The 57,671-nt window shown below is 61.2% G+C and carries 34 protein-coding genes (1 of these 34 running past the window's edge); 10 read left to right on the forward strand and 24 right to left on the reverse strand.

Annotated features, from left to right (window positions below; translation table 11 throughout):
- Window positions 1–40: 40 nt before the first annotated feature.
- From ACLEJR_RS10995 to ACLEJR_RS11005, 3 genes are all read right to left on the reverse strand, one after another.
- Window positions 41–1,972 carry a PAS domain S-box protein gene (locus ACLEJR_RS10995; RefSeq protein WP_440813849.1) on the reverse strand — a complete coding sequence of 644 codons (1,932 nt, stop codon included), beginning with the start codon at window positions 1,970–1,972 and terminating at the stop codon, window positions 41–43.
- 98 nt (window positions 1,973–2,070) lie between these two features.
- Window positions 2,071–4,476 (reverse strand): ATP-dependent DNA helicase, encoded by a 2,406-nt coding sequence (locus tag ACLEJR_RS11000; RefSeq protein ID WP_440813851.1) that lies wholly within the window; start codon window positions 4,474–4,476, stop codon window positions 2,071–2,073.
- On the reverse strand, window positions 4,473–6,125 hold the full coding sequence (locus ACLEJR_RS11005; RefSeq protein WP_440813853.1) for a VRR-NUC domain-containing protein: 1,653 nt from the start codon (window positions 6,123–6,125) through the stop codon (window positions 4,473–4,475). Before ACLEJR_RS11005 ends, ACLEJR_RS11000 begins: the two co-directional genes overlap by 4 nt.
- Before the next feature lie 224 nt (window positions 6,126–6,349).
- On the opposite strand from ACLEJR_RS11005, the gene ACLEJR_RS11010 reads away from it, so the two are divergent.
- Entirely contained in the window at window positions 6,350–6,574 is a 225-nt protein-coding gene (locus tag ACLEJR_RS11010; RefSeq protein ID WP_440791966.1) for a YgdI/YgdR family lipoprotein, read from the forward strand.
- Between the two features lie 56 nt (window positions 6,575–6,630).
- Here ACLEJR_RS11010 and ACLEJR_RS11015 read toward each other — a convergent pair whose 3' ends face one another.
- From ACLEJR_RS11015 to ACLEJR_RS11050, 8 genes are all read right to left on the reverse strand, one after another.
- On the reverse strand, window positions 6,631–8,484 hold the full coding sequence (locus ACLEJR_RS11015; RefSeq protein WP_440813855.1) for a polyurethane esterase: 1,854 nt from the start codon (window positions 8,482–8,484) through the stop codon (window positions 6,631–6,633).
- Window positions 8,485–8,676: 192 nt separating this feature from the next.
- Window positions 8,677–11,727 (reverse strand): autotransporter domain-containing protein, encoded by a 3,051-nt coding sequence (locus ACLEJR_RS11020; RefSeq protein ID WP_440814080.1) that lies wholly within the window; start codon window positions 11,725–11,727, stop codon window positions 8,677–8,679.
- A 252-nt stretch (window positions 11,728–11,979) separates the two neighbouring features.
- Window positions 11,980–13,323 carry a TolC family outer membrane protein gene (locus tag ACLEJR_RS11025; RefSeq protein ID WP_440813857.1) on the reverse strand — a complete coding sequence of 448 codons (1,344 nt, stop codon included), beginning with the start codon at window positions 13,321–13,323 and terminating at the stop codon, window positions 11,980–11,982.
- A gap of 17 nt (window positions 13,324–13,340) precedes the next feature.
- On the reverse strand, window positions 13,341–14,657 hold the full coding sequence (locus ACLEJR_RS11030) for an HlyD family type I secretion periplasmic adaptor subunit (protein ID WP_440813859.1): 1,317 nt from the start codon (window positions 14,655–14,657) through the stop codon (window positions 13,341–13,343).
- A gap of 14 nt (window positions 14,658–14,671) precedes the next feature.
- Window positions 14,672–16,459, reverse strand: coding sequence for a type I secretion system permease/ATPase (locus tag ACLEJR_RS11035; protein ID WP_440813861.1), 1,788 nt, complete (start codon window positions 16,457–16,459; stop codon window positions 14,672–14,674).
- 139 nt (window positions 16,460–16,598) lie between these two features.
- Window positions 16,599–17,036, reverse strand: coding sequence for an AprI/Inh family metalloprotease inhibitor (locus ACLEJR_RS11040; protein WP_440813863.1), 438 nt, complete (start codon window positions 17,034–17,036; stop codon window positions 16,599–16,601).
- 140 nt (window positions 17,037–17,176) lie between these two features.
- Window positions 17,177–18,634, reverse strand: coding sequence for a serralysin family metalloprotease (locus ACLEJR_RS11045; RefSeq protein ID WP_440791977.1), 1,458 nt, complete (start codon window positions 18,632–18,634; stop codon window positions 17,177–17,179).
- A 324-nt stretch (window positions 18,635–18,958) separates the two neighbouring features.
- Entirely contained in the window at window positions 18,959–19,864 is a 906-nt protein-coding gene (locus ACLEJR_RS11050; RefSeq protein ID WP_440813866.1) for a LysR family transcriptional regulator, read from the reverse strand.
- Window positions 19,865–19,998: 134 nt separating this feature from the next.
- Here ACLEJR_RS11050 and ACLEJR_RS11055 point away from each other — a divergent pair, with 134 nt between their 5' ends.
- Window positions 19,999–21,429 carry an MFS transporter gene (locus ACLEJR_RS11055; RefSeq protein WP_440813867.1) on the forward strand — a complete coding sequence of 477 codons (1,431 nt, stop codon included), beginning with the start codon at window positions 19,999–20,001 and terminating at the stop codon, window positions 21,427–21,429.
- Window positions 21,430–21,622: 193 nt separating this feature from the next.
- The gene (locus tag ACLEJR_RS11060) at window positions 21,623–21,901 is read left to right on the forward strand and encodes a DUF1652 domain-containing protein (protein ID WP_003181824.1); all 279 of its coding nucleotides are present in this window, start codon (window positions 21,623–21,625) and stop codon (window positions 21,899–21,901) included.
- A 130-nt stretch (window positions 21,902–22,031) separates the two neighbouring features.
- Here ACLEJR_RS11060 and ACLEJR_RS11065 read toward each other — a convergent pair whose 3' ends face one another.
- A complete protein-coding gene (locus tag ACLEJR_RS11065; RefSeq protein WP_440813869.1) occupies window positions 22,032–24,503 on the reverse strand; it encodes a UvrD-helicase domain-containing protein in 2,472 nt (823 codons plus the stop codon).
- Window positions 24,504–24,738: 235 nt separating this feature from the next.
- Here ACLEJR_RS11065 and ACLEJR_RS11070 point away from each other — a divergent pair, with 235 nt between their 5' ends.
- Window positions 24,739–25,434, forward strand: coding sequence for a pirin family protein (locus tag ACLEJR_RS11070; protein ID WP_440813872.1), 696 nt, complete (start codon window positions 24,739–24,741; stop codon window positions 25,432–25,434).
- A 198-nt stretch (window positions 25,435–25,632) separates the two neighbouring features.
- On the opposite strand, the gene pgm is transcribed toward ACLEJR_RS11070, so the two are convergent.
- The 4 genes from pgm to ACLEJR_RS11090 form a co-directional block, all read right to left on the reverse strand.
- On the reverse strand, window positions 25,633–27,279 hold the full coding sequence (gene pgm, locus ACLEJR_RS11075) for a phosphoglucomutase (alpha-D-glucose-1,6-bisphosphate-dependent) (protein ID WP_440791986.1): 1,647 nt from the start codon (window positions 27,277–27,279) through the stop codon (window positions 25,633–25,635).
- Window positions 27,280–27,369: 90 nt separating this feature from the next.
- Window positions 27,370–28,767 (reverse strand): aminotransferase class I/II-fold pyridoxal phosphate-dependent enzyme, encoded by a 1,398-nt coding sequence (locus ACLEJR_RS11080; protein ID WP_440813874.1) that lies wholly within the window; start codon window positions 28,765–28,767, stop codon window positions 27,370–27,372.
- A gap of 96 nt (window positions 28,768–28,863) precedes the next feature.
- Window positions 28,864–30,354 (reverse strand): hypothetical protein, encoded by a 1,491-nt coding sequence (locus ACLEJR_RS11085; protein ID WP_440813875.1) that lies wholly within the window; start codon window positions 30,352–30,354, stop codon window positions 28,864–28,866.
- A gap of 675 nt (window positions 30,355–31,029) precedes the next feature.
- A complete protein-coding gene (locus tag ACLEJR_RS11090) occupies window positions 31,030–32,055 on the reverse strand; it encodes a zinc-dependent alcohol dehydrogenase family protein (RefSeq protein ID WP_440791992.1) in 1,026 nt (341 codons plus the stop codon).
- Between the two features lie 257 nt (window positions 32,056–32,312).
- Here ACLEJR_RS11090 and ACLEJR_RS11095 point away from each other — a divergent pair, with 257 nt between their 5' ends.
- The 4 genes from ACLEJR_RS11095 (at window position 32,313) to ACLEJR_RS11110 (ending at window position 38,169) form a co-directional block, all read left to right on the forward strand.
- Window positions 32,313–33,227 (forward strand): LysR family transcriptional regulator, encoded by a 915-nt coding sequence (locus tag ACLEJR_RS11095; RefSeq protein WP_440791994.1) that lies wholly within the window; start codon window positions 32,313–32,315, stop codon window positions 33,225–33,227.
- A gap of 162 nt (window positions 33,228–33,389) precedes the next feature.
- The gene (locus ACLEJR_RS11100; RefSeq protein ID WP_440813877.1) at window positions 33,390–35,744 is read left to right on the forward strand and encodes an FdhF/YdeP family oxidoreductase; all 2,355 of its coding nucleotides are present in this window, start codon (window positions 33,390–33,392) and stop codon (window positions 35,742–35,744) included.
- A complete protein-coding gene (locus tag ACLEJR_RS11105; RefSeq protein WP_440813879.1) occupies window positions 35,695–37,146 on the forward strand; it encodes a cytochrome ubiquinol oxidase subunit I in 1,452 nt (483 codons plus the stop codon). Before ACLEJR_RS11100 ends, ACLEJR_RS11105 begins: the two co-directional genes overlap by 50 nt.
- 9 nt (window positions 37,147–37,155) lie before the next feature.
- Window positions 37,156–38,169, forward strand: a complete 1,014-nt coding sequence (locus tag ACLEJR_RS11110) for a cytochrome d ubiquinol oxidase subunit II (RefSeq protein WP_440813881.1) — start codon at window positions 37,156–37,158, stop codon at window positions 38,167–38,169.
- A 216-nt stretch (window positions 38,170–38,385) separates the two neighbouring features.
- Here the strand turns inward: ACLEJR_RS11110 and ACLEJR_RS11115 are convergent, their stop codons facing one another.
- The 7 genes from ACLEJR_RS11115 to ACLEJR_RS11145 form a co-directional block, all read right to left on the reverse strand.
- Complete coding sequence (locus ACLEJR_RS11115) at window positions 38,386–41,583, reverse strand: M10 family metallopeptidase C-terminal domain-containing protein (RefSeq protein ID WP_440813883.1); 3,198 nt, start codon at window positions 41,581–41,583, stop codon at window positions 38,386–38,388.
- 122 nt (window positions 41,584–41,705) lie between these two features.
- A complete protein-coding gene (locus ACLEJR_RS11120; RefSeq protein WP_440813886.1) occupies window positions 41,706–43,013 on the reverse strand; it encodes a TolC family protein in 1,308 nt (435 codons plus the stop codon).
- Window position 43,014: 1 nt separating this feature from the next.
- Entirely contained in the window at window positions 43,015–44,334 is a 1,320-nt protein-coding gene (locus ACLEJR_RS11125) for an HlyD family type I secretion periplasmic adaptor subunit (RefSeq protein WP_440813889.1), read from the reverse strand.
- A 19-nt stretch (window positions 44,335–44,353) separates the two neighbouring features.
- Complete coding sequence (locus ACLEJR_RS11130; protein WP_440813890.1) at window positions 44,354–46,069, reverse strand: type I secretion system permease/ATPase; 1,716 nt, start codon at window positions 46,067–46,069, stop codon at window positions 44,354–44,356.
- A 283-nt stretch (window positions 46,070–46,352) separates the two neighbouring features.
- Complete coding sequence (gene fabF, locus ACLEJR_RS11135) at window positions 46,353–47,639, reverse strand: beta-ketoacyl-ACP synthase II (RefSeq protein ID WP_440813893.1); 1,287 nt, start codon at window positions 47,637–47,639, stop codon at window positions 46,353–46,355.
- Window positions 47,640–47,691: 52 nt separating this feature from the next.
- Complete coding sequence (locus ACLEJR_RS11140; protein WP_440813895.1) at window positions 47,692–50,772, reverse strand: efflux RND transporter permease subunit; 3,081 nt, start codon at window positions 50,770–50,772, stop codon at window positions 47,692–47,694.
- The gene (locus tag ACLEJR_RS11145) at window positions 50,769–51,878 is read right to left on the reverse strand and encodes an efflux RND transporter periplasmic adaptor subunit (RefSeq protein ID WP_440813897.1); all 1,110 of its coding nucleotides are present in this window, start codon (window positions 51,876–51,878) and stop codon (window positions 50,769–50,771) included. Before ACLEJR_RS11145 ends, ACLEJR_RS11140 begins: the two co-directional genes overlap by 4 nt.
- 216 nt (window positions 51,879–52,094) lie before the next feature.
- On the opposite strand from ACLEJR_RS11145, the gene ACLEJR_RS11150 reads away from it, so the two are divergent.
- Complete coding sequence (locus tag ACLEJR_RS11150) at window positions 52,095–53,552, forward strand: efflux transporter outer membrane subunit (RefSeq protein WP_440813898.1); 1,458 nt, start codon at window positions 52,095–52,097, stop codon at window positions 53,550–53,552.
- 196 nt (window positions 53,553–53,748) lie between these two features.
- Here the strand turns inward: ACLEJR_RS11150 and ACLEJR_RS11155 are convergent, their stop codons facing one another.
- The gene (locus ACLEJR_RS11155) at window positions 53,749–54,369 is read right to left on the reverse strand and encodes a TetR/AcrR family transcriptional regulator (RefSeq protein WP_440792017.1); all 621 of its coding nucleotides are present in this window, start codon (window positions 54,367–54,369) and stop codon (window positions 53,749–53,751) included.
- Between the two features lie 538 nt (window positions 54,370–54,907).
- Between ACLEJR_RS11155 and ACLEJR_RS11160 the strand changes: the two genes are divergently transcribed.
- On the forward strand, window positions 54,908–57,671 hold the 5' end (the start) of the coding sequence (locus ACLEJR_RS11160) for an amino acid adenylation domain-containing protein (protein ID WP_440813900.1). Its footprint extends 6,791 nt past the window's final position; only the first 2,764 of its 9,555 coding nucleotides appear in the window; it begins with the start codon at window positions 54,908–54,910; its stop codon lies beyond the right edge, outside the window.

The following is a 57,671-nucleotide window of genomic DNA, read 5'->3' on the forward strand; positions in this document are numbered from 1 at the left end:
GCGGGAGCAAGCTCCCTCGCCACGGGGACTGAGCATCAGATCATTTCATCGTCTGGCCGATCACCTGCACCAGGTCAATCTGCTTGAATGGCTTGGTCAGCCGTGGCAGTTGGGTGGCGAAGCCTTCCAGGCGCTCGGCGTAGCCGGTGGCGAGGATGATGGGCAGGTCCGGTTGCCGGTCGCGCAGCAGTTTGGCCAGTTGTGCGCCGTCCATCTGTGGCATGGCCATGTCGGTAATCACCAGGTCGACGTCTCGGTTACGCTCGAACAGCTCCAGTGCCTGAGCGCCGGAGGGGGCACACAGCACCCGATGGCCCAGGTCTTCGATCAGCAACCGGGTGCTGGTCAATACCAGGCTGTCATCGTCGACCACCAGCACCAGCAGTTCGTCGACCGGCGGTGCGGTGGTGTCCTGGGCCGGTGCCTGGCCCGGGACCGAACTGCCCGCCACGGGCAGCCACAATTCGGCGCTGGTGCCGACGCCTTTCTGGCTCTTGAGCGTCAGGCGTCCGCCCAACTGTTCGGCCAGGCCGTGGACCATGGACAATCCCAGGCCCGTGCCCTTGCCCACGCCTTTGGTGGTGAAAAACGGGTCCACCGCCGAGGCCAGCGTCGCCTCATCCATGCCCTCGCCTTCATCGGTGATCGACAGGCAGACATACCGCCCCGGAGCCATCAGCTTGTCCTGCCCGGCCTCACTGGCATCGCGTTCATGGGCGGCGATCACGATCCGCCCGCCGTGGGGCATGGCGTCGCGGGCATTGGTCGCCAGGTTGAGGACCGCCAGTTCCAGTTGGTTGACGTCCGCCAGCACGGGTGACAGCGACTCGGCAAAGGAGGTCTGGATGTGGATCGCCGGCCCCATGGAGCTTTGCAGCAGCCCGCTGATGCCCTGGACCAACCCCGCCAGATCGACCGATTCAGAGGTGAGTTTCTGTCGACGGGCAAACGCCAGCATGCGCTGGGTCAGGGAAACCCCGCGCAACGCGCCCTGGGTGGCGTTATCGAGCAACTGCGCGAGCTTGGGCTCGGCAGGCATGCGCTTGCGCACGATTTCCAGGTTGCCGAGGATCACCGTCAGCAGGTTGTTGAAGTCGTGGGCGATGCCGCCGGTGAGCTGGCCGATGGCTTGCAACTTCTGGGATTGGAACAGCGCTTCACGAGCCTGTTCGAGGGCTTGCTGCGCCAGGGTGGCATCGGTGATGTCGCGGGTGATCTTGGCAAACCCCAACAGTGCGCCGGTATCGCTGCGGATCGCATCGATGACCACGTGGGCCATGAATCGCGTGCCATCCTTGCGCACGCGCCAGCCCTTCTTTTCGAAGCGCCCCTCACTGGCGGCGATGCTCAGCGCCCGCTGAGGTTCGCCAGCGGCGCGATCCTCCGCAGTATAAAACATCGAAAAATGCCGGCCGATGGCTTCGATCGGCAGATAACCCTTGATTCGCTGGGCGCCCTGGTTCCAGTTGGTCACCTGACCCTCCGGATCGAGCATGTAGATGGCGTAGTCAGTGACGCTCTGCACCAGCAGGCGGAATTGCTGCTCGCTCTGCTTGAGGGTCTCCTCGGCCATCTTGCGGTCTGTCAGGTCGCGGGTGATCTTGGCGAACCCGAGCAATTGCCCGGTCTGGCTGTCGATGATCGGGTCAATGACCACATGGGACCAGAACAGCGTACCGTCCTTGCGGACCCGCCAGCCCTCGCCTTCGAAGCGCCCCTCGCGCATGGCGGTGTCCAGCGCGCGCTGCGGCAGGCCGTCGGCGCGGTCCTGATCGGTGTAGAAACGAGAAAAGTGCTGCCCCAGGATCTCCGATTCCTCGTACCCCTTGAACCGCCGCGCACCGGAATTCCAACTGGTGATGATCCCCGACGGGTCCGTCATGTAGATGGCGTAGTCGACCACGGCGTCAATGAGCAGCCGAAAACGTTGCTCTTCATTTGCACGCGGGTTCTTTGGGTCGTTCTCAAGCATTTGGGCCGGGGCATCCGTAGGGATATTTTGCAAAGTATGGAGCAACTCTGCGTTGGGAAAAACCATGGGGGTTGTGAGGGGAAACGCACCTCACGGAATCAACCCCCGCCCCCCTTGTGGGAGCGAGCCTGCTCGCGATAGCAATGGATCAGACACCCATCAGATAACTGACACACCGCCATCGTCGGATCGCCGCCCGGAGCAGGCTCGCTCCCACAGGGGGTTATGTAGACCTCTTGATTGACTGACCACCAACGCGGCAACAAGTGTTGTACCCGGGCCTCGGAAAACCGGTCATCGATCAGCATCACCACTCCACGATCCTGTTGGGTACGGATCACCCGTCCGGCCGCTTGCACCACCTTCTGCAAGCCAGGGTATAGATAGGTGTAATCGTAGCCATCACCGAAAATCGCCGCCATGCGCTGTTTCATCTGTTCATTGACCGGGTTGAACTGCGCCAGCCCCAGGGTAGCGATGAACGCGCCGATCAGCCGTGAGCCTGGCAGGTCGATGCCTTCGCCGAACGCGCCGCCCAGTACCGCAAAGCCGATGCCCTGGCTGTGCTCCATGAATCGTTCGAGAAAAGCCTGCCGAGGTGCTTCGCCCATGCCCCGTGATTGCGACCAGGTGGCAATCGCCGGGTAGCGCTCGGCGAACAATCCGGCGACCTGCTGCAAGTAATCGAAGCTGCTGAAGAACGCCAGGTAGTTGCCTGGTCGCTCGCTGAACTGGCGGGCCATCAATTCGACAATCGGCTCCAGAGACGCCTGGCGGTGGGCAAAACGCGTGGATATCCGGCTGACGATCCGTACGTCCAACTGTTCGGCCTGGAACGGCGAGTCCACATCGATCCACACCGTATCCGCCGGCGTACCCAGCAGATCGGCGTAATAGTGCCGGGGGCTCAGGGTCGCGGAAAACAGTACGCTGCTGCGGGCCGCCTTCAACCTCGGCCGCAGGAACCCGGCCGGCACCACGTTGCGCAGGCACAGCGTCGACAGGCTGCGTTGGCGGCCGAGTTCGCGCTTGTGGATGTCGAACAGGAAATTCTCGTCGAAGGATTCTGCCACCCGACCGAACTGCAGGGCCTCGAAGTAAAACCCTTGCAAGCCGCTGTCCAGCCCTTGGGGATGATCATTGAGGTAGTCGCCGATGGCCGTGGTGCAGCTCGCCATCGCCTGGAGCAGCTTTTCCGGCGGTCTGTCATACGCCTGGTAGGCCGCGATTTGCGGCGCGTGCAAGGCGTTCCACTGGCGATTGACCCGCTCCAGGCTTTTCCTCAACGGCTCGGGAGCGGCTTTGCGTACCGCTGCCAGCGTCGCCTGGTCCAGGGTCGCGCTGTACATCTGCCGGCCCCGCTCCACCAGGTTGTGGGCCTCGTCCACCAGGGTCGCGACGTTCCAACCGTTGGCCTGGGCCAGGCCAAAGAGCAAGGCGCTGAAGTCGAAATAATAGTTGTAGTCGGCCACCACCACGTCGGCCCAACGGGCCATTTCCTGGCTGAGGTAGTACGGGCAGATCTGGTGAGCCAAGGCTATTTCCCGCAGCGCCGCCTGATCGAGCAAGGTCACCTGACTCGCGGCCGACCGGGCTGCCGGCAGGCGGTCGTAGAAGCCACGGGCCAGCGGGCAGGACTCGCCATGGCAGGCTTTGTCCGGATGCTCGCAAGCCTTGTCCCGGGCGATCATTTCCAGCACACGCATCGGCATGGACGGCGCGCTGTGGCTGATCACCCGCGCCGCCTCCAGGGCCAGCTTGCGGCCCGGGGTTTTTGCAGTGAGAAAGTACACCTTGTCCAACTGCTGCGGCGCCAGGGCCTTGAGCATCGGGAACAGCGTGCCAATCGTCTTGCCGATCCCGGTCGGTGCCTGGGCCATCAGGCAGCGGCCGGTGCTGACGGCCTTGAACACCGACTCGGCCAGGTGACGCTGTCCCGTCCGAAATCCGGCATGCGGGAACGCCAGGACTTGTGCGCCGAGATTACGCGCCTGGCGATGGGCCATTTCCTGTTCGGCCCAGGCCAGGAACAACGCGCACTGTGCTTCGAAAAAGGCCTGGAGTTGTGTCGCCTCGAAGCTTTGGACCAGGCAGGTTTCCTTTTCGGTGACGATGTCGAAATACACCAGCGCCACGTCAATGCGCGGCAGCTGCAATGTGTCGCACATCAACCAGCCGTAGATTTTCGCCTGGGCCCAATGCAACTGGCGATGATTGGGCGGTTGCTTGCTCAGGTCGCCACGGTAGGTCTTCACTTCTTCCAGGCAGTTGCCGGTCGGATCGTAGCCGTCGGCCCGACCTTTTACTTTCAAGCTCTGGTAGCAGCCTTCGAGGCTGACCTCGGCCTGGTAACCCTCGCTGCGGCGCGAGGCCACTGTGCGATGCCCGGCGATGCCTTCCAGGGCCGTGGGTGACGGGGTGAAGCGCAGGTCCAGGTCACCCACCTTGGCGGTGAACTCACACAATGCGCGCACCGCGATGCTGTAGCTCGGCGCCGGGTTCACGCGCCCTGCTCCGCCCACTGTACGTAGCACACCGCAACCGGCATCTGGTGCTCATGACAGAACTCCAGCCAGCGCAGTTGGTTGTCTTGCAGGCGATCGCCGGGGCCTTTGACCTCGATCATGCGGTAGGCCTTGTGCTGCGGCCAGAACTGGATCAGGTCCGGCATGCCGGCGCGATTGGCCTTGATGTCCAGCAACAGGCGCAGGAACCAGTGCCTGAGGTGTTCGGCCGGCAGGCAATCGAGAGCCTGTTCCAGCAGTTCCTCGGACAGCGCGCCCCAAAACACGAAAGGCGACTGTACGCCCCACTTCTCGGTATAACGACGCAGGATGGTCTGGCGATAACGGCCATCGTCCAGCTCGGCAAAACAGGCCGCGAACAGCTCGGCGCGCCGTTCGTGGAAATCTTCGTTAAGCAAATCTACCGGGCCGCGCTGGAACGGGTGGAAGAACGCCCCCGGCAACGGCGCGAATATCGCCGGCCAGCACAACAGGCCGAACAATGAGTTGATCAGGCTGTTCTCGACGTAATGCACGGGCGCAGCGTCATCGTGCAGGTGGGCCTGGACGTGGTACTCCACCGACAACGCCGGATCGAGCCGGGGAAGATGCAGATCCAGTCGCTCGACTTCCCGCGCCAGGCTGCGCCGCACCGGCGGTCCACCCAGCTTGCGTCGTAGCCGGGGCAAGATCCTTAGCAGCGCCTGGGTTTCGGCGGCATTTTGCGGCGACTGCGCGGCCGCCTCGCCCAATTCAAGGGCCAAGGTGTATTCGCCAATCCGCTCCAATACGCGAATCATCCGCAGCCGGGCTCCGGGGTAGGTGCAATCGCGATAGATGCCCAGCGCCAGAGCGAAGTCGCCGATGCGCTCGCCATGCTGGCCGATCTGGAACAGCAGCTTGGCGCGACGTCGCTCCAGCCAAGGATTGTCGAGGGTCAAGCCATTGATGTGGGCGACGACCTCTTCAAGGGCCTCGCCCGCTTCGAAGCGCAGCTGGCAGTCGTAGAGGAACAGGCAGGCGTCGACGTCCTGACGGCTGCGCAAACCGCGGGACTCGGCGCTGAATTCAACGGGTTCGTAGGTGAAGATGCCGAGGTCTGCGAGCACGAACTCCGACCAGTCCTGGTAGAGATTGCCAAAGAACAACAACCGCAATCGATCACAAAGCGGCATGACGGTCAGGCTGTACAGCCGGTCTTCAAGCTGCGGGCACCAGCTGCGAAACGCCTGGGGTTGGCTGAACTGGCCCTCCAGCGCCTGCAGCCACTCGGCTTTCTTGGCCTTGGGCTGTTCGATCAGATGGCCCAGGCAGGATAGGATTTCGGCCTTGAGCAGCACTTCGAACAGCTCGACCAGCGCCAGGGGGGCCTGTTCATCGACCCAACCGAGCGTCAGCAACGGTGCGACGGCGCTGCCGATGTCGCCAATTTCCCCGTAGTTGAGCTTGCTGTGGCGAAAACGCAGCCCCTTGCGCATGACCATCCGCACCAGCAGACCCTGGGACACGCGCGGCAGCGCGGAGAAATTCTCGATGAAACGCTGCTCCTCGTTGCCCAATACATCGGCATAGCGTTGGGACAGCCAGGCGAGTACCTGCTGGAAGTTGTTCAGGTAATAGAACGGGTCGTCGAGGGGATTGGCTGTCACGAAAAGAAGCGCCACGGATGCTGGAGTACTGGTTATGCGTACAGATATCAGCTACGAACAGCCCAGGCAACTGTAAAGGATGAACGGTCTCCTATATTTAAGAGTGAAATCCTTCTGACGGCGATGAACTTTCCTACAGCAAGCGAGACAAATGGCGGTTGACTAACGTGATGGCGCGATCGAATCAGCCGGTCCGTGTCTTTTGATTTTGAGAGGTTATGGTTATGAACATCAGGTTTCTGGGCCTGCCCCTGGTCGCCGTGGCATTCCTTGCGCTGGCCGGCTGCTCTTCTCCTACCGTCGTGACGTTGCAGAACGGCACCCAGTATTTGACCAAGGACACGCCCGACACCCGCACCAAAGACGGCTTCTATGAATTCGAGGACATCTCCGGCAAGAAAGTCCGGGTCCGCGCGGATGATGTGGCGACGATTCGTAAGGAAGACTGATCCGCGATCGGGGGGAATGTGGGACCGCTATCGCGAGCCTGCTCGCGATGACGGCCTCAGGCAAACGCGATCCCGTCGCCTCCCACCTGCCCTGGCGCTACACCGACCAGCGTCACGGAGCTGTCGCCAACCGTGAGCAGCGTGTCGCTGCCGACCTGGCTCAGGTGCTGGCTGTAGTCGTAACCGCTGCCCGCACCCTGGACGCCGATGAACACCAGCTTGTCCCCGACATCGAAACCACTGATGCGATCCTGGCCGAACGCGCCATTGAAGATAAAGGTGTTACTGCCGCCGCCCGACTGCATCAGATCATTACCCGCGCCACCGACGAAGGTGTCGTTGCCTTTGTCTCCCAGCAGCTTGTCATTGCCGTCCTGGCCGAACAGCCAGTCGCCGGTCGCCCGCGCCACCAGCGTGTCGTTGGCTGCGCTGCCCTGCACCGATGACGCGTAAGCCGTCAGGTGGCTGCCGGCCAGCAAGCCGTTGGCGGTCACGCTGTGGCTCACCTCATCTTTTAGCAGCCCCCAGAACAATCCGGGCTCCTTGCTGACCAGCGTGCCGAGATCGCGGGCGATGCTGATCCCGCCGTGGGCATCGCGCAGGTACAGCGTCCCGGCGCCATCCCGGGCGACACTCAAATCATTGATCGATTGCTGTAACTGCAAGCTGTTGTTGCCCTGCCCTCCAAGGATCACGTTGTAGCCGCCACCGTCGCGGAAGGTGTCATTACCGGCGCGGCCTTCGAGGTAATCATTGCCTTGGCCGCCCTGGATCAGGTCGTTCTTATCGGTGCCGATGATGAAGGTACTGCCAGTATGCGTCTCTGCGTTGCGATTGAGGTCCTGGACCCAGGTGTTGCCTCGCGCCGGGTCCGAGAGGTTGGCGACGATGACGGTGGAGTCCTTTTCGGTGAGTTCGTAGAACGCTGACCCCATGACCCGGCCCATGCCGTCGCCATAACCGGTGGGCAGGTGGGAAATCCAGGTGGGGATGTTGAGGATGGAAAACGGCAACACGTTCCAGGTCGCCGAAGCATAATGATCGTTGAAGCTGACGATGTTATTGGTCGCCGATTCCTGCGGCGTATCGTGCACGCCCACCGAAGACAGGTTGAATGTCGAACCGTCCAGAGCACGGAACACCGGGTCGTTTTCGTAGCCGATGTTCAGCACCTTGTCCGTGCTGCTTTGGGTTGGCGAGGCGTAAGCGATGTAATCCGCATCGTCATAGAAGCCCGACCATCTGCCAGCGCTCAAATCCGCCAGGCTGTTGACCGCCAGCCCGCCCAGGCTGTGGCCGCTGACCAGCACGTCCTTGCCGCTCAAGCCGTGGGCCTGGGCGAACTGCGCGACGTCGCCGAGCAGGTTGCCGAAGGCTTCGCCGGCGTAGTTTTTCGCATAGTCTTTGGGCCCGAGCGCGGCCATCAGGTCGTTGATCGCATCGCCGATGGAGTCGACGATCAGGTTTTCCCGCGGGCCACTGGTGCCGCGAAACGACACGCCGATTTCCGTCAGGTGCCCGGCGCCATCGTACTTGCCCAGTATTTCCACCTGAGCGGTGGTGTAGCCGGCCTTTTCGCCGAAGAATGTGCCGCGCCCGTCCACTTTGCCGGTGTAGCCCAGTTGCGAAGCGCTGATGGGCGTCCATCCGGCTTTTTGCAACGCTTGCAGGGCGAGTTTTTCCGAATCGGGATTCCACGGCACACCGGGAATCACGCCCTGGGAATCGGTGCCGCCCAACAGCGCAGTGACCAACGTTGCCGGCAGGCCGGCGCCGAAGCCGTTGTGCTGGTAGCCGGCGGCAAAGCCGTTGTCGAGATTGTGATAGGAATACAACATGATCGCCATCGCATCGCTGACCAATGCTTTGGATTCGAGAGTGCCGAGGTGCTTGTAGTCGAAGATGCCCATGGTGCTTGCTCGCTTTTTTGTTGTTGGAATGGGTGTTCGAAGTTGCGCGAAACTTTTGTGGCGAGGGAGCTTGCTCCCGCTTGACCGGGCTGGCGCACCAGTGCGCAGCGCTCACAAGCTTTTTGGGTCTGCTGCGCAGCCCAGCGGGAGCAAGCTCCCTCGCCACAGGGTGATGCGTTCAAACCTCCCTGCTCAGAACTGCCAATCCAGTGTCAGCCCCACGCCATGGGTTTTATCCCGCGAGCCCAGCAAGCCGTTGTAGTCCAGGTTGACCCGCACGTCCTTGGCCACCGCCAGCCCGGCACGCGCGCCGACCACCGCGGCGTTGCGGTCCATCGACACGCTTTGCACGGCGAAGGTGTTCGGGCTGCCGGCGAAGGCCAGGTCCTGCTCGGAGCGGGTGTTGCTCAGGTTGTGCTGCCAGCCGAGGGAGCCGGACAGTTGCAGTTGCTGCTCCTGTGACAGCGCAAGGGTATGACTGGCCCGCAGGCCCAGGGTCGAGAGCACGGCATCGCGGCGATCATCACCACCGCGCAGGGCCGCGTTGTCACCTTTCTCGCGGAAGCTGTCACTGTCCAGGTGCACATAGGCCAGGTTGGCGAATGGTTCCAACGCCAGCGGTTGCAGTTCGAGGCGATAGGCCGCTTCGGTGAACAGCTGGGCGCTTCGGGCATCGCGCTTGGTTTTTTCCCGACCGGCGCTGTCGCCCCACTGCACGTCACGCTGGACATCGATGCGATGCCAGCTGTAGGCGCCACCGACGCTCAGGCGCAAGGCGTCGATTTCATGCCCCAGGTAGGCGCCCAGGTGATAGCTGTCGATCTTGGCCGAAGAATGCGTGCCATCGCCCATGCTCAAGGAGCTGTCACTGTAACCGGTGACGAAACCCAGGCGCGTCTGCTCGCTGATCAGGCCATCGACGCCGGCCAGCAGGCCACCGATGGAGCTGGTAGAACTGGCCTGGTCATGGCCGCCATCGGTTTTGCCCCAGGCACCGAGCACCTTGACCCAGACGTTGCTGTCCGCGTCGGTCGGCGTGTTGGCATCATATAGCGCGTCCTGGCGCAGACGGTCAGTCACGGCGTCGCGCAAATGACGACTGTCGTTGATCAGCAGCGTGCCGACGGCGGGATGAATCTCACCGGACAGTTGCTGGAACGCCTGTTGTGCCGCCGCAGCGCTGGGCGACAACAACAGGGCTTCATAAAGCCCGTTGCCCGCGCCCAGTTGCTCGGCGGCGTTCGCCACGGCACGTTGATTGGGCGTCAGGCCGAGGCTGGCAAAAGACGCGTCATTACGTGCCACCGCCAATTGAATGCCGTTTCCGGTATAGGCCAGGTTGCCGCCGAGAAATGCATAGCTGGGCAAGACCTCGCCAAAACGCCCTTCGATACCACCGGCCGCCTGGAGGATATTGAACTGCGTGCCGACCAGGCTTTTCACTTCGCTGGCGGTGAGCAGTGTCGCGCTGTTTTCCAGGGACAGCGCCACGGTCGCGCCCTCGATGGACGCTTTGCCGCCCGCGACGATCAAGTCGCTGGAGGTCGGCGAGACTTCCACCGCGTAGGTCGAACCGGGCTGGAACGTCACGTCACCGGCCACTTGCAGCGTGCCGATGGAATTACCCGGCGCCACGCTGCCGCCACGGTTGGCGGTCAGGCTGGCTATGCGTCCGTTGCCGCCGAGGATACCGCCTTCGTTGACTGTAACGGCCGACGCCAGCGAACCGTTGATCGCCAACCGCCCCTGGTTGACCAGGGTCGGGCCGCTGTAGGTGTTTTCGCCGGTCAACACCAGCGTGCCGAGCCCTTCCTTGGTCAGGCCGCCATGACCGGAAATGTCGTTGCGCCAGACGTCCAGGCCACACTGAATGCCGCTGCACACCCGCTCAGTGGGTTTGCCGGCATCGATGATCGCGCCGATGCCCGGCAGATCCGCGACGAACTGCCCGGAGCCGTAGGCGCCATCGATACGAAACTCCTCGGGAATATCTTGCTCGGTGACCAGCATCGATGGGCCATCGATGGCCTTGCCCAGATTGATCATGCCCCACCCATAGAGCGAATCGACCCCCGGCGCGCCCATGTCGGTGGCCGTGGTGCGCAGCACGCTGGCGATCTGCGCGCCGGTCATGTAAGGGAAGCGCTCCATCAGCACCGCCGCGCTGCCGGCCACGTGAGGCGCGGCCATGGAAGTGCCCCTCTTGTTGCCGTAGCCCACGGTCAGGTCGTCGGCACTGGTGCCACCGATGATCGCGCTGTAGACCCGGGTGCCCGGTGCCGACACGCAGAAGCTCGCCGTGTAACCGCAGCGCGACGAGAAGGTGCTGATGGTATACGGATTCGGGCTGGCGGTGTCCGGGTTGACTTGCAAGGCGGCGACCGTCAGCCAGTTCGGCGCGATCTCGGGTACGAAATATGCCAGGCCAGCGATGGCGTCGGGGTTGTTGAGGTTGTAATCGTTGCCGGCGGCAAAGATCGTCACGATGCCACTGCGGGCGGCGGCGATGGCGCCTTCATAGGCGCCGCCAGGCTTGGTGCCCAGCAATGGTTTGATCTGGTCGAATTGCAGCTGCGCGTCCTGCACGGTGAAGTGCGGGAAAGCCGGGTCCCGGCCGCCCTGGTCGAAGCGGTCCGTGATGCCGATGCCCCAGCTGTTGTTGATGATTCGTGCACCACTGGCGATCAGCGCATCCCAACCGGCCTTGTACACCGCGCCGTCGTTGCCCAGGATGATGCCGTCCTCGGGGCCTGGATCACCGTTGTCGGCGCTGATGATCTGCGCATCGAACGCCACCCCGTGCATCGGCCCGCCGTCGCGACTGCCGGCCGCGATTCCGCCGACGTGGGTGCCATGGGAGCCGAGCTTGCCGTCGGAACCGACCGTGGGCGAGCCGTCATAGCGGAACGGATCGCCAGCCTTCACCGGAATGTACGGGTCGGTGTACTCACGGATGCCGCTGGTGACCAGGGTCACGACTTTGTTGGCGCCGGAGAACTCCGGGTGGGCCGCATACACCGGCTGGTCGAAGATCCCCAGTTTCACGCCCTTGCCGGTGTAGCCCGCCGCGTAGGCTTGCTGGGCGTTGATCGCGCCCAGGCCCCACTCGGCATTGAATTCGCTGCTGCGCCAGCTGTCCGGGTTGCCCCGCGTGCCGCCTTCGACATAGGGCGCCGCCTGGGCCGTACCCAGGGTTGCCAGCGCACAGAGCATGGCATGGTTGAGGGTGTTGAGCGCAAACATGCGCCCGAATTTTCTCGGGTATTTGTTGTTAGCGGTTTTCATCACGCACCATCCTTAGTTGTTGCAAAGAACCTGTGGTTTTCCCTGTCGTTGCTTGCCTGATCCGGCTGACTCTGGTCTCGCAGTCGCCCCTGTGGCGAGGGAGCTTGCTCCCGCTGGGCTGCGTAGCAGACCCAAGAAAGCTTGCGAGCGCTACGCACTCGAGCGGGAGCAAGCTCCCTCGCCACAGGGGTATCGCCAGCCTGGGCGACGTCAGCGCTCCCGAGCGACAAACGCTTCATCCACCTTCGCCAAATCCTGCGCCCCCAGCGTGCCGGCGTAGTAATGCAACCGGGTCCAGGCCATCAGATAGTCGTAGCGGGCCTGGGCCAGGTCGCGGCGGGTGGTGTAGAGCTGTTGTTCAGCGTTGAGCGCGTCGAGGTTGACCCTTTCACCGCCAAGGATGCTTTGCCGGGTCGACACCACCAGCGCCTCGGCGGATGCCAGGGCTTTTTTGTAGGCCCGCAGCTTGTTCACCCCGGACACACAGGCACTGAACTGGCGGCGCAGTTCGATCAGCGTCTCGCGAGTCTTGGCATCCAGCTCGTATTCGGCCTGCTCCTTGTGGCGGCTGGCCTGGCGGGTCGAGGCCCAGACCCCGCCGCCGGCGTACAGCGGCACGCTGACTTCCAGGCCGATGGTGTTGGTGTCGTAGCGTTGGTTGTAGGTATTGCCGCTCTCCGACTCGTTCTGGCGCATGGTCGCGTAGGCGTTGATCTTCGGCAGGTGGCCGGCGCGGTTGCGCTCCACCTCGTAGCGCGCCACCTCCACCGCCTGACGCTGGGAGGCCAGGTTCGGATTGTTGCTCACCGCCAGTTCGTGCCAGGTGTCGAAACTGGCCGGCTGCAAGGCAAAGGTCTGGAAGCTGTCGTTCAGGGGGGCCAGGTCGCCAATGTCCAGGGCCGGCACGCCAATCAGCGAACCCAGCTCACGCAAAGCGGCATCCTGCTCATTGCGTGCCTCGATTTCTTCGGCCGTTGCCAATTCATAGCGCGATTCGGCCTCCAGGATGTCGGTGCGCGTCCCCTCACCCTGGCGAAACAACTGCTCGTTCTGCCGAAACTGTTGTTCGAAGGCTTTCTTCTTGGCCTGGGCGATGTCGATCTGGTCCTGGGCGAACAACGCCTGGGTGTAACTGCTCAGCACTCGCACCAACAGTTCCTGGCTTTTGCCCCGGAAGTTTTCATCGGCAAACAGCGCCTGGGCCACGCCTTTGCGGTATGCCGCGTAGGCCTCGTAGTCGAGCAAGGGTTGTTGCAGGGTCAGGCTGGAGCCGTAGCTGCTGTAGTTGCGGTCGTCATGCTGGCTGGCGCCGCGGTCGTTGAGGTAGGTGACCTTGGATTGGTTGCGGCCCTTGTTGTAGCTGTAGCCCAGGTGTGGCAGCAGCCCGGCGCGACCAATGGCGCGATTCTCCAGGCCTGCGTCGCGCTCCTTGATCGCTCCCAGATAGACCGGGTCATTGCGCAGCGCCTGCTCGTAGAATTCGAACGGGCCCATGGCGCGGACGTCGGAACAGCTAAAAGCGGCCAGCACGGCCAGCCAGTGGAAACGCTTCATGGCGCCGGAAATCCTTCTTATTCTTCAGTCAACGCAACGCCTGCTCGGTCGAGCAGCGGTTTGAACAGGTAGTTGAGCAGCGAGCGCTCGCCGGTACGCACGAACATCTCGGCCGGCATCCCCGGCTTGACCACCAGGCCGTTGAGTTTTTCCAGGGCCGTATCGCTGACGCTGCTGCGCAGCACGTAATACGGCGCCCCGGTCTTTTCATCGATCATCTGGTCTGCAGAGATCAAGCTGACCTCCCCCGGGACCCGGGGCGTGCGGTTCTGGTTGAAGGCGGTAAACAGGATGTCTACCGGCAAATGAGTGCCGACCTTGTCGACCAGGTTGACCGGCAGGTGCCCTTCCACTTCCAGGCGCGTGCCCTGAGGCACGATTTCCAGCAAGGTATCGCCCTGGCGCACCACCGCGCCTTCGGTGTGCACCCCGAGGTTGACGGCGATGCCATCGGCGGTGGCAAGGATTTCGCTGTGTTGCAATACGAAGCCAGCGGATTTCAATTGCTGCTGCAGGGTTTCGCTCTTGAGCTGGGCCTCGGCCAACTGGCTGCGCACTTCCTTCTGGTATTCCTCGCGGTGCTGCTGCAGCTTCAGGCGCGACTCGACAATCCCCTGCTCCACCCGGCCGCTCTCACCGCTATTCTGCGCCAGTTCCTGCTGCACCTGTGACAGCTGGCGTTGGTAGTCCAGCAGGCGGTTGCGCGGGATGTAGCCGTTATCTGCCAAGGGTTGCAGGTTGCCCAGCTGCAGGCGCAAGGATTCGGCCTGTGCCGTCAGGTCGCTGCGAGCCCGGCGCATGCCCGCCAATTGCGCGGTGGCACCTTCGATGGCGGCGCGCAACGCGGCCTGCTCCCGGGCGAAGGCTTCCCGCCGGCTGCTGAACAGCTGCCGCTGGCCTTCGAGCACCAGGGCCAGGCGCGGATCGGAATCCTGGCTCAGCTCGACCGGGAAACTCACTTGCGTGAGGCCATCGCGCTCACTTTGCCAGCGCGCCAGGCTGGCCCAGGCCATCCGGTACTGCGCCTGCAACGACTGGACATCGGCGGCAGCCTGGGTCTGATCGAGGCGGAACAGCGGTTGGCCCTGGGTCACGGCCTCGCCTTCACGCACCAGAATCCGGCTGACCACGCCGCCGCTCATCGATTGCACCGCCTTGCGTTTGCCGGAGACCACCACGGTGCCTTGCACAGCAATGCCCTGGTCCAACGGCGCAAGGCTGGCCCAGGCAAAGAAACTGCCGGCGCCCATGATCGCCAGCAGCCAGCCCAGGCGGGTGAAGAAACGCGCGTCGCGCTCGGGGCGCTCAAACGCTTGAGTGTGTTCAAAACTCATGCAGCAATCCTTGCTCATGCACCGCCGGGTTTGCCGGCAGTCTGATATTGACGACTCATGCTCAGGCCATTAGGGGTTGGCTGAGGGCTGGCGGGCTGCGCGCTTCGCTGTGACTCCGACTGGCCGGACAGCGCCCGCAGCACCTCCTGGCTCGGGCCGAAGGCCTGGAGCCGGCCTTCATTGAGGACCAGCAATTTGTCTGCCTGGGCCAGCGCCGAGGAACGATGGGTGACCAGCACGACGCTGGTGCCTTGGGCTTTCATTTGCGCGATGGCGCTGGCCAGCGCCGCCTCGCCGACCGTGTCGAGGTTCGAGTTGGGTTCGTCGAGCACCACCAGCCTGGGTCGGTCGTACATCGCCCGGGCCAGGGCGACGCGTTGCTTCTGCCCGCCGGACAAACCACTGCCATCCTCGCCCAACAACGTGTCGTAGCCCTGGGGCATGCGCAGGATCAGTTCATGGACCCCGGCCTGTTGCGCGGCCACCACGACCTTTTGCGGATCGGCCTCGCGAAACCGGGCGATGTTGTCGGCAATGCTGCCGCTGAACAATTCGATGTCCTGGGGCAGATAGCCGATGTAAGGGCCGAGCTGGTCGCGGTTCCAGCGATGGATATCCGCCCCATCCAGGCGCACGGTGCCGCCGAGGGTCGGCCAGACGCCTACCAGCACGCGGGCCAGGGTCGATTTACCGGAGCCCGACGCGCCGAGTACGCCAAGTACCTCGCCGGCGGCCAGCGCGAAGCTGACCTGCTGCAACGTCGCCTGACGTTGCCCGGGCGGACCGGCACTGACTTGTTCGAAACTCACCTGGCCCTTGGGCGCCGGCAATGCCATCCCCTCGTCCCGCGGCGCAAATGCCTGCAACAATGCATCCAGGCGCCGATAAGCCAGCTTGGCACCGCTCCACTGCTTCCACACCGCAATCAGTTGGTCGATGGGGCTCAACACCCGGCCCATCAGGATCGACCCGGCGATCATCATCCCTGCGGTCATCTGGCCCTTGATCACCAGCAGCGCCCCCAGGCCCAATACCAGCGATTGCAGGCACAGGCGCAGAGTCTTGCTCAGCGAGCTGATCACCGCACCGGTGTCACTGGCCTGGTTCTGCAAGCCAAGAAAGCGCGAATGCACGGCAAACCAGCGGCCCCGCAACACATTGAGCATGCCCATGGCCTGGATCGTCTCGGCGTTGTGCAAATGGCTGGTGGCCAACTGGCTGGAACGTTGGGAGAACACGCTGGCCTGGCTCAACGGTTTTTTGGTCATGGTTTCGTTCAGGCAGGCCAGACCGATCAGCAGCAACGTGCCGACGGAGGCGAATACGCCGAGCCAAACATTGAACAGGTAGATCACCAGCAGATAGATCGGGAACCAGGGCGCGTCGAAGAACGCGAACAGCGCCGGCCCGGTGACGAACTGGCGGAGCTGAGTGAGGTCGCCCAAGGACTGCCCGGCATTGCCTTCACCCTGGCGCAGGTTGCGCTCGAATGCCGCCTGATACACCTGGAGGTTGAAGCGTCGCTCCAACTGGCTGCCGATGCGAATTACAACGAAGCTGCGCAGCATCTCCAGCAGCCCGATGAATACAAAGAACCCCACGACCATCAGCGACAACATCCACAAGGTCGTTTCATTCTGGGATGACAGGCCCCGGTCATAGACCTGGAGCATGTAAATCGATGGCGCCAGCATCAGCACATTGACCAGCGCAGTAAAACAACCGACGCTGATCAAGATGCTCTTGTAATCGCCCAGCGCTTTATACAACGGCATCGCAGCGGCGCTCCTTGCCTTATCCATGGTCTTCCTTGCTGTTGGCTTCGCCAGGGAACTGGCTTGTTATTCAAGCGGCTTATTTTTTGTTATTAACGCTGGCTACGTCGAAACACACGCCTGATATAACAGGCACGCCCAAAATATTGCTAAAAGCCGTGCAGTATTAGTCTTCAGCAGTAGGTTTCTTGCGCTCTAGCCTCAGCGTCAAACCGGACTTCAACAAGACTTGATAGTGATGTTCACGCCGTAATCCCAAGTGAACTCTCAAGTTGCGCCTGCCAAGAAGGGAAAGACCGTCGGGCTCGGTGAACCATTGGACCGGCTCTTCCCCCAACCAGTGACCCAGGCAATCGGTTTGCCCGGCCAGGGTCTGGTCGGCCTTGAGCTCAACCAGGCAGACATTGGAAGGCTTGTCCTGCATCGCCTGGGTTTGTGCGTCTTCATTCGGGCCGGACAACACGGCCTGCCATTGACCTGCCAATTGCGACGGTTCCATTAACAACAGACTGCGGGCCATGACTGCTTCTCCAGACAACATCATCAGCGTGGCAAGCAGCACCGAGAAAGCCCGGGTGCTGTGACGTATGAATTCTTCGCTCATTTCCCTTGCGTTATCACCTGGCTCAGCAGTTGAAATGAGTTGTGGCGAGGGAGCTTGCTCCCGCTCGGGCGCGCAGCGGCCGCCAGCCCTTGGAGCCTCTGCGCGCCTCAGCGGGAGCAAGCTCCCTCGCCACAGGGACATCAGGCTACGATGTCCGAGACCGCTGCCTGGCCGACGGTGCTGACCAGGAAGTCAGCCACGCCATGCCCGGAGAAGTCCACCGACAACAGACTGTTGCCGCCGGATGTCGACAGCACTGCATCGCCCGCCGCACCGGTAAATGCATTCACGAAGTGCAGGCCTGCGCCTTTGGTGATGCCGGTCAGGTCGATCTTGTCCAGGCCACTGACAAAGTCGAGGATCTGGTCCACCGTCCCCGGCCGCGAGTCGGAACTGGCGGCAAACACGAAAGTGTCCGAGCCCGTGCCACCCCACAGTTTGTCCGCACCGCCAGCGCCCCAGAGAATATCGTTACCGGCGCCGCCCTTGAGCTCGTTGGCCGCCGCGTTGCCGATCAGCAGGTCGCTGCCCGAGCCGCCAATGGCGTTTTCGATGATCGCGCCCTTGGCGATGGACACGTTGCCCACCAGGCCGCCGACGTCGGAGAACGAGGCGTCATTGAGGTTGATTTTCTGGTTCTGGGTGAAGCCGGAGAAATCCAGGGTGTCGCGACCGCCGGCGTCCCACACCGAGAACACCACCTTGTCCGACGACGAGGATGCGCTGAGGAAATCGCGGCCGGCATTGGAGTTGAAACCGTAGGTGGTGTCACCCGTGCGCGTGCTGGTATTGGCGCCGTAAAGCTTCTGGATTGCGGCAATGTCGTCCATCAGTGGGCCGGAGGAATAGGCTTCCACCCCGCCCTTGCTGAAGTTCTGGCCGGTATTGCTCTCACTCCAGTAGCTCATGACGCTGTAGCCACGGGTGTCCTGGCCATAGGTGGCGTCATCGTAGGTCGGCGCGCCTTCGCCGGCGTTGTAGTCACCGGGGTGCGCCAGGCCCAGGGTATGGCCGATCTCGTGGGTCAGGGTCTGGCGACCGTAGTTGTTCAAGTCCGGATTCTTGTTCTGGGTGTAGCTGCTGTTGATCAGGTACCACGACGTTCCGTCGTAGCCGGCACCGGTGCCCGGCAGGTAGGCGAACGCCGCCGCACCGTCCTGGCCGCTGCTGTAGTTGCCGAAGGTCATATGGCCATCGCCACCGCTGGCCTTCTCGGTGAACGTCACGTTGGCTACGTCGGCCCAGGATTGCATGGCAAGCGCTGCCTGCGCTTTTTGCTGGGCGCTGAACTGGCTGAAACCGCTGATCCCGTGCTTGTTCATGGTGCTGGACGAAGCCGAGGTCAGGAAGGTGTAGGTCAACTCGATCTTGCCGCTGCCATCGCGGTCCTGGTACGCCGCGCCGTCACGCAGCAACTGCGTGGCCGCCTGGTCGACCGAGTAGGAGGGTTTGCCGTTGACGGTCAGGTTACCGCCCCGGTCATATTGGTGGCTGAAACTATTGATCTGATTGAACGCGTTACTGGGGGCGGCCAATGCCTGCGGGGCCCATAGCAATTGTTCGGCGGAATCAATGGCGCTGTTTTTGACTTTCGACATAAACACACTTCCTTGTTTGCAAAAGTGGAACAGTTTTTATTGGATAGGCGATCTCTGGCGAGATCGTCCAATCACTCGCCCAATGAGGACGCAAGAAAACTGACACAATTGGAAATCAAACGTCTAGCGATTTTTTCAGCCTGGGTTTCTGGACTAACCGTTTAACCGCGACGCAAAACGCCGCGCCCCCGTCACTACAGGGAGTAAACAGCCGAAACTAGCGATTGTCTGACAATTCATTATTTAAATATTAAATATCGGTAACTTGCTATATGCGTAACACCGCGCAACAAGTGCCAGCGTAGTGCTATTAATTAATACCTACTAGTTATCCATGGTCTTGCGACTGCACACTTCGCGCAAACAGCCTCGGAGCCAGCGATGGACCGGATCAGCATCCAGCCGCGGGTGCCAGAGCATTGCGATCGTGAACGCCGGAACCGCAAACGGCAACGTGAAGCTGTGCATACCGGCGCGCAGGCGGGTGGTGTAGCGTTCAGGCACCGTGGCGATCAGGTCACTGGAACGGGCAAGCCCCAACGCCGAAGAAAAACCCGGGACGACAGTGATGATCTCTCGCGACAGCTTCAAAGGCACCAGGGCCTGGTCTACGGGCCCCTGGTCCAGGCCGCGCATGGAGACGCCAATGTGCCCGCCAGCCGCGTAATCGGCGGCACTGACGGTAGCCTGGCTCAGCGGATGGCCCGAACGCACAACACCGATCAAGCGGTCGCCGAACAGCGCCTGGGTGCGCAGCTCCGGGCTGGTGTCCCGGTCCACCACGGCCGTTTCCAGATCGGCGGTGCCCTCGCGCAGCGCCGTGCTGTCCTTGCTGGCTTTCTCGACGAAACGCAGGCGGACGCCGGGCGCCTGCGCGCTGATGCGGGCAATCAGGTCGATGGCGAAGTTTTCCACGAAGCCCTCGCGGGTACGCAACGTGAAAGTCCGGTTCAGCCGGCTCAGATCCGGCACCTGCGCCGGGCGCAACACGGCTTGCGCGTCCTGCACCAGTTCACTGACCCGCTCTCGCAGCTCCAGCGCACGCGGGGTCGGTACCAACCCGCGCCCAGCCCGTACCAGTAGCGGATCTCCAGTGGTTTCGCGTAATCGGGCCAGTGCCCGGCTCATGGCCGACGGGCTCAGGCGCAAGCGCCGGGCCGCACGGGCCACGCTCCCTTCGGCCAACAGCACATCGAGGGTGATGAGTAAATTGAGATCGGGCGAAGACATAGCGGGATCCTGTTGGCGTTCAATAGATGGCGTCTGGTGCAGCTGTAACGTGCAGATGCTGCGTCTTCCGCCATGTTATGCCCAGGCGTATGGTTGCGACAGCTCCGTTTCGAACGTCGCATATAAGGTGAATCATGAAACCACTCAATCCTGAACCGCGTGCCTCATCTCGCAGGGCGCTGGCAAGCCTCGCGCTGTCGACACTGCTGGCGTCCCTCGGCGCGAGCGTTGCCACGGTAGGCCTGCCGACACTGGCCCAGGCACTTGATGCCTCGTTCCAGCAGGTGCAATGGGTGGTACTGGCCTACCTGCTGGCGATCACCACCATGATCGTCAGTGTCGGTCGCTTGGGCGATCTGATCGGGCGGCGCAAGCTATTACTGGCAGGAATTGCCCTGTTCACCTTTGCGTCAGCGCTGTGCGGCGTGGCCCCTTCGTTGTGGTGGCTGGTGGCAGGCCGGGCGCTGCAAGGCCTGGGCGCCGCGGTGATGATGACACTGACGCTGGCGCTGGTTGGCGAAACGGTAGCCCAGGACAAGACCGGCAGTGCCATGGGGCTGCTGGCCGCCCTGTCCGCGGTGGGCACCGCCCTCGGGCCCAGCATGGGCGGCCTGCTGATCAGCGGCTTTGGCTGGCAGGCGTTGTTCCTGATCAACTTGCCCCTTGGGCTGCTTACGCTGTGGTTGGCGTGGCACGCTTTGCCTTCACCGCAGCCCGCGCAGACGGCACACAGCCGCTTCGACATACCCGGGACCCTGCTACTAGCCGCAGCCCTGGCCGCTTATGCCTTGGCGATGACGACCGGACGCGGAGACTTCGGTTGGATGAACGGCGCTTTACTGCTGGCCGCGCTCGGTACCGGTGGGTTATTTGTCCGGGTTCAATCAAGGGCCGTATCGCCGTTGATCCAGGTGGCTATGTTGCGGGACCGGCAGTTGGTTTCGGGCCTGGCGACCAGCGGGTTGGTCGCGACAGTGATGATGGCCACGCTGCTGGTCGGGCCTTTCTATCTTTCCATCGCCCTGCAATTACCCGCGACCTGGGTGGGGCTGGTGCTGACGGCGGGCCCCTGCGTCGCAGCCCTCGCCGGGGTACCGTCCGGGCGCCTGACAGACCGCTTCGGTGTGACGCTCATCCGACGCACCGGGCTGGGGATCCTGGTCCTGGGTTGCCTGATGCTGTCCGTGGTGACCCCAGACCTTGGCATCGGCGGCTATGTAGCGTCCATCGTGACAACCACCCTGGGCTATGCACTCTTCCAGACCGCCAACAACACGGCCGTGATGGCTGAAGTCGCGGGGAACAGGCGAGGCGTCATCGCGGGGCTGCTCAATCTTTCGCGCAATCTCGGGTTCTTTACCGGGGCATCGGTGCTTGGCGCGATATTCGCGGCGGCCTCGGCGATGAACGGTACCGGTCGGGCAACACCCGAGGCAGTGGCCGACGGGCTGCACATGACCTTTGGCATCGCCGTGCTATTGATGATTGTGGCACTGGTCATTGCCGTCAGAAGCCGCGTTCCAGAGCCTTCGCCTGGGCATCAGGACGCAGCCTGCGAAAAGTGATGGCACTCCTAACATCACGACTTAAGTAGTGATCCAGATCAAAAAAACTGAACCAATCGCAAAACGGACTGAAAAAAGCCACGTGACTTTCATTTTCAGGTGCTATTTTTAGTTCTCATTGGTGGAGCCATGAAGGCTCTTCCTTCCTGACATGAGCAAAAGGAAGCGCTTGATTGAAGAAGGTGGGCAACACATGAATAAAGGATCTTTCAGCAAGGTTACCTTCCCTAACGCCTGCCAGTTGATGCGCTGGCATTTCCATCCCATGGGCTTCGAAGCCAGTATGGACGCGCCAGGCAGCATGGTCGCCCGCCTGTTCGACCGTGCCAGTGGCGAGACCATGATCGCCATTGCCGGCATTCCGTGCGCAACCGTCATGAACGCCCCGGACGTGGAGCGCATCATCGAAGCGGTGGAGGCCGAACTGGAATCCTTCGTGCCGCCGGTCGGCTTGCGACGATTTGCCTCCTGAACTGGCCCCTGTGGCGAGGGAGCTTGCTCCCGCCGGGCTGCGAAGCGGCCCTTTTTTGTGGGTGCTTCGCCCCCAAGCGGAAGCAAGCTCCCTCGCCACAACGATTCAACTCACCTTCTCTGCCAAACGCTCAACCGTTACGCACACCCCGATAGTCCGCAAAAAACGGCTTACCCTTCGCAATACGATCCGAAGCCTTAGGCGCATTGGCGGCCTGACCCTCCTGGCTGTCGACATACCAATAACAATGCTGCACCGCCCGAGTGATGCCCACGTAAGCCAGACGCAGGATTTCGTCCTTTTGCGCCGTGTCGTAGGGCTCGGTATCGCCATCCTGGCCCAGCCCGGCCATTCGATACACTTGGTTCTTGTAGGGGGAGCTGCTCAAGTGCTGACAGTCGCCCAGCAGAAACACCGCGTCGGCCTGTAATCCCTTGGCGCTGTGATAAGTCATTTGCCGCAAGCGTCGCGCCTCATATGGCAAGCTAGAATCTACATTAACTGTTTGTTGAATGTGCTTTTCTATCAATAGTTTATCGCTACTTTTTCGATACAACATCAAGATGGAATCACCGTTGCGATAGTGCTCGTCCAAGCGTTGCGCCAGTCCTTCATCATCTCGATCCAGCACATTGACCGGGCTTGGCGAGCGCGGCTGGCCGCTGGCCTTGGCTTTTTTCCCTGGAATGGCGGCGGCCGCTCGCACGACATGTTCGGCGGCATCAATGATGTATTGATGGCTGCGGTAGTTGTCGGTCAGCATGACCCGGGTCGTCGACGGCGACGGGAACTGCTTGTTGAATGCCATGAAGTAACTCGGTGAGCTGCCACGCCAGCCATAGATCGATTGCCAATCATCACCAACACACAGCAAGGATGAACGCTGGGCCGCGCGGCCTATGTGCATCGTCGGTCCGCGCCGGCGTACTTCCTGCAGGCTGGCCCGCAGCCAGGAGACGATCTGCGGCGAGACGTCCTGGAACTCGTCGATCATCAGGTGTGCCATGGGCCGCAGTTGCTCATCGCTGAGCAACTTGAAGTTTTCCGGCGAGTGCTCGCTGAACAACGCGAACATCCGGTTGTAGGTCATGACCGGCGGCGACTGGTCCAGCAGGTGATCTTCAAAGGCCCGCCAGAAACGACTCAACGCCTCGAAGAAATAGCGATCAGGGTCATCCTGGGCAAATGACATCCGCCCCACCGCATCCGGGACGTCGAGCCCCAGGTTTTCGATAAAGCCCGCCGCTCCCACGAAACAGTCAAGCAAGGGTGCCGATCCCAACTCGCCCTTGACCTTGTAATCGAAGCCGGGGCCGGCGCTGGCGTCACCCGCCAATGAACCTAGAACTCGCTTCGCTGATTCATAACTTTCAAGCCAAATCATAGGTTTACGGCAGAAAGCTTGAAACAGAGTTCGCTTGACCGCCCACTCTGCACGGATACTCAGTTTGGCGCCTGGACGACTCAGACGGGCATCTTCCCTCGGATCGAAACCCAGCATCACCCAGGCGTCCAGGGAGGGAATGTAGCCATGGCTGTAAAACGTCGAGCCATTGATTTCGAAAGCCTGCCGCTTCGGCTCGATCCCCTTGATCGGCCATGCTCCGGCGCGCTGCCAGAGATCCTGCACCGCATCGCATAACGCTTTGTCACGCTGGGCAGCCAGTTCAGTCACAGCGATGCGCTTTTGCACGTCTGGGTGATCGCGTTCCAATGCTTTGAGCTCAAGCGCATGCCGGGACAATGGCTTGATCAGCTCACGGAAGCGTTCGTCGCGCTGGTAGAGGCTGTGGTAGCAGGCGTTGAGTCGCTGGCGTTGGGCGTCGTTGATCCGCAGATCGAAGGGATTGCCGTCGATATCGGCATCATTGGCCTCGGACCGGTGACTCAATGTCTCGAAAGCCTGCAGCCGCTCGAAGCCCGGAAGACTGCGAACCATAGGCAGGATGCGCGCGTGGAAGGTGCGCACCAGATCGCGCGCCTCCCTGAGGCTGAGGGTGCGCCCCCACAAGCCAAACACCTCGATGAGTTTGTGAATGAAATCCTTGCGCGACTCACGTGTAAATGTCACCACCGTCATCGAATCCAGCTCGAACCCAAGGTAATGGACCAGCAACACAATCCGCAGCACCAGGGTCGTGGACTTGCCTGCACCCGCTCCGGCAACCACCGAGGTCGAAGGTGTGTCGCTGAAGATCATCTTCCACTGTGCGGCACTGGGTTGGGCATGGGCCGGTAACAACCGCGCGACATCGGCCTTGATGCGCTTCTTCAGCTCGGCGGTCAGCGGCAGCCGCCAGTCATCGAACAACAGGTCATCGACCTGTGGGGCCGGATGTTCGGTGCTGCGGGAGTCACGGATCAACAGGACTTGGCGTCCCTGCTCCAGCCCCTCGGCGTGACCTTCCTTATAACCATAATCAAAACCTGCCGTATGGCCGCTGCGAAATCCATCGGCCTGCCCATGCAGCCACGAGGCGCGATGCTGGGCCCGCAACCGAGTCAGGCCATGACCGAAGAACCGGGCAGCCAAACGCTTGAACCAAGGCATCTGGGCCAGGGGTAGAAGTTCGGGGGGAAGATCGGGTGTGTGTTGCGACACGCGGGAGACTCCGGGCTCTGAACCAAGACCGCTATGGTGTCTGGATTTGCCCTCCGGTTCCAGCCAAAACCTTTTGCGTCATGGGGTTAGGCGATGAAGTGAAAGTTGGCTCGCCGGTCGGTATCAGAATAATCGATTGTTTTGACGCGTTTTTTACGCTTTTTATCGATGTATTTCTCGAAGAAGATGATCGCCATCAATCACCCTTTCCCTCCTAGCGGAGAAGGACACGATCATGCTCGAACTCAGGCCTTTCGCCTCCCTGGGCGCCGCCAACCATGGCTGGTTGGATGCGCATCATCACTTTTCATTCGCCGAATATTACGATCCCCAACGCATGCATTGGGGCAACCTGCGGGTCTGGAACGACGATGTCATCGCTCCTGGCAGCGGCTTCCCCCAACACCCGCACCGGGACATGGAAATCATCACCTATGTGCATGAAGGCGCTATCACCCACCACGATAACCTCGGCAATAAGGGCCGTACCGAGGCGGGTGATGTGCAGGTGATGAGCGCCGGCACCGGCATCGCCCACAGCGAGTACAATCTCGAATCGACGGCGACGCGGATCTTCCAGATCTGGATCATCCCCAACGAAGCAGGCTTGGCGCCATCGTGGGGTGCCAAACCCTTTCCCAAGGATTCTCGCGAGGGATTCGTGACCCTGGCCAGCGGCAAGGCAGGCGATGACCAGAGCCTGCGCATTCGCGCCGATGCACGATTGGTGGCCGCCAACTTGAAGGCGGGAGAAAGCGCAGAGTATGTACTGGATGCAGGACGTCGGGCTTACCTTGTTCCAGCTACCGGCACTATTGAAATCAACGGGTTACAGGCACAAGCTCGAGACGGTGTTGCGATTGAGAACGAGCGGGTATTGCGGGTGACCGCTGTCGAGGACAGCGAAATCGTTCTCGTGGATTTGGCCTGAAACCTGCTCTGGCGGCAAAAGAGTCCGTGGCTAAGTAGCTTGCCTGTGGCGAGGGAGCTTGCTCCCGCTGAACTGCGCAGCAGTTCCCTTTTTTTGGCGGTCGCTTCGCCCACGGCGTCGGACCGACCGAGCGGGAGCAAGCTCCCTCGCCACAGTAACTTCCTTGCCACAGGCAAGCGTCCCCGCTACAGGTTCGGATTATTGGTCGCTGATAGCCCCATCCACCAACGTCTGCGCCTCACTCACCAACTGCTTGAGGTGATCATCACCGATGAAGCTTTCGGCGTAGATCTTGTAGATGTCCTCGGTGCCCGATGGACGCGCCGCGAACCAGCCGTTTTCGGTCATCACCTTCAGGCCGCCAATGGCCTGGTCATTGCCCGGCGCGTGGCTGAGGATGCTCTGGATCGTCTCGCCAGCCAGCTCGGTGGATGACACCTGCTCCGGTGACAGTTTGCTCAGCAACGCTTTCTGCTGCGGGTTGGCCTTGGCGTCGACGCGCACCGAGAACGGTTCGCCCAACTCCTCGGTCAGCGCGCGGTAGGCCTGACTGGGGTCACGCCCGGTGCGAGCAGTCATTTCAGCCGCCAGCAATGCCGGGATCAAACCATCCTTGTCGGTGCTCCATACGCCACCGTCCTTGCGCAGGAACGAGGCGCCGGCGCTTTCTTCGCCGCCGAAGCCCAGGGAACCGTCGAACAGACCGTCGGCAAACCATTTGAAACCGACCGGTACCTCATAGAGGCGCCGGCCCAAGCGTTTTGCTACGCGGTCGATCAAGCCACTGCTGACGACTGTCTTGCCCACTGCGGCATCGGCGCGCCATTGCGGGCGATTCTGGAATAGGTAATCGATGGATACCGCCAGGTAATTGTTCGGCGCCAGCAGGCCGCCGGATGGCGTCACGATGCCATGCCGATCATGGTCCGGGTCACAGGCGAAGGCGACGTCGAAGCGTCCCTTCAAGCCGATCAAGCCCTGCATGGCGTGGCTGGAAGACGGATCCATGCGAATCTGACCATCCCAGTCGACGGTCATGAAACGGAAGGTCGAATCGACAGCCGTGTTCACCACGTCCAGATCCAGACGGTAATGTTCGGCGATAGCTGGCCAGTAGCGCACCCCTGCACCACCTAGCGGGTCGACACCCAGGCGCAGCCCGGCGCCACGGATGGCGTCGAAATCGATGACATTGATCAGGTCCGCGACGTAGCTGTTGACGTAGTCGTGGCGGTGGGTGGTTTCTGCCTTCAACGCCTGCTCGTAGCTGATGCGCTTGACGCCGGCCAGCTGGTTGGTCAGCAGTTCGTTGGCCTTGGCTTCGATCCACTTGGTGATGTGGGTGTCGGCCGGGCCGCCATTGGTGGGGTTGTACTTATAGCCGCCGCTTTGCGGGGGATTGTGGGACGGGGTAATCACGATACCGTCCGCCAGGCCCGAGGTGCGGCCACGGTTGTAGCAAAGAATGGCGTGGGAAACCGCTGGGGTCGGGGTGTAATCATCGCCCTCGGCGATCATCACGGTCACGCCATTGGCTGCGAATACTTCCAGCGCACTGGCGCCTGCAGGGGTCGACAATGCATGGGTGTCAATGCCGACGAACAATGGCCCGTCGATGCCCTGCGCCTGGCGATACAGGCAGATCGCCTGGCTGATCGCCAGAACGTGCCATTCGTTGAAGCCCAGGTCGAAAGAGCTGCCACGGTGACCGGAGGTGCCGAACGCCACGCGTTGGGTGGCAATCGAGGCATCGGGGCGGCCGGTGTAATAGGCCGTCACCAGTCGCGGGATATCGATCAACAACTCTGCCGGTGCCGGCTTGCCCGCAAATGGACTGACTGTCATGCAAAACCTCTGGATGGAGTGGCTCAGGAAATGGGATGCAGTTTACTGACAGTTCGACCCCGGCGCGATGAGTTCGATCCATCGTCGCCATCAGGATTGTTCGAGCCGCAAGGCATCGGCCAGGGCTCCGAGCACCAGATCAAGGTCCTCGGCACCGCCCAACGCGTGGGTCAGGCGCAGATGCTGCCCGTACATCCCCTGGAGACTGAACAGTTCCCCCGGCGCAATGACGATCCTCTGAGCCAGCAGTCGATGGAAAACCCGCCGCAGGTCCACCCGACGCGTCGAGCGGATCCAGATCGTCGCGCCACCCTGGGGCTCGGCCCATTGCAGGCTATCCCCGAGTCGTTCCCTGAGCAGTTGCGTCGCCGAAACGGCGCTTTCGCGCAGCAAGCGCCGCAGGATCAGCAGGTGCTGGTCGATCCGGCCGTTGCTGTACAGGCGGGCGATGGCTTTCTGGCGAATCGGCGACAACCGAAACGCACGAAGCAGGAAATGGCGTTGCAGATTCAAGGTCAACTGCCGTGACAACACGTAGCCATAGGGTGCCTCTGCCCCGATGGTTTTCTCGAAGGTGGAGTAGACGATCAGTCGCTCCGGGTCGAGCAGGTCCCGAAAGGGTGTGATCCCGGCCTCGAACGCCAGCTCAGAGTAGCTGTCGTTCTCCAGCACCCAGGTGCCATGGCGTTGCAGCAACTGCGCGACGGCGCGGCGGTTTGCCTCACAGGCAAATGTCGCCCTGGGCATGTTCAGGGTTGAAGACAGCACCACCAGATGTACCATTTCACTGACAAGCAATTGCTCCAGGTGCTCGAGGGGAATATCCCCACTGGCCAACAGGGGCAATTCGATCACCTTGACCTCGGCGCCTTGCAATAACCGCAATACCGCCCAATCGCAGGGTGATTCGACCAATACCACAGCACCCCGCAAGGACAGTGCGGCGATCAGGATTTCCAGGACTCCGCGCAAGTCGGCGCCGACATACACATCGTCGGCATTCCAGCAACGAGCCGGCGAAGAGGTATAGCGAGCCGCCAATGCAGTTCGCAGTTCCAGTTCACCCCAGGGTTGCGGAGGCGTCTGCGCGGTCCGCGGATACTGGCGCAACAGTTCCCGCTCGAGCAGCAACAGAGGGCTGTCCAAGGGCTGGATCAGCGCCGGCTCATCCGTGCTCAGCACCCGCATGCCGGGCCGCCGCGCATTGACGTACAAGGTCTCAAGCAGGTCGCCTCCGCCATCGACGGGTGTCATGCTGGGCATCGGCAGTGCGTAGTAACCGGACTTGGCGATGGAATAGACCCGCCCTTCCTTCTCCAGCAAGGAATAGGCGTACTGGATGGTGGAAATCGACACGTTCAACCGGTCGGCCAGTTGTCGAAGCGATGGCAGGCGCACCCGGGCATCGCTTCCCATCTCGTTGATCAGCGTAGTCAGGTACCGGTAGACCGCCTGGTAGGCAAAGCCTGTCTCCCGACCGCCTTTCATGGGATCGGCCCGAGCAAATGGCCTACAGCCGGCCAGGGCCCCATGTCGGACGCACCGGCCGGATACAGGATGAAGGAATCGGTCAAACCTGATACCTCAATGCCTGGCCGAACGTTCGCAAGAACCGTCGGCGTCCTGCCCGGCTTCCGTGGTATCGACGCCGTCAATCGCCTGTTGCAGGTCGCTTCCCGGTTGGATTTGCGCTTGTTCAGGTTGCGCGACGTTCGCCTGGTACAGCTTGCCAAGCACATCGACAGGCAGGCCGCTGACCTCGACCATCCACTGCGTCACCTGGTCAGCGATGGGCGCGCCCTGCATGGCCTTGTGCAGGTCCGGCATCGCCACGAGCATGCCGGGATGGCAGCACCGCAGGAAATTCTCCATGCCTGCGCCCTGCTCCACGAACGGCGCGAACAGCATGCATACCAGTTGCGTCTCATTGAGCCCGAGGATTCTGTACGCGTCCTCGGCCGCCTGGGCACGGCGCTCGGGCACCAGGGCCGGCGAACCAAACAACAGCCGGGCTTGTTCGCACGCGTGTTTCGGCAGTTGCTTGCGGTGCATGATCATGATTGCCCGCTGCACATAATCGCCATAACCGGTCTCATAGCTGCGCCCTTGCAGGTAGCACGCCTGCAAGCCGTGCAGATGAGCCAGGAGCAATGGGCTGAGATTGCCGTTCTCGGGCGCAGGAGAAATGAACTGCTCGGTCTGCACCCGCAGGAATTCGCTGAACAGCGGCCAGTTGGTGCCCTCCGAACGGTCCACGGTCAGGTCGTCGATACCGATGTGGCTGACGCGCCGGCAGGCTTGGAATTGCGCCTCCGGCTTCCATGCGCCGTGGTGCTCCGGACCGTAGAAATGCTTGTAGGGATCGCCGCCCAAGGTATCGAGGTGCGCAATGAGGCTGTCGAAGCTGCTGATATTGTCGACTGTCAGGCCGATCTTGCGTGTTGCACGACGCAGTCCCGACATGAACTGTTTTTGCTGGCGCGGTGTGTTGTTGGTAATCAATGAGTCAACCCCGGCGTCCCAGCGAGCCATGTGCCGATAGAATTCCGCCATCGCCAGGTAGCCCTCGTCACCAATCTCCAATGGACCGTCCACCGGGCGCAGGTGCCCCACCAGCAGCATGTCCATGCGGTTGGCATGGTGCCCTGCCTCCGACAATGGCTGCTTATGGTTGAACGGCATCACTTCGCGGTTGTCGGCCATCAGCAACTCGACACGGGGATCGTCATAGACGAATAACGCGCTGTAGCAGCGGTGTATGTTTTCCAGGGTCGCCTGGCTGGTCTCGCTCAGGCGAGGCGTGGCGACACGCAAGGTAAACGTCACTGGATGCCGACCCGCGATACTCAACTGCGCGGCGCGCAAGGCGGTCAGCACATAGAAGCTCTCCCGGCTGCCATTCTGGACCGTCAGCACCCGATAATCGCCAATCCGCTCGATGCCCCCTGCGGCAACAATCAAACGCTGGATCAATAACTGCAACGCGGTTCGTTCCCCCCTGGAATAAAAACTCAACAGGCGCTGCAATACCTGTTGATACACGTGAATCATTGCTTGTTCATGAATTGCACTCATAGCTATTTACCTGGAGATTCAACTATCGGCGCCGCACCTGCACCAACGTGACTGCGCGACGTGTTGGTCTAGATGATTGTTCTAGTGCTGTAGAGAGTATTGGTAATACGGCATGTCTTGCTTGCCGTAATTATTTGATACAAGTAGGGGGTGTTGCCCCGCACACTTCCCTCATCAGCCTGTAGGCCGCAGAAAAGCTGGGCTGTGTCGACTGGATGGCGCGTCCTAGGAGATTTCCGACAACATCCCACAGACAATGAGTACGAGAATTAAAGAACATGCCTAAGTTCAATCGGCCGTCTACCACTCCCAGCTTTCCCCATAGCCGATAGAAAGCCGCACACGCAAATGTGCCTGGGGCGTGAGTTGAAGAATGCCGACCTGCGAAAAAGTTATACCGCACCACGACTTCGTCCTTGAGAATTGAAATCAGCATTCAATTATCAGGACTTAAACAATGATTAGAAGATACAGATTAAAGGCAAAAACCAGTTCAGATGGGGGCCGGCGGATGGCGCTAGGCTCGAGTGCTTCGCCCGATGATGCTCAAGGATCGTCGTGTGCGGCAAGGGCTTGCAACCGCGAGCGTCTGGAAGGATGACCGAAGGGAAACGATCGGGATTGCCCACGGGGATGCGCAAGAGTCTGGAGAATGACTCTTGCGCAAGACAGGAATCAGGTAGGGTCGACCACCTGAAGGGCAACACGTTCACGGCAAGGGCATTCGCCCATGTAGCGGTGAGCCTCGACGAACTCGGCGAATGGGAAGACCCGGGTCTTGAGGGGCAACAACACACGATCAGCCGTCAGTTGGTTGATATCGCGCAATGCGCGCTGCAACGCCACCTGGTCCTGAATGATGCCCAGTTCCGGCTTGCCGGTGAAGTTGCCGATGCAGTGCACGAAAAACTGGATGTTCTTCTGGAACGCCGCGCAGGCCGGGAATGGTGTCTGGTTACCACCCTGCAAGCCGTACAGCACCAGGCTGCCACGGGGCGCCAGTACATCGCCGAGCAGCGACATCTGCGGTCCGCCAAGACCATCGAACACCACATCCACGCCGCGATTGTCGGTGAGCTTGTTGATTTGCATGAGCAAATCCTGCTCCTCGGTCACGATGACCTTTTCAGCCCCCAGCGATAGCAGATACTCACGCTCGTCTGCCGTCTTCGTGGCGGCGATTACCCGCACCCCCAGGGCCTTGCCCAATTGCACGAAGGATGGGCCGGCGCAGTGGCTGGCATCGGTGACCAGGGCGAACTGCCCGGGTTTGACCCGCGCCAGATCGACATAGGCGAAATAGGCGATTAACAGCGGTGTGTAATGCACCGCCGCCTCAATCGGACTGAGCACATCGGGATAACGCGTCAGCGCGGTGCGCGGCAGCACGATAATCTCACCGTAGACCGGGTAATCGTTCGCGCTTTCGGCAGGGAAGCTTGCAACCTTGTCGCCCACGGCCAGATCGTCGACCCCGTCGCCCACCGCCGTGATCACCCCGGCCATCTCATGGCCCAGGCCTGAAGGCAGGCGTGCCTGGGAGGACGCCAGATTCTGGCGCCACAGCGTGTCGTACCAACTGACGCCGATCGCTTCGACACGGACCTGCACTTCTCCTGGCGCAGGAAGGGCCGCCACGTGCTCTTCGCATTTGAGCACCTCGGCACCACCAAACTTGTGAAAACGGATCGTGCGGGACATCGCAAACCTCGTCAAAGTAACCTCTAATGCCATGAACTCTATCCGGGCTTTGTACCCAAGACCATCAGTGGCTATTAATAGTCGACATGCCTGTCATTGATTCCGCAGCAAGAAAATGAACCGTCCTTGTCGGTTTTATCCGTGTGAAACCCGAATTAGCCAGTGCAGAGTACCAGCCTTTCCCCGTAAGATTCATGCCGGCCATTGTTCCCATATGGCCGCCCACGTCAAGCTTACCGAATCAGCCAGGACCCCAGATGAATCGTAATGACCTGCGGCGTGTCGACTTGAACCTGTTGATCGTATTCGAAACATTGATGCATGAACGCAGTGTGACCCGTGCCGCCGAGAAATTGTTCCTCGGCCAACCGGCGATCAGCGCCGCGCTGTCCCGCCTGCGCAGTCTGTTCGATGACCCGTTGTTCGTTCGCACCGGCCGCAGCATGGAGCCGTCGGCCCGGGCGGTGGAGATCTTCGCCCTGCTCTCCCCGGCGCTGGACTCGATTTCTACCGCCGTCAGCCGCGCCGCCGAGTTCGACCCGGCCACCAGTACGTCGGTGTTTCGCATCGGCTTGTCGGACGACGCCGAGTTCGCCCTGCTGCCGATGCTGCTCAAGCGCCTGCGCGCCGAAGCCCCCGGCATCGTGCTGGTCGTGCGCCGGGTCAATTACATTCTGATGCCAAGCATGCTGGCGTCCGGTGAAATCTCCATCGGCGTGAGCTACACCGATGATCTGCCGGCCAACGCCAAACGCAAGGTCCTGCGCCGCAGCTCGCCCAAGGTATTGCGGGCCGATACCGCACCGGGACGCCTGACCCTGGACGAGTTCTGCGCCCGCCCCCACGCGCTGGTGTCTTTCGCCGGCGACTTGAGCGGTTTCATCGATGAAGAACTGGAAAAACTCGAGCGCAAGCGCCACGTCGTCCTGGCCGTGCCGCAATTCAACGGCCTGAGTACGCTGCTGTCGGGCACCGACATCATCGCCACCGTGCCCGACTACACTGCCGACGCCCTGACCGCCGCTGGTGGCGTGCGCGCTGAAGACCCGCCCATCCCGGTGCGCAGTTTCGAACTGCACATGGCTTGGCGTGGTTCACAGGATAACGATCCAGGGGAGCGTTGGTTGAGGTCGCGGATTCAGATGTTTTTTGGCGATCCGGACAGTCTATAAGCCTCCCCCTCAGCACGGATGCAAGATCGCCGCGCATGCCTATCGCGCCGGCCGCAGGACCGTGGCCGAAGAACTCGGACCATCGGGCAGAATCTGCGAACTTCAGGCGCACCGCCCCACTCGTAACGTCTAGATACAAATAATGACGAGACGAGGTCTGACATGAGGTTGATTCACGGCACTTCACACTTTCGACCTTACATCTCAGCGTCGGGCGGCTGGGGATCGGCCCATTCGGTGATGAACATCCTTTGGCGTGAGCAGGCCTTCATCAAAGGCGGCGCCGCTTTGATCAAGCAGAACAAACCGCAGGGTTTCGCCTGCGTCAGTTGCGCATGGGCCAAGCCTGGCGATCCCCACGCTCTGGAATTTTGCGAAAACGGTGCCAAAGCCACCGCGTGGGAACTGACGTCGTTACGCAGCGGCCCCGATTTCTTCCAGGCTCACTCGGTGAGCGAACTGCGCGGCTGGACGGATTTCGATCTCGAACAGCACGGTCGTCTCACCCATCCGATGCGTTACGACGCTGAGTCTGATCGCTACGTAACGACGACATGGGAAGCGGCAATCAACGCTATCGCTAAACAGTTACAAACCCTGAGCCCGGACGAGGTCGTTTTCTATGCCTCGGGGCGCGCCTCGCTCGAAACGTCATTCATGTATCAGCTGTTTGCCCGCGCCTATGGCACGAACAATCTCCCCGACAGCTCCAACATGTGCCATGAAAGCACCTCGGTGGGTTTGCAAGAAAGCATCGGAGTGCCTGTCGGTACGGTCACCCTGGCCGATTTCGAGCACACCGACTGCATTTTGTTCTTCGGACAGAACGTCGGCAGCAACAGCCCACGCATGCTCCATCCGCTTCAAGAGGTGCGCAAGCGCAAGGTTCCGATCATCACCTTCAACCCCATCCGCGAACGTGGGTTGGAGCGCTTTGTAAACCCCCAGTCACCTGTCGAAATGCTCGGCCCGAAATCGACCGCCATCAGCACGCAATATCACCAAGTGGCTATCGGTGGCGATACGGCGGCGGTCATGGGCGTCGCCAAGGCGCTCCTCGACATGGAGGAGCGGGCAAAACAAAGCGGCGAGCCGAGCGTCCTGGATCACGACTTCATCACGCAACATACGGACGGCTTCCCCCGCTTTGTGGAGCAGGTACGCGGTTATTCATGGAATGAGCTGGAACAGCGATCCGGGCTGACCCGCAGCGCCATGGAGGCTACAGCCACGGTTTACGCGCGCAGCGAGAAGGTGATGATCGTTTACGGCATGGGCATGACCCAGCACAGACACGGTGTCGGCAACGTACAGATGCTGATCAATCTGCTGTTGCTGCGTGGCAATATAGGTAAGCCGGGAGCCGGCATCTGTCCCGTACGAGGTCACTCGAACGTACAGGGGCAGCGAACCGTCGGAATTACCGAGGACCCTGCAAAGGTCCCCAAGGACAAACTGGAGGCCTTGTTCGGCTTCACTGTTCCTGAGCGCAAAGGGCTGACGACCGTAGACACTTGCGAGGGGATTCTTGATGCAAGCGTGAAGGGCTTCATCGGGCTCGGAGGCAACTTTCTGCGTGCCGTTCCTGATACCAGTCGAATGGAGCCCGCGTGGGCGGCGCTTCGCCTCAACGTACAGATCGCTACCAAACTCAATCGCACGCATTTGGTGCCTGGCGAACATACATGGCTGCTGCCCTGCCTGGGACGCATCGAGATCGACCGGCAATTGGGCATTGAGCAGGCGTACACCACCGAGGACAGCACCGGTTGCATTCGCGCGTGGCGCGGCAACGCAGAACCGGCCAGTGAGCAACTGCGCTCAGAGGCGGCGATCATTGCGGAGTTGGCCAACGCTACGCTGGGTGACACGGCCACTGTTCCATGGTTGCACTGGCGGAATGACTACGCCCTCGTTCGCGAAGCCATCAGCAAGGTGTATCCGGAAATCTTCCATGATTTCGAGGCGCGCATGTGGGAGCCCGGTGGGTTTCATCGACCGCTGGCCGCAGCTCAGCGCCAATGGGCTACGCCTTCCGGAAAAGCCCAGTTCATCACCCCGCAAACGCTCGACGAAGACGATGATGTCTCAAAGGGCGAAGCGGGCCGAGATGTTCTGCAACTGATGACGCTGCGTAGCAACGACCAGTTCAACACGACGGTGTACGGCTACGATGATCGCTTCAGGGGTGTGAAAGGCACTCGCAAAGTCGTGTTTATGAACCGCAACGACATTGTGCGCCTGGGCTTCGCGCCGGGTGCCTGGGTACGCTTGCGCACAGCCATCGAACCAGAAGTCAGGCGCGAAGTCGGGCCATTTCAGATCATTGCCTATGACATTCCGGAAGGATGCGCGGCCTCCTACTATCCTGAATCCAATCCGCTGGTCCCTCTCTGGCACTACGCTAAACGCAGCAAGGTTCCGGCTGCGAAATCGGTGCCTGTCATCCTGATACCGGCTGAACCGGATGCTGACGATCTCGATCAAGCGGTCCCTGAAAAGGACCAGGTCGTGTAGAGGGTTACCGAGCAGAGGAACCGATATGGACAGTGTCGAGTGGGGACTGATGGCGGCGCGAATCCAGTTCGCGGTGACCATCAGCTTCCATATTGTGCTGGCGGCATTCAGCATCGGTCTGGCGAATTTTCTTCTGGTCCTGGAAGCCCTCTGGCTTTGGCGCCGAGAGCAGATGTACCTGGATATCTACCAGTACTGGCTGAAGATATTCGCACTCAATGTAGCCATCGGTACGGCCTCAGGGCTCATGCTTGAATATCAGTTCGGCCTCAACTGGTCGCGCCTCTCCACCCAGGCGGGAGAAATCCTCGGCCCCCTGATGTTTTACGAAGTGATGGCCGCGTTTTTTCTTGAGGCGGGTTTTCTCGGCATTATGGTGTTCGGCATGAAGAAGGTGGGACCAGGCCTGCACTTCTTCGCCACCTGCGCGGTGGCCGTCGGCTCCATCATCAGCGCATTCTGGATCCTGTCGGCCAACTCCTGGATGCACACACCCCGTGGCTTCGGCATCGGTGCCGATGGCCGATTTGTCGCTCAGGACTGGTGGGCAATCATATTCAACCCCTCTTTTCCCTATCGTTTCACTCATATGATGCTGGCGACCTTCCTGGCCACCGCCTTGATGATCGCGGGGGCGAGTGCGTGGCAACTGCTACGTGACTCGACCAATCTGCGTGCCCGCGTACAGTTTTCGATGGCGCTGTGGGCAGTCGCAGTGTTGGCGCCGGTGCAAATTGTCGTAGGCGACTTGCACGGCGAAAACACCTTGAAATTCCAGCCGCAAAAAGTCGCTGCGATGGAAGGTGCATGGACGCGTCCTGCTCCCGGCACCGGCGAGCCCCTACGTCTGTTTGCATTTCCAGACATGGCCCTGCAACGAAATCATTTCGAATTGGCGATACCACGCGTCGCCTCGCTGTATCTGCGTCATGACCTGAACAGCACGATCAAGCCGCTGACTGAATTCGCGTCTCAGGACATCCCCCCTGTTGCGACCGTGTTCTGGGCCTTTCGGCTGATGGTGGGCCTGGCGTTGCTGATACTGGTGCTGGGGATCACCAGCCTGGTGTTGCGCTATCGCAAACGCTTATACAGCTCGCACTGGATGCAGCGTTGCTGCTTGCTGATGGCCCCGTCCGGGTTCGTGGCCATGATCAGTGGCTGGGTGGTCACCGAAGTCGGCCGACAGCCCTTCACGGTCTACGGCTTACTGCGCACGGCGGACAGCGCGTCAGCCGTCTCCAGTGACCAGGTCATAGCTTCCACCGTTACGATTCTGTTCTTTTATCTGGTGGTGTTCGGCATCGGGTTGTGGGTATTGCTGCGCATTTTGCATCACCCTGCCAAGGCAGGAGAGCAAGGACCGCAACCGACGCTTGCTGACGAAATCGGCAAGTCATGAGGGACGCCTATGCTGGACGGTGACGTGATCATTGTGCTTTCAGCTGCGGCGCTCGCATTCTCGGTGCTCAGCTACGTCTTGCTCGACGGTACCGACTTGGGAGTGGGTATCCTGTTGGGACTGACGCCGTGCGCAAAACGACGGCGTGCCATGGCGGTGTCCATCTTGCCTATCTGGGATGCGAACGAAACGTGGCTTGTTCTGGGCGGCGGAGGACTGCTGGCATTGTTCCCGCTGGCGTATGCCGTTTTATTACCTGCGTTGTACGTGCCGTTTATTGCGATGTTCCTGGCACTGATCGTCCGCGCGATGGCATTGGAATTTCGCGACTGCACCGATAACCCTGTCATCAAGCGGGGCATCGACGCGCTACACCTTTGCGGATCGTTGATCGCCGGGGGATGCCAAGGCGCGGCTTTGGGAACGCTGGTGCAAGGCGTCTCCAACCAGGACGGGCAATTCAGCGGAACAGGCTGGGAGTGGTTCAGCCCTTTCGCCATGTACTGCGCGGGCGTGCTGCTCGTCGGTTATGCGTGGCTGGGCGCGTGTTGGCTGTATTGGAGAACCGAACCAGCCTTGCAACAAACGTCGCGCAGGCAGGCACAACGGCTGTCTGTCGCCACGCTCGTGCTGATGACGATATTGCTCATCTGGACGTCCACGCTGAACCCAGACTACGCACAGCGACTTTCCAACCCTGTCGTGATGTACTCGACAGCCGGGGCGGGGCTCACGGTGTTTCTTGCTTTTTGGGCCAGCTTTCGAAGCCGCTACGACCTATTGCCGCTGATCTGCGCGCTCAGCTTGTTTGTACTCGGGTTCGCACTGATGGTAATTACGATCTTCCCACTGATCGTCCCGCCCAACCTTACTCTCCAGGCTGCTGCCGCCAGCGCGACCAGCCAGACCTTTATGCTGATCGGTTTTGCCCTGCTGATGCCGGTGACTTTCTTCTACAACACCTTTGGCTTTCGTGTTTTTAGCGGGAAGATTCATTCGGCGAAGGTTCAATTGCCTGAATAGGACGCATTGGATGGGCGAAAGCGCGACACGCTCGTGGAGAACATGATGGCGGGTGCCATCGATCGATTACTGGGTCCCAGGACGCACCATTAGGGTCGCTGTCTTTTGCAGCCGAACGTCAAGGCTTTGCCGGCAGCGTCAGCACTGCTAAACGCCTAAAGACCAAAACGCCGCTCAATGAGCGGCGCCTGGTTTACCCGTCTCAAGGTCGCCTTATCAGACAATCAGATCGCCGGCATTCAGGCTATTGACACCCACCAATTGGATTTCGAAATCCGCCCCCAGGTCGTCGTTGACGTTGCCGTAGAGTACGTGATCGACAAAACGCAGTTGGCCTGCCCCGGTGAATTCATTCGAATCGATGAAACTAAATCTGTCGATCAATGGCGTCTGGGCATCGGCGTCCAGTATCAGATGGATTTTATCGCCCTGAAGGCTGCTGAAATCGGAAATGGTATCGCTGGCGCTGCCCTTGCCCAACTCGTTCAACGCAGTGAACAGGAACCGGTCGGCGCCTAAGCCCCCTATGAGCAAGTCAGTGCCGATACCGCCCAGCAGGACATCATTGCCTGCACCGCCGTCGAGCCTGTCGTTTCCTGCTCCGGCATCCAGCACGTTGTTGCCGGTGTTACCGGTCAGCACGTTATTCAATGTATTACCAACGCCGTTGATAGCATCACCATCGGTCAGGATAAGATTTTCCAGATTGGCGCCCAGCACCCACGTCACCGACGAGCGCACCGTATCGATTTCAGTGGCCAGAGTGCTGGTTTCGCTGACCCTGTCCGTCAAGTCGTTCACCACGTAGACATCGTTGCCGGTGCCGCCAATCAGGATATCGCTACCCCCGACACCGTTCAGTACGTCGCTCCCCACCCCACCGCTCAGCACGTTATTGCCGGCGTTGCCGATCAACACGTTGTTCAAATCGTTGCCGGTGCCGTTGATGTTTCCTGCGCCGGCCAGCGTGAGGTTTTCCAAGTTGGCGCCCAGGCTCCAGCTGACAGAGGAAAGCACGCTATCGATCTCACTGGACTGAGCAGTGGTCTCGGTGATGATGTCCGAGACATTGTCGACCACGTAGGTGTCGTTGCCGGTGCCGCCGACCAACGTATCGATGCCGCTACCGCCGTCGAGCACGTTGTTGCCAGCGTTACCAACCAAGACGTTGTTCAAAGCGTTGCCGGTGCCGTTGATGAGGCCTGTTCCCAGGAGCGTCAGATTCTCCAGATTGGCGCCCAGGCTCCAGCTCACCGAAGCCTGGACCGTATCGATTTCACTGGCCACAGTGGTGGTTTCGCTGATGATGTCGGCGAGATTGTCGACCACATAGATGTCGTTGCCAACGCCACCGATCAAGGTGTCGGCGCCGCCGACGCCGTTCAGTATGTCGTTGCCTGCGCCACCGATCAGCACGTTGTTGGCGGCGTTACCGATCAGGACGTTGTTCAGGTCATTGCCGATGCCGTTGACTAGCGCAGCGCCGGTCAGCGTCAGATTTTCCAGGTTCGCCCCGAGACTCCAATTCACCGACGAGCGCACGGTATCGATTTCACTGACCAGCGTACTGGTCTCGCGGACGGCATCCAGCGCGTCATCGACTACATAAGTGTCATTGCCCGTGCCTCCAACCAGAGTGTCGTTGCCACCGACGCCGTTGAGAATGTCATTGCCAGCCCCGCCTTCAAGCACATTATTGGCGGAGTTGCCGATCAGCACATTGTTCAGGGCGTTGCCAATCCCGTTGATCAGACCCGCACCGGTCAACGTGAGATTTTCCAGATTGGCACCCAGGCTCCAGTTCACCGAGGAAAGCACCGTATCGACTTCACTGCCCAACGTGCTGGTCTCGATGACCGCATCCGCAAGACTGTCGACCACGTAGGTGTCGTTGCCGGTGCCACCGACCAGCCTGTCATTACCCGCCCCCCCGTTCAGGACGTTGTCGCCGGTATTGCCAGTCAGTTGGTTGTTCAAATCGTTGCCAATGGCGTTGATGGCGTTGGCCCCTGTCAACGTCAGGTTTTCCAGGTTCGCGCCCAGGCTCCAGCTCACCGAAGCGTGAACCGTATCGATTTCCCCGGCCAGGGTGCTGGTCTCACTGATGATATCGGCGAGGTTGTCAACCACGTAGGTGTCGTTGCCGGTGCCACCGATCAGCGTGTCGATCCCCCCAACGCCATTGAGAATGTCGTTGCCTGCGCCACCGCTGAGCACGTTATTGGCTGCGTTGCCGATCAGGATATTGTTCAGGTCGTTGCCGCTGCCATCGACGGGCGCTGCGCCGGTCAGCGTCAGGTTCTCCAGATTCGCGCCAAGGTTCCAGCTCACAGAGGAAATGACAGTGTCGATCTCGCTGGCCAGGGTACTGGTTTCGCTGACGGTGTCGCCCAGGTTGTCGACGACGTAAGTGTCGTTACCCGCCCCGCCGGTCATGGCGTCCGCGCCGCCAAGGCCGTTGAGCACGTTGGCCAGCCCATTGCCGATCAGCGTATCGTCGTTGTTCGAGCCGATCGCGTTTTCGATCTTGGCGCCGAAAGCTATCGCCAGCCCTTCGTTGAATGCCGTCTGTGTGGAGAAATCGGTGAACGCCTGACCGATCTTGCTGAACTGGCCTTCATTGAGGTTGATACGCACCACGCCGCTTTGGTTGCTCGCGTCGATCGTGTCAATGCCGCCTGCGTCCCAGATCGTCTCGAAAACCGATTGATTCGCCGACCAGCTATAGTTGTTATCGCCGGTCTGCCATTGAGTGTTGGCCCCGTAGAGACTCTGTATGGCCGCGATATCCAGGAGCATGGGCGTCGTCGGCTCGTAGGAATACGGCGTGTTGTAACTCATGATGGTGTTGCGCACGTCATCCAACTGTTCAGCGAGCACCGTGGAATTCGACAGGCTTGGGGAAAACGGGTGCTTGAGACCCAGGGCATGGCCGATCTCATGCATGAAAACCAGGTAGTCGTAAGTGCCCTTGACCGGATTCGGGTTGTCAGTCACGGGACCGAGCCAGACATCGCCGCCGCTTGGGGCGTTATCGGGAAAATAGCCCCAGGCGGCGGTATCGCTGTCCATGTCCAGGTAACCACCGAATCGAAGATCACCGACATTGGTCGAGGTCTCGCTGACCTGTGTGAACTTGATATTGGCAACCGATCCCCATTTTTCCACTGCGCTGATAATGCCGGTCTGCTGTGCCGGCGTCAGGATGTAGGCGGCGTCAGGTTCATCCGTATCGCTGTAGTTGATGTAGAAACGCGAGTTTTCGTTGATGAAGCTGTACGTCAAGGGCGTTGTGTACGTGCCGGTGGTCCAGGTATTGCCCAACCAGTAGGTGCCAAACAGCAAGCTGTCGATTTGCGCGTTCCCGGTCAGCGTGGCGGGCGAGGAGAATGAATAACCAATGGGACTGGGCATGAAAAGCTTCCTATTAACGAACTGTGGCCTTCCTGAATGCGGCCACTACAAAAGGGTTATTTTGCCTGAGAAACAACAACAGTGGCATCATTTAGCCATTATTTTATAGCCATGGACATGATCTAAGGCGCAACAAGCCATTCGTTGGTCCTTTGAATATCTCCCTCTCCCAATCTTCCGCTCCAGCGATGCAGCATGAGCAAACTGGTCACGAAACTGTACTGCGATTGGTAGAAATCACGCCGCGCGCGAAATTCGTCCTTGATGCTGTCCAGCACATCGACGGCATTCTTCAGGCCATACCCGAACGCCTTCTCCGTGGCCAGCCGCGACTTCTCGGCGGACTCCAGCGCTCGACGGGTTGCCTTGATTCGACTGAGCTCGGCGGACATACCGAGATAGGCCGTGCGAGTTTCCTTGATCACCTGACGCCGCAAGGCTTCCAGCTCCTGCTGGGCAGCATCCTTATCGCTTTGCGAAGCCGATACCCGGGCGCTGGCGGAGCCACCGCTGTAGAGCGGCACCTGAAAATCAAGGGACGCGATGAGGTTTTCCGAGCGCGGCGTCAACGTGCCTTCATAGCCGATATCGCTACGTTGTGCTGTAAGATTCAGGCCCAGCCGGGGCAGATGACCCGCCTGGGCTTCGCCGATAGCCGCTTCTGCGGCACGGACCCCATGCTCGCGGGCATGCAGGACCGGGTTGCTGTCGAGCGCCGCCTGCACCCAGTAATCCTGCGCTTGCGCCGGCAGGCTGAACGCCGGGTTTTCGCCGATGCGCTTCAAAGGCTCCCGGACATCACGCCCGACCAACTCGGAAATGGCTTCGCGACTGACCTGGACCTTATTGCTGGCCTCAATCTCGTCGGCCTTGAGCGCATCCACTCGAGCCTCCAGGTCAAGTGCATCGGTCACCGTTGCCATCTGGCGCGCATACAAGGCGTTGATGCGCTTGAGGTTACGCTCGGTCGCTTGCAGCTCACTGCGCACCAAGGCCAGTTCGTCTTCCGCTGCTAGAACGGCAAAATAGCGCTCTGACAGATCAATGCTTGCCTGCACCACGGTGTCAGCGGATTGATCGGCGCTTTGTCGGGCAAGCTCGACGTATCTCTGATAGCTGCGCCAGACCTGCGGGTTGTAAATCACCTGATTGAGGGCCATCGCCACGCGCTTGCCGTTGTACTCGGTACGACTCAGGTTATCGTCACGTTGGCTACGGTTAACGCTGCCGCTGGCGTTGAGCTGCGGCAGTAACTGACCAAAAGCGGCTCGTTCATTACTCTCACCGCTGCGGGTCAGGGCCTGGGCCCGCAGGATACGTGGATCGGCCCCTTGGGCCTCCTGGTGCAGCTGCCACAGGTCGATGTAGGTAGCGTCAGCCAAGGCCCCCAGCGGTACGGCGAGTAGACACATCGCGATCAGGAACTTCATGTCAGTCCTCGATCAGCGAACGGGCGAATGCGTTGCTCGCTGGCTGCATCAAGTACTGCAACAATGTGCGCTCTCCAGTATTGATCAGCACTTCGGCTGGCATTCCCGGCACCAGGGTCAGATTTCCCAGTGTCTTGCGTCCCTTCTCGGTCAAGGCTACGCGCGCCAGATAATAGGCAGTACCGGTGTTGTTGTTGATCAGGCGATCGGCCGAGATCTGCACCAGTTGCCCCTCGATGACCGGCGTAGTGCTGCTCTTGAACGCACTGAAACGAATGCCCGCCAGCTTGCCCGGCGCGATACGGTCGATGTCCAACGGCGAAACCTGCGCCTCGATGAGCAGCTCCTCGTTGGCCGGGACGATGTCCAGCAGCGCTGTGCCCGGACTCACCACCGCCCCCTGGGTGTGCACGGTCATGCCCATGATCATCCCCGATTCCGGAGCGAGGATATCCGTGCGCTGGTCGCGATCCTCCAAGGTGGCCAGGCGCTCGCGCAATTCATAGACCCTGGTTTGTGCATCGCCCAGCAGACCTGCGACTTCGCTGGCGAAATCTTTCCTCAGCTGCAGTATCTTCAACCGGGCCTCGTCGATATTCACCCGCGCTCGTGCACTTTCGGACTGGTTTGCGGCGATTTCCGCCTGCAAGCGAGCGAGATTGCGCTCCTGTTCACGCAGACGCTGTTTGTCCACGTAGCCTTCGGCCAACAGCGTACGCAGGTCAACGATCTCCTCCTGATATGAGGCCGCCAGCAACTGTTTGCTGGCGATAATAGCCTTGAGCCCGCGAAGCTGCTCCTCGATTTGCCCGATGGACTTTTCCAGCAGGCCAACCTCCCCCAGCAGCGAGGTCCGGCGGGCCTGGAAGATTCGCGTCTCGCTGTCACGAGCTTCGCGCACTCGCGGGTCGGCAGGATCCAGGGAAGCAACGACAGAGGGCTCGGGCAGTGCGTCACGCTCAGCCACTAGCCGGGCCTGCAACTCGAGCGCAGCGATCAGTTGGCTGCGCATGGCCTCCATTTCCGAACGGGCCTGGGTATTATCGAGAACCAGCAACACGTCGCCGGCTTTCACCCTATCCCCATCGCGCACGCGCAGTTCGCGCACGATGCCACCTTCAAAGTGTTGAACTGTCTTGCGATAGCTCTTGACCGTGACCACACCCGGCGCCAACGCCGCACTATCAAGCGGAGCCAGGGTCGCCCAGCCGCCGAACAAGCCAAAGGTCACAAGCAGCATGAGGTAACCGATGCGTCTTACAGGCACATCATTGATCGGCAATCCGGATATTTCGGCGGACGAGTAGTTGCTGTATTGCATAAAGTTGTAAACCCGCTTCCTACGGTTGGATCGCAGCAGTCTGGGATGCCGCCGACGTGACGCCCTGTAACCGTGCCAGGACCTTGTCGCGTGGCCCGAAGAGACTCGATTCGCCGTTATTGAAGACCAACAGTTTGTCGACCTGTGCCAGCACCCCGGATCGATGCGTAATGACAAACACCGTGGCCCGACTCTGCTTGAGTTTTTGCAATGCCAGGGCAAGCATCTTTTCCCCGGCGTCATCCAGATTGGAATTGGGCTCGTCAAGCACCACCAGGCGCGGCTCGCCGTACAGGGCCCGAGCCAGCCCGACGCGTTGACGCTGTCCACCGGACAACCCGCCGCCATTAGCACCGATCAGCGTGTCGTAGCCGTCGGGCAGTTGCAGGATCAACTCATGCACTCCGGCCATACGCGCAGCAGCAACCACCGCAGGCGCGTTTACTGGGCCGAAACGTGAAATATTCTGGCCGATGGTGCCCTCGAAGAGTTCGATATCCTGGGGCAGGTAGCCGATGTATTGGCCTAGTTCCTCGCGACGCCATTGGCTGATGTCCGCACCGTCCAGACGCACGCTACCGGCAAGGCTTGGCCAGATACCGAGCAACGCCCTGGCCATCGTCGATTTGCCGGAGCCGCTGGTCCCGATGATGCCTACCACTTCGCCTGGCGACACTTGGAAATCAACGCCGCGAATGATCGGCTTGCGACTGTTTGGAGCTCCCACCGAAAGCCCTTGGACGCGTACTGCCCCTTGCGGCGCGGGCAGCGGCATACGTGCAGGCTCTGCGGCAATCCGGACCAGCAATTCCTGCAGTCTGGCATATTGCGACCGCGCCCCTAGAAAGCCCTTCCAGACGCCGATCAACTGATCGATGGGCGCCAGTGCGCGCCCTAGCAAAATGGAGCCGGCAATCATCAGTCCGGACGAAATCTCATGCTGGATCGTCAGGTAAGCGCCCAAGCCCAGCACCAGGGACTGAAGGATTTGACGGAACGACTTGGACACTGCAGTGATGGTGCCGGCGCGGTCACTGGCCAGGCTTTGCAGGAACAGGACGTTATGGATCTGACCGTTCCAATGCCGACGCAGACTTGCAAGCATGCCCATGGACTCGACCACTTCGGCATTGCGCAGGCTTTTGTTGATAAACGTGGTGGCCGCCATTTGCTCACGGTTGGCAGCCTGCAGAGGTGCGTGGGTCAGTTTCTCGGTGGCAAAAGCCAGTGCTCCCAGCAACACGGCGCTGGCCACCCCCATCCAGCCGTACCAGGGATGGAAAACGAACATCACCGCCAGGTAGATGGGAATCCAGGGCGTATCAAAAAACGCAAACAGACCGTTGCCGGTCAGGAATTGGCGCAAAGCACTCAGATCACTCAACGGCTGGGCCGTGGCGTTCATACCACAGGAATGGAGTGCGTGTTTGAAACTGGCGTCGAACAGGCGTTGGCCCAATAACGTATCGAGGCGAGTGCTGACACGTACCATTATCCGCGAACGAACCCACTCCAGCCCGCCCATCGTAATCATCAACAGCAACATGATCAGCGTGAGCATCAACAACGTGGACGGGTTGGCGCTTCCTACCGCTCGGTCATAAACCTGCAGCATGTAAAACGATGGAACCAACATCAGCAGATTGATAAAGAAACTGAAAAAACCGACGGAGAAGAAACTGCCCTTGCATGCGACGAGGGCAGTTTCCAGTTCGGTCCTGGCGTGGGCTGACATGGATTCAATACCTGAGGTCCGACTGTTCAAACCTGATAAAACGTGAAAATACAGGCGCACGGTCGCCTTTGGTAACCTGAACGGGTACCTCATCCGGTCGCCCGCGTAATTAGGGATACCGCGCTGTATCGGCACGCTCGTTCGATTCTTGAGCGGTTTGGATTCGCTGCGGCACAGGCTCAATGACGAGGACGCAAGCTACTTCCTCCTCGTGCCGGTTGTAGCGAGACTGGCCGTGCCACCTATGGTCCTGAAATCCAAGTAATCGGATCAATTGCTCAAGTCATTGCTCCCAACGCCGAAACAGCACGCTGGCATTGACCCCACCAAACCCGAACCCATTCGACAGCGCATGGGTGATCGGCATCTTCCGAGCGTTCAACCCGACCAGATCGAGCCCGTCGGCGGCCTCATCGGGATTAAGTAGATTCAAGGTGGGCGGCACGACCTGGTCTCGCAGGGCCAGCACGGTGAAGATGGCTTCTATCCCTCCCGCCGCGCCCAGCAGGTGCCCGGTGGCGGATTTGGTCGACGTGATGGCAACGCCCGCGTCGCGTCCGAACACAGCACGAATCGCCGCCAGCTCGCCACTGTCGCCGACCTGGGTCGAGGTTGCATGGGCATTGATGTGCTGCACATCGGCCGGACTGACCGCGGCCTGGCGCAACGCCTGCTCCATGGCCCGCCGGGCGCCGTTGCCGTCTTCGGGGCCGGCCGTCAGGTGATACGCGTCGGCGCTGGTGCCGTAGCCGACCAGTTCCGCCAGAGGCTGGGCTCCTCGCGCCAGGGCGTGCTCCAGCGACTCGATCACCAACAACCCCGCGCCTTCGGCCATGACGAAACCGTCGCGGTCACGATCAAAGGGACGCGAGGCTTGCTGCGGGCGGTCGGCGAAACCGGTGGAAAGCGCCCGGGCTGCCGCGAAGCAACCCAGGGTCACGCGGTCGATGGCCGCCTCGGTGCCGCCGCAGACGGCGATGTCCGCCTCCCCGCTCCTGATCATCCGGGCCGCGTCGCCGATGGCCTGGACCCCAGCAGCGCAAGCGGTGACCGGCGCACCCAGCGGGCCTTTGAGGCCGTGGCGGATGGACACGTGCCCGGCCGCCATATTGGCAAGGAATGCCGGGGCCGAGAACGGTGACAGTCGACGCGGGCCCCGCGTGTCAGTAACGCGAATGGCGTCGGCAATCGCGCCAAAGCCCCCCACACCCGATGAAATGATCGTCGCGGTCCGCTCCTGCTCGGCGGTTTCAGTCGGATGCCAACCGGCCTGGTCCAGGGCCTCTTGTGCCGCCACTAGGGCGAACTCGATGAAGCGGTCCATTTTCTTGCGGTCCTTGGGCGCGATGAAGCGCTCCGGGTCGTAACCGGCCACGGCGTCCTCTTCCAGGGTCGGCACCTGGCCGCCGACCGCAACACCGGTACCCTCCGTGAACATTTCGGGCAGGCTGCGGATACCGGAACGGCCGGCCAGCAGCCGTTTCCAGACTTCCTCTACGCCACAACCCAGGGGGCCGACGATGCCGACGCCCGTGACTACGATGCGTGTGTGACCTGCTGAAATACTCATGGGAACCTCTTCATTTGCGTGGGCGCTCATTGGGCGGCAAGCGATCGATCGCTTATGCCGGCCTGACTGTTTCAGTGTGCACCGTCTTGACCGCACGGATCTTGAACCAGATGGAATACATGGCCGGCAGGAACACCAGTGTCATGATGGTCCCGACAAACGTGCCACCGATCAGGGTGTAGGCCAGCGTTCCCCAGAAGACCGAATGGGTCAGCGGAATAAACGCCAGGATTGCCGCCAGAGCCGTCAGCAGCACCGGGCGCGCCCGCTGCACCGTGGCTTCGATGACGGCATGGAACGGGTCCAGTCCTTCCTGCGCGTTCTGGTGGATCTGCCCGATCAGGATCAACGTGTTGCGCATCAAAATGCCTGACAGCGCGATCAGCCCGACCAGGGCGTTGATGCCAAACGGTTGATTGAAGATCAACAGCGTCGGCACCACGCCGATCAATCCCAGTGGCGCGGTGAAGAACACCATGAGCATGGCCGAGATCGAGCGCACCTGGACGATGATGATCAGCAGCGTCAGGGCAATCATGATCGGCACCAGCGGCACGATGGCTTTGCCCGCTTTGCCGGATTCCTCGATGGCCCCCGCCTGCTCGATCCGGTAACCGTCGGGCAGCGTGTCGATGACCGGTTGCAGTTGCTTGAAGATAGCGGTCGAGACATCCGGCGGTTGCAGGCCTTCGGCAATGTCGCCGCGCACGGTGATGGTCGGGGTCCGGTCACGGCGGCGCAGGATCGGATCCTCCATGCGCACGTCCACCTCACCGACCTGAGACAGCGGAATACGCTGGCCCGCCGCACCCACCAGGGTGAAGCCTTCGATCCGGGCCGGATCGAGGCGGATATCGCCAGCGGCGCGTCCCACCACCTGCACCGACCGGATGTCCTCGCGCACCGCCGTGATCGGCACCCCGGCCAGCAGGAATTGCAGCTGCTGGGCGACCGCGCGGGAGGTCAGCCCGACCGCCTGCAAGCGATCCTGGTCGAGGTTGAAATGCAGCGTCGGCGCCAGCGGGCCCCAGTCGGAGTTGACGGTTCTCATCATCGGGCTGGCTTGCATGACGTCCTGGACGCGAGCGGCGATTTCCCGCAGTTTCGACGGGTCAGGCCCCATCACACGGTAGGCCACCGGGAAGGGTGAGTACGGTCCGAAGACAATTTGCGTCGCCCTGACCCGGGCCTCTGGAGCAAGGCCTTCAGCCACTGCTTCGCGCAGACGGAACTTGAGGGCTTCGCGGGCCTCCTGGCTGTCGGTGAGCACCACGATCTTGGCGAACGATGGGTCCGGCAGTTCCGGCGCAATCGCCAGGAAGAAGCGCGGCGCGCCCTGCCCGATGTAGGCCGTGATGATTTTGGCTTCCGGCTGTTTTTGCAGCCACGCCTCGACCCTGGCGGTGGCGGCGCTGGTCTGCTCGATGGAAGTGCCATAGGGCATCTGTACTTCGATCATCACCTCGGGGCGGTCCGAGGTCGGGAAGAACTGTTTCTTTACCAGGCCCATGCCCAGGATGGCTACGACAAACAAGGTGATGACCGTGCCGGCCACCAGCCATTTGCGCGCGATCACCCGCGTCAGAATCCGCCGGAAACGGTTGTAGCACGGTGTGTCGTAGATAGCCGCATGCCCGCCTTCGACCTCCTTGATCTGCGGCAGCATCTTCACCCCCAGGTATGGGGTGAACGCCACCCCGACTACCCAGGAGGCGATCAGGGCGATGCCGACGATCCAGAACATGTTGCTGGTGTACTCACCGGCGGTGGATTGGGCGAAACCGTTGGGCATGAAGCCGATTGCCGTCACCAGCGTGCCGGACAGCATCGGGGCGGCCGTGTGGCTCCAGGCATACGCCGAGGCCTTGATCCGGTCGTAGCCCTCCTCCATTTTCACCACCATCATTTCGATGGCGATGATCGCATCGTCCACCAGCAGCCCGAGCGCCAGGATCAGCGAGCCCAGGGTGATCCGGTCAAAGTTCTTGCCGGTGGCCGCCATCACCACGAATACGATGGCCAGAGTCAGGGGTACAGCCGCCGCGACCACGATCCCGACGTGCCAGCCCATGCTGATGAAACACACGACCATCACCACCAGCAAGGCGACGAAGAACTTGACCATGAACTCGTCGACCGCCGAGTTGATGTTCACCGCCTGGTCAGTGACTTTGGTCAGCGTCATGCCCAGTGGCATGCCCTCATTGATTTTGCTGGTCTCTGCGTCCAGCGCCTTGCCCAGGTCCAGGCCGTTCCAACCCTCGCGCATGATCACGCCTAGCAACAGCGCCTCTTCACCGTTATTGCGCACCAGGAAGGTTGCCGGATCTTCATAACCGCGCTCAACCGTTGCCACGTCCGACAGCTTCAAGGTCCGGCCCTGGATCGCCAGCGGCGTGTCGCGGATTTTTTCCAACTTATCGAAAGCGCCATCCACCCGCAGGAAAACCTGCGGTCCGTTGGTCTCGATGGAACCGGCGGGCGTCAGCATGTTCTGGCCGTTCAGGGCGGCGAAGATGTCTTGAGGGGACACGCCCAACGTCGCCAACCGGTCGTGAGAAAAGGAAATGAAAATGCGCTCGGCCTGCTCGCCGATAATGTTGACCTTCTTCACCCCAGCCACGTGCAACAAGCGCTGGCGCAATGCCTCGGCGTCGCGCACCAGCAGGCGCTGCGGCTCGCCCTTGGCCTTGAGGGCGAAAAGCGCGAACGTGACGTCCGCGTATTCGTCATTGACCAGGGGCCCGATCACACCCGCCGGCAGCTTGGTGGCTTCGTCGTCAAGCTTCTTGCGCGCTTGATAAAACTCTTCCTGCACCTGTGAAGGCGGCGTTCGGTCCAGCAACGAGACCATGGTGAACGCCAGACCAGGGCGGGTATAGGTTTCCGAGCGGTCGTACCATTTCAATTCTTGCAGGCGTTTTTCCAAGGGCTCGGCGACCTGGTCCTGCATCTCCTGCGCCGTCGCGCCCGGCCAGGCAGTGATGACGGTCAGTTGCTTGACCGTGAACGGCGGATCCTCGGCGCGGCCCAACTTGAAGAAAGCCAGCGTCCCGGCGACAGCGATCAGAAAAATCAGAAACACCGTGATGGAGCGCTCACGCACCGCGAGGGCCGAAAGATTGAGGCTCATTGACGGCTCCCGGCGACCTTCACATCACTCTGGGAAAGCAACCTGACGGGCGCGCCTTCACGCAGCAGATGTGCGCCCAGACCAATGATCTGTTCGCCAACGTCGAGACGGCCTGTGACGCGCGCAGCGTCGTCGCTCAAGCCCAGCACCTGCACTGGACGCCAGGTGACTTTTGCCGGTTCGCCGTCGATGGCCCACACGCCGGTGCCGTTACCGGGGTCGTACAACGCAGCGATCGGCACCTGTACTACCTGGCCCTGGGTCGCGCCTTCGGCGATGCGCAGGGTGACGGTCGAACCCAATGGTGCGTTGGCGAGTGCGCCTTCGAGCACATAGCGCGCTTCAAAGGTGCGGGTCACCCGGTCAGCCGAATCAGACAGCAACCTCAGTTTCGCGGTGACGGCGCCGTTGGGGCTGCCGTACAGCGTCGCTTGCGCACCGGACCCGACGGCGGGCCGCAGGGTCTCGGGCAACTGCACGACGGCTTCGCGCTGCCCGGCTCGTGCCAGTCGAACCACCGGTTGGCCGGGGCTGACGACCTGACCCGGCTCGGCCAGCGTTTCCATCACCACACCGTCAGCGTCGGCGACAAGCAACGCGTAGCCCGACGCATTTCGGGCCACGTCGGCCTGCGCCTCGGCGGCGCTGAGTTGGGCCTTGGCGGTATCGGCGGCGGCTTTGATCTGGTCATAGCCCGACGCCGAAATCGCCCCGGCGGCCACCAACTCGCGATAGCGCGCTTCATCATCGGCGGTCTGCTTGGCCCGGGCGCGGGCGGCCGTGACCGCTTCTTGCTGGGCTCGCGCCTGTAAGCCCAGGTCGATTGGGTCCAGGCGCATCAAAGGCTGGCCTTTTTTTACGGTCTGGCCGGCATCGACCAATCGCTCCAACACTTTGCCGGAAACGCGAAAGCCCAGGTCACTCTGTACTCGCGCCGCCACGACGCCGGTAAAAGAGCGAGCGCTGGCGGACACCCCCTGCACTTGCGCGACCCTGACCAGAGGGGCGAGCGTACGGGGGTCGAGAGCGGTGGATGACTCCCCACACGCCGTCAGGACGAGAGGCAATACGCAAGCGGCAAGGTTGACAGGTCGGAGCCGGAGCATAGGTTCCCTTTAATGGTTAGAAGATTGGGAACTCATTTTTACGCTCGTGACCAATACTGTCAATGGTCACTGCTCGCAACTATATCTTCTTTCAGCGCCATCAATCGAGAGCGCCGGTAAACAAAGGGGAAACGGTTCGCAGGGTGACATTCACAGAGATTGACACATTGTGACCATACTATAATATGGTCACAAAATCGATCCCAAGGCCCCTCAATGCCATCGTTCCATCCCCTTGCCTTATTGGTAGGCGCCAGCTTGATGGCTGGCTGCACGGTCGGTCCGGAGTACCAGCGTCCAGACGCTGAGCTTTCAGATCGGTTCCTGGGCCAATCATCTGTCGAACAAAGGCGCGGCACGACGCAGGCCAGCCTCACCACCTGGTGGGAAGGTTTTGGCGATCCGGCGCTAAACGATTTCATTGCCAAGGCCCTGGAACAGAACCTCGACCTTGTCCAGGCATCGGCTCGCGTGGCACAGGCCCGGGCTGGCCTTGGCGCAGCCAATGCCGCCCTGCTGCCCTCGGGAAATATCAGTGGCCAGGCCGCACGCGCCTATCAATCGGTCGAGACGCCACTCGGCCAGGTGCTCGATTCAAACCCCGGCTTTGATCGATATGGAAACGCCTACGAGCTTGACCTGGGCGCGAGCTGGGAACTGGATGTCTTTGGCGGCCTGCGACGTGGGCAGGAAGCCGCGTTGGCCGAGTACCAGGCCTCCGAGGCCGGCGCCGCCGCCACTCGGCTGGCCGTCGCTGCGCAGACCGCGGACATTTACATTGCCCTGCGCGGCTTGCAGACGCGGATCGACATTGCGAACCGCCAGATCAAGACCCAGCAGGACCTGCTGGAGAAAGTCCAGCTGCTCTACACCAAAGGCCTCGCTGCCAGCTATCAGGTGCGCCAGACCGAGGGCGCGCTGGCTCAGGTCCAGGCTACGGTGCCCGTTTTGCAGACCGGCCTGGACGCGGCCATGAATGCCTTGGATGTCATGCTCGGCACGCCGCCAGGAACCCATCGCCGGCAACTGGCCGAAACCCACAGCATTCCCCTGCCCCCACAGATCAGCGGGATGGGAACTCCGGCCGATCTGCTGCGCCGCCGCCCGGATTTGATCGTCGCCGAACGCCGTCTCGCCGCCTCCAACGCTCGCATCGGCGAGGCCATCGCCGAGTACTACCCGAAATTTTCCCTCGGCGCGTTGCTTGGCAGTGCCACCTCCGTATCGGCCGGGCGTCTGTTTTCCGGTGGTGCCAGCCAAGCCTCAGGCGCGCTGGGACTGCGTTGGAGACTGTTCGACTTTGGCCGGATCAACGCACAGATCGACCAGGCCAAGGGACAGGAAGCCGAAGCGCTGGCTGCCTACCGCCAGTCCGCGCTGCGCGCCACCGAGGACGTCGAGAACGCGCTCTCCGCCCTGGTGAACCGAGAGTCCCAGGCCACTACGCTGACCGCAGGCGAAGCGTCACTCAGCGAAGCACGTCAGTCGTCGTTCATCGCCTATCAGAAAGGCGCCGCCAGCCTGATCGACGTGCTCAATGCCGACGAAACGCTGCTCCAGGCATCCGACGCCCGAGCACAAGCGCGGACCGAATCAGCCCGGGCAGCAGTGGCGGCGTTCAGGGCCCTCGGTGGCGGCTGGCAAGCGCCACAGCAGCCCGTGGCGAGTCGATGATCTGACATGAACACCAGGCCCTCGCCGTGAGCATGCTCGCTCCACAGGGTTAGCGCTCATTCCGGTATATCGCTTCTTATTCATTCACGTGACCAGATATGCGAATGGTCACCAATCAAAAAAATCGAGACCAGATAGGTAAATCGGATACAAGGAAGTTGTGGGGATCGGGCGGCCGTCGTTAGCAGCCATCCCCTCAGGGCATCAGGCTGCGCAGGATGAGATTTGCGGTCAGCGTCGGGGCGACCTCGACGTGATCGAGGCTGTACTGCAGCAACAGGGGATTGACGAAAGGCCGAAGGGTCAGGTGGATCGATTCGACGGTTTCATCCAGCGGCGTCTTGCGCTCGAACTCGCCGCTTTCACGGCCTTCGCGCACCACCTGCACCACGAACTGCTTGATCCGTGCGTCATACGCCTGGGAGCTGGGCCAGCGCTCCGAAGCGGAGAATGCGGCAATGTCATAAAGCTTGCGATCATTGAAGAACAGGTCGATTCCAGTGGTGATCAGGGTCTTGACCAGACGACGAAAGCGCTCTGTCGAAGAAAGCCCTTCCTCGCTGATGGCCTCCTCCACGGCCTCGACGATCCGGGCAAGACAGCCAGTACAAATGGCCTCGCCAATCGCTTGCTTGGAATCGAAGAACTTGTAGATGTACGCCTTGGAAAAGCCGATGGCCTTGGCCAGGTCGGACACCGTGGTCTTGGCATAACCGTACTGACTGAAATGCTCTTTGGCCGCCGCGACAATCTGGTCGCGAATGTCATGGTCGGCTGGGCCGCGAGTGCTGGGTGTAGCTGCTGGTGTTTGGTTCATGGGGGCCAGCTTACGCATCCTGGCGCGGGATGACAACGTGTGACTACTTATGAATAACGTCACAAAACGCCCGTTCATCAGTTGCGTAAAAAAAGGGTGAGTGAGTTGCCCGGCGCTCGATCGCGCACCGGCTGATCATAGCGATCGTCCGCTTCTGGCCGAAAAGCTGCCCGCACACTTGCCGGTTTCCCGGTACGCCAGCTCGCGATAACGCCGGCCGATAATTCAGATGATAGACACTGACAATATGCGACAGGTCCGGCCGCTCTAGGCTGCGGACCCGCAGCCATTTGATTGCGTTATGACATCGTACAACCTTTAAAAATTAACTTCCCATCCTCGAAAGCGCTGCTATGTTACGCGCTCGGATTGAACGTCCGAGCGCCGCCAGCGGCTTGCCTCGCTCCCCTTTCCAGATGAGGGCACAGGCTCGTCCCCCGGGACCGTGCGCCGTTCGTTCCAAAGGACAATCGGTTTGCGAAAGTCGCCGCCGTTGCTGCGTGTCGACCGGGATCGCAACCATTTACAGGGAAGTGTCATGGTCGAAGCGCAATGCTATTTGTTGAGTTCTACCCAACAGTCCGTCTGGCTCGATCAACAGCTATCGCCCGATACCCCCTCCTACAACATCGGTGTCACCGTGGAGATCCACGGTGCGGTGGACCTTGCCCTGTTCACCACCGCATTGCGGGCCGTGGTGGCGCAGCATGACGCGTTGCGGTTGATCTTCAGCGAGCACGGCGGGCGGGTGACACAACGGGTTGACGACACCGTGCAGGGAGCCCTGAGCTGCCACGACTGGCGCGGCGATCCCCAGGCCCACAGCGCTGCCCTGGCCCGTATCACGCAGCTCAATCGTACCCCTTTCACCCTTTACAACCAGCCGTTGTGGGGCATGGAGTGGTTCCAGTTGTCGGACACCCATGCGTTGTGGAACAGCCGCTATCACCACCTGATCTGCGACGGCACTTCGGTGGGTCTGATCGGCCAGGCGGTGAGCGCGGCCTATAACGAATTGTTGCAGGGCCGGTCGCCCGTCATTGACCCGGAGTTGGCACGCGGCTATCGCGATTTCATGGCGCGGGACCAGGCGTTCCTCGACTCGACGCGCTACGCCAAGGCCCGTGATTACTGGCTCGAACAGTTTCCGGAACTGCCGGCGCCATTGTTCCAGCAGGCGCCGCGAGCCAACGTCGGCGAGCCGGTACCCAGCGCCCAGGCAATCTGGACCCTGGGCGGTGAGCACCTTGAGCGGTTGAGCCAATGGGCGAAAACCCAGGGCGCCACGCTGAGCCACAGCCTCAGCGCCCTGTTGGCCTACTACTTCAGCCGGATGACCGATCAACGCGAACGGCTGGTCATTGGCCTGCCCGTGCACAACCGCAGCAACCCGCTGCAAAAACGTACGGCCGGGATGTTTTCCTCGGTCCTGCCATTGACGGTGCCAGTCGACCCGGCGCTGAACTTTGCCCGCGCCGTGCAGCAGGTGGCCAGCCAGACGCTGCGCAGCTACCGGCACCAACGCTATCCGCTGCAGGCCCTGCATCGCGAGTTGCGCGCCCGCGCCGGTCACCCCGGCCATCTGTTCGAGGTGATGCTTTCAGTCGAACAATACCCGGGAGACGTTCACCTGGGGCCGGCACGATGTGCGCTGCGCACGTGGCACAACGGCCATGAGCGTTATCCGCTGGCCATTTACCTGCGTCATTACGAGGAGAAAACCGAGCCGTTCCTGGAGTTCAACTACGACCCACGACTGTTCAGCGCTGAAGACATGGCCGCACACCTGCGGCGTCTTCGACATTTGACCGAGCAACTGCTGGCCGCCCCCGACCAGCCGCTGGCCGAGGCCTCGCTGCTGGACGCCGCCGAGCTGCAGCAAGTGCTTCATGGGTTCAATGCCAGCGTCCGTGACTATCCGGCCGATGAACCCCTGCACAGCCTGTTCGAAGCGCAGGTGCGGCGGCGTCCCGATGCTACGGCACTGCTCGATGGTGCACAGTCATTGAGTTACCGTCAGCTCGACCGCCACGCCGAGCGCCTGTCCGGGCATCTGGCAGCGCGTGGCATCCGAGCCGGTGACCATGTAGCGCTGGCTTTGCGACGCGGCAGTGCATTGATCGTATCGGTGCTGGCCATCCTCAAGCGCGGCGCCGCCTATGTGCCCATCGACCGAGATGCCCCGCCGGCCCATCAGGCGCGGGTTCTGGCCGATTGTGGCAGTGACTGGCTGCTGGTCGAAGGTGACGACAGGCCGGCGGTGCAAGGCGTGCAACTGATCGATGTCGCCGGATCATTCGAGGACGCGCCGAACCCGCCGCCGCAGCGCGCCGGCGCTGTCGCCTACATCATGTACACCTCCGGCTCCACCGGTGTGCCCAAGGGTGTGCAAGTGCCGCACCGGGCGGTCACCCGGCTGGTGCGCAACAACGGCTTTGCCGACTTCAGCGCCCAGGATCGCATCGCCCTCGCCGCCAATCCGGCCTTCGATGCCAGCACCCTGGAAATCTGGGGTGCCCTGCTCAACGGTGGCTGCCTGATGGTCTGCCCGCGCCAGACCGTGCTCGACGCCGAGCGCTTGAATGAGCATCTGCTGCGCCAAGAAGTCAGCGTGCTGTGGCTCACCGCCGGGTTGTTCCATCAGTTCGCCGACGCCCTGGCCCCGTCCTTCGCCGCCCTGCGCTTGTTGATGGTGGGCGGTGATGTGCTCGACCCGCGTTGTATCGAACGGGTGCTGCGCCAGTCGCCTCCGGGACAGTTGCTCAACGGCTACGGCCCCACCGAAAGCACCACCTTCGCCACCACCCACCGCGTCACGCTAGAGGATGCGCTGGCGGGCGACATTCCCATCGGCCGGCCCATCGGCAATACCCAGGTCTACGTCCTCGACGAGCAGCGCCAGGCACTGCCCATCGGCGTCGCGGGCGAGCTGTACATCGGTGGCGACGGGCTGGCCCTCGGCTACCTGAACCAGGCGCAATTGAGCGAAGAGCGCTTCGTCGCCAACCCCTTCGCCCCCGGAACGCGGCTGTACCGCACCGGCGACCTGGTGCGTTGGCGTGCTGACGGCGTGCTGATTTTTCTCGGACGCAACGACTTGCAGGTCAAGGTCCGCGGTTTTCGCATCGAGCTGGGGGAAATCGAAGCGCAGCTCAAGGCCACGCCCGGCATCACTGAAGCGGTGGTGCAAGTCGATGCCCAGCAGCGCCTGCTGGCCTATTTCAGCGCGACCGAGGCTCAACAGCCCAATGAGCTGCGAGGCCGGTTGGCTGCGGTATTGCCCGACTACATGCTGCCGGCGG

Origin of the sequence: Pseudomonas sp. SMN5, from assembly GCF_052041925.1 — a bacterium.
GTDB lineage: Bacteria > Pseudomonadota > Gammaproteobacteria > Pseudomonadales > Pseudomonadaceae > Aquipseudomonas.

Excerpts from the sequence above, each read along its gene's own strand:
- ACLEJR_RS11070 (WP_440813872.1), top strand. The coding sequence starts at position 24,739 with ATGCTCGAACTCAGGCCTTTCGCCTCCCTGGGCGCCGCCAACCATGGC.
- ACLEJR_RS11100 (WP_440813877.1), top strand. The coding sequence starts at position 33,390 with ATGAGGTTGATTCACGGCACTTCACACTTTCGACCTTACATCTCAGCG.
- ACLEJR_RS11115 (WP_440813883.1), bottom strand. The coding sequence starts at position 41,583 with ATGCCCAGTCCCATTGGTTATTCATTCTCCTCGCCCGCCACGCTGACC.
- ACLEJR_RS10995 (WP_440813849.1), bottom strand. The coding sequence starts at position 1,972 with ATGCTTGAGAACGACCCAAAGAACCCGCGTGCAAATGAAGAGCAACGT.
- ACLEJR_RS11040 (WP_440813863.1), bottom strand. The coding sequence starts at position 17,036 with ATGAGCGAAGAATTCATACGTCACAGCACCCGGGCTTTCTCGGTGCTG.
- ACLEJR_RS11020 (WP_440814080.1), bottom strand. The coding sequence starts at position 11,727 with ATGTTTGCGCTCAACACCCTCAACCATGCCATGCTCTGTGCGCTGGCA.
- ACLEJR_RS11045 (WP_440791977.1), bottom strand. The coding sequence starts at position 18,634 with ATGTCGAAAGTCAAAAACAGCGCCATTGATTCCGCCGAACAATTGCTA.
- ACLEJR_RS11085 (WP_440813875.1), bottom strand. The coding sequence starts at position 30,354 with ATGAGTGCAATTCATGAACAAGCAATGATTCACGTGTATCAACAGGTA.
- ACLEJR_RS11105 (WP_440813879.1), top strand. The coding sequence starts at position 35,695 with ATGCTGACGATCTCGATCAAGCGGTCCCTGAAAAGGACCAGGTCGTGT.
- ACLEJR_RS11030 (WP_440813859.1), bottom strand. The coding sequence starts at position 14,657 with ATGAGTTTTGAACACACTCAAGCGTTTGAGCGCCCCGAGCGCGACGCG.
- ACLEJR_RS11140 (WP_440813895.1), bottom strand. The coding sequence starts at position 50,772 with ATGAGCCTCAATCTTTCGGCCCTCGCGGTGCGTGAGCGCTCCATCACG.
- ACLEJR_RS11090 (WP_440791992.1), bottom strand. The coding sequence starts at position 32,055 with ATGTCCCGCACGATCCGTTTTCACAAGTTTGGTGGTGCCGAGGTGCTC.
- ACLEJR_RS11080 (WP_440813874.1), bottom strand. The coding sequence starts at position 28,767 with ATGAAAGGCGGTCGGGAGACAGGCTTTGCCTACCAGGCGGTCTACCGG.
- ACLEJR_RS11055 (WP_440813867.1), top strand. The coding sequence starts at position 19,999 with ATGAAACCACTCAATCCTGAACCGCGTGCCTCATCTCGCAGGGCGCTG.
- ACLEJR_RS11025 (WP_440813857.1), bottom strand. The coding sequence starts at position 13,323 with ATGAAGCGTTTCCACTGGCTGGCCGTGCTGGCCGCTTTTAGCTGTTCC.
- ACLEJR_RS11155 (WP_440792017.1), bottom strand. The coding sequence starts at position 54,369 with ATGAACCAAACACCAGCAGCTACACCCAGCACTCGCGGCCCAGCCGAC.
- ACLEJR_RS11150 (WP_440813898.1), top strand. The coding sequence starts at position 52,095 with ATGCCATCGTTCCATCCCCTTGCCTTATTGGTAGGCGCCAGCTTGATG.
- ACLEJR_RS11130 (WP_440813890.1), bottom strand. The coding sequence starts at position 46,069 with ATGTCAGCCCACGCCAGGACCGAACTGGAAACTGCCCTCGTCGCATGC.
- ACLEJR_RS11050 (WP_440813866.1), bottom strand. The coding sequence starts at position 19,864 with ATGTCTTCGCCCGATCTCAATTTACTCATCACCCTCGATGTGCTGTTG.
- ACLEJR_RS11095 (WP_440791994.1), top strand. The coding sequence starts at position 32,313 with ATGAATCGTAATGACCTGCGGCGTGTCGACTTGAACCTGTTGATCGTA.
- ACLEJR_RS11035 (WP_440813861.1), bottom strand. The coding sequence starts at position 16,459 with ATGGATAAGGCAAGGAGCGCCGCTGCGATGCCGTTGTATAAAGCGCTG.
- fabF (WP_440813893.1), bottom strand. The coding sequence starts at position 47,639 with ATGAGTATTTCAGCAGGTCACACACGCATCGTAGTCACGGGCGTCGGC.
- ACLEJR_RS11120 (WP_440813886.1), bottom strand. The coding sequence starts at position 43,013 with ATGAAGTTCCTGATCGCGATGTGTCTACTCGCCGTACCGCTGGGGGCC.
- ACLEJR_RS11145 (WP_440813897.1), bottom strand. The coding sequence starts at position 51,878 with ATGCTCCGGCTCCGACCTGTCAACCTTGCCGCTTGCGTATTGCCTCTC.
- ACLEJR_RS11010 (WP_440791966.1), top strand. The coding sequence starts at position 6,350 with ATGAACATCAGGTTTCTGGGCCTGCCCCTGGTCGCCGTGGCATTCCTT.
- ACLEJR_RS11110 (WP_440813881.1), top strand. The coding sequence starts at position 37,156 with ATGCTGGACGGTGACGTGATCATTGTGCTTTCAGCTGCGGCGCTCGCA.
- ACLEJR_RS11125 (WP_440813889.1), bottom strand. The coding sequence starts at position 44,334 with ATGCAATACAGCAACTACTCGTCCGCCGAAATATCCGGATTGCCGATC.
- ACLEJR_RS11060 (WP_003181824.1), top strand. The coding sequence starts at position 21,623 with ATGAATAAAGGATCTTTCAGCAAGGTTACCTTCCCTAACGCCTGCCAG.
- ACLEJR_RS11015 (WP_440813855.1), bottom strand. The coding sequence starts at position 8,484 with ATGGGCATCTTCGACTACAAGCACCTCGGCACTCTCGAATCCAAAGCA.
- pgm (WP_440791986.1), bottom strand. The coding sequence starts at position 27,279 with ATGACAGTCAGTCCATTTGCGGGCAAGCCGGCACCGGCAGAGTTGTTG.